The organism is Nannocystis bainbridge (assembly GCF_028368995.1).
Taxonomy (GTDB): Bacteria; Myxococcota_A; Polyangia; order Nannocystales; family Nannocystaceae; genus Nannocystis; species Nannocystis bainbridge.
Genome location: NZ_JAQNDL010000005.1, coordinates 1 through 57671 on the forward strand (window position 1 = coordinate 1; position 57671 = coordinate 57671).

Consider the following 57671-nt stretch of genomic DNA (forward strand, 5'->3'; position numbering starts at 1 on the left):
AGTCGGCGACGGTCCCGCTATATGCTGACCGCGACGACCGCATCAATCACCCACGACGACCCATATCAGGCCGGTCGCGACCTCGCGGCCGAACTGAATGACGCGCTCGGCGCTTCGCCGGACGTCGTCCTCCTATTCGCGTCGCCCACCTACGATCCGCGCCGGCTCCTCACCGGCCTCTACCGTCGGCTGACCCCGCGCGTGCAACTCGTCGGCTGTACCAGCTTCGCCGAGATCGGCCACGAAGGCGCCGTCAGCGGCACCGTCACCGCTCTGGGCGTGCGCACCCGCGATCTCGAGGCCCACGCCCTCTACGCGACCCGGGCCAGCGGCGACAGCTTCGCGGTCGGCCGCGCGCTCGGCGAGCAGGCGCACGATCGGGACGCCGCCATGCTGCTGTTGCTGGTCGACGGCGTCCGGCTCGACAGCGCGTCCGTATTGCGCGGCGCGCAATCGGTGCTCGGCCCCGAGTTCCCGATCGTCGGCGGCCTCGCGGCCGACGACGCCCGATTCGAGCGAACGCGCCAATTTTGCGGCCGCGACATCCTCGAGGGCGCCGCCGTCGGCCTCGCGTGCACGGGCTCGGTGCGGCTCGCGACCGTCGCGCGCGGCGGCTGGGAGCCGATCGGCGCCACCCGTCGCTGCACCCGCGTCGAGCGCGACCGCCTCGTGCTCGAGCTCGACGGTCAGCCCGCGCTCAACCTCTATCGCGAGTACCTCGGCGCCCACGGTCGCGACCTCCGCACGGCCGGCATCGAGTTCCCGCTCGGGATCGTCGGCCTGCCCGATCGGCCGTGGGCGGGCGACGACGCGATCCAGGTCGTGCGGGCCGTGTACGGCGTCGACGAGGCCCGCGGCGGGCTCCGCTGCACCCGCGACATCCCCGAGGGGGCCGAGATCCGCATGTTGCGAGCGACCAAGGACGACCTCATCCGCAGCGCCTCCGAGGCCGCCGCCGACCTCGGGCGCGCGCTGCCCGGCGGGCAAATCGCCCTCGTGTTCGACTGCTTCTCGCGCAAGATGGTGCTCGGCGCCCGCTACAAAGAAGAGGTCGCCGCTGCGTTTGCGCGCCTGCCCCCCGACGTCGCCCGCGTCGGCTTCTACACCTACGGCGAGCTGGCGCCGGTGCGCGGGCAGACCGAGCACCACGACGCCACCTTCACCGCGGTCGTCATCGAGGGTTGACCGCGATGATCGACTGCGACTGCGTGTTCGAGCGCCCCGACCTGCCGGGGCTCCGCGACGACGAGGTGTTCGAGCACCTCGAGCGCTGCGGGACATGTCCCAAAGTACAGGCTGGCCCCGGACGGATCCTGCTCGCGCGCCTGCAGGACAGCGCCCGCAGCCTGCGCCGCGCCGCCAACCGGGCCCGCCAGGCCGAGCGCGAGCTCGCCGAGCTGCGGATCGACGTCGACCGCTCCGAGCAGCGGATCGCCAACCTCGAGCGGGTCCAGAAGGTCGGCACGCGCGAGGTCCTGCAGAAGAACGCCCTGCTGGCGATGATCTCGAGCATCACGATCGCCGCCAACGAGGCCCAGACCGAGGCCGACGTGTACCGGATCTGCATGCACAAGGTCTGCTCGGCCTCGGGGTGGTCGCTCGCGCGCCTCACCCCCGCCGGTGGTGGCACCAGCCGCTGGCACGTCGCCGACCGCCTCGCCGCCGAGTTCACCGGCCTGCTCGGCGACGGCGAACCGACCGCGCTCGGCCTCGAGGCCCTGCGCGGCGGCAAGCCGGTGTGGGCGCCGGATCTGCGGGCCCGCCTCGACACGCCGTGGATCGAGCGCGCCGCCGCTCTCGGCCTGCGCGGCGGCGCGGCCCTGCCGGTGGTCGTCGGCGGCCACGCGATCGCCGTCGTCGAGTTCTTCGGCACCGCCGGCGAGGGCACCGCGACCGCGTTGATGCTGGCCATGGCGACCATCGGCGCCGAGATCGGCCGCGTGCTCGCGCGCCTGCGCGCCGACGAGGCCGTGGCCCACGCGCGCGACGCCGCCGAGGGCGCCAGCCGGGCCAAGAGCGCCTTCCTGGCCAGCATGAGCCACGAGCTGCGGACCCCGCTCAACGCCATCCTCGGCTACGCCGACCTCGTGCACGAGATCCTCGACGAGGAGGACGCGACCGACGTGCGCGGCGACATCGTCCGCATGCGACAGGCCGGCGAGCACCTGCTCGGCCTCATCAACAACATCCTCGACCTCTCCAAGGTCGAGGCCGGCCGCATGCCGGTGATCCCCGAGCGCTTCGACCTCGGGGCCCTCGTGCGCGACACCGCCGAGCTGCTCAAACCATTGATGGACCGCCGCAACAACGTCGCCCGCCTCGACCTCGCCGGCGACCTCGCCGACGTCGAGACCGACCCCACGCTGGTGCGCCAGATCCTCTTCAACCTGATCAGCAACGCCTCCAAGTTCACCGACGCCGGCACCATCAGCATCGCCGCCGCGCGCCAGACCGACCCTTCCGGCGAGCCATGGTTCCACCTCTCGGTCGCCGACACCGGCATCGGCATGACCGAGGCGCAGTGCGATCAACTGTTCGAGCCCTACCGCCAGGTCGACCCCCGCCTGGCCCGCCGCGCCGGCGGCACGGGCCTCGGCCTGTGCCTGTGCCGCGGCCTCTGCACCCTGCTCGGCGGCACGATCGCGGCGTACAGCGCCCCCGGACGCGGCTCCTGCTTCACCGTCCGCCTGCCGCTGCGCTGAATCACCGCGGTAGCGAATGCATGCACCCGCGGCTCGATGCATTCGCCGCGCTCACGGCTTCGGGTTTGCGAGCGGCGCCCGCAGATCGCAGCCGCCACCCCGGATCACCAGCTCGCGGCCCTCGACCGTGACCGCGACGACGGGCGCGCCGCCGGGTCCGCGGGTGGGCTGGCGGCGACCTCCGCCGCGTCGCCCGCCGCCGGGACCGCCGGTGCCGCGGCCTCCGGCGCCCGCTCCTCCGCCGGCGGCCCGCCACCAACCGGTACGAAGAGACATGTTACAAAGGACATGTCGAATCGGACATGCTTCATGGGCCATGCTCCCGGCGGCCGGAGCTGCGCGCCTCGACCGTCCGCCAGTGTGCCAGGAGATCGCGGCCGGTGGCGCTGGTGCGGCGTGGCCGGGGCGGCTACCCTGCCGGCGTGCGGATCGTGCAGATCGACCGCGAGCCGTTCCACGCGCTCGCGTACCTCGACGCCGCGCCGCGCGGCGGCTCGCAGACGCGCGAGCTGCCGCTGCTGCGCGCGCGCGTCGACGCGTTGCCGGCCCAGCTCGACGCCCTGCTCGTCACCTCCGACCTGCAGGGCCGGGCCGCCCTGGCCGAGGCCGGGGGCGCCCTGCGGCTGCTCGGCGAGGCGCTGGCCGAGGAGTACGCCACCCTCGCCGCGCTCGATCTCGTGCCCGACCCCGGCTTCACCGGCGTCGTGCTCGCGGGCGACCTCTACGCCGCCCCGGCCGCCGATCGCCTGGGCGCCACCGGCGACGTCCGCGACGTCTGGCGGGCCCTCGCCGCGCGCTTCCGCTGGGTCGCCGGTGTCGCCGGCAATCACGACCTGTTCGGCAAGCCGAGCGAGCAGGCCCGCTTCGTCCGCGAACCCGGCGTGCACCTGCTCGACGGCCGCCAGGTCGAGCTCGACGACCTCGGCGTCGCCGGCGTCGGCGGGATCTGCGGGCGCCCCGGCAAGCCCAATCGCCGCCCGCCCGACGAATTCGTGGCCGCGATCCGCCGCCTCCTGCCCGCGCGCCCGCACCTGCTCGTCCTGCACGAGGGCCCCGACGGCGGCCCGCACCGGTTCGGCAACCCCGACGTGCGCGCCGCCGTCGACGGCCGCGGCGCCCTCGTCGTCTGCGGCCACTCCCACTGGCACGACCCGCTGGTCGAGCTGCCGGGCGGCACCCAGGTCCTGAACGTCGACGCCCGCGCCGTCCTGCTCGAGCGCGCGGATGGCTGATCGGGCATGCCCCGTCGGACATGCTCCATCGAGCATGTCTCATCGAACATGTCCCATCGGCCATGCTGAACGCACGCCGCTCACGGCGCGCGGAACTGCTGCGGCATCCCGTCCTCGACCGTGATCGTCACCACCACGTCGACCGGCCCCGGCGCGCCGACGTGGAGGATGAACGCCACCCCGCCGGAGTGCGGCGACACGTTCGACACCCACACGTCCGCGTCGCCGAGCGAGAAGATGTAGTCCTGCAGGCCCTGCCCGTCGGGGCCGACCACCGCGGCCGAGCCGTAGTCGGTCGCCTCGGCCGCCGACACGTGCACGATCGACAGCGGCGTGATCGGCGGGTGGATGCCCCACTTGAAGTCCAGGCGCGAGCGCCCGAGCAGGCCGTGCTCCTTGCCGTAGAAGACGCGGATCGAGTTCGCCACCGCAAATTCATGGCACCGGCCGGGCGCCGCGCCGCCCGGTCCGCGTCGGCCTGCGCGCCGGATCAACCGTCGCGTCCGCCAGCGTCCGTCGCGTCGCCGCCGTCACCGACGACTCGCGCCTGCGCGCTCGCGCCGGCCACCAGCTCGGTCGTGATGCCGAGTCCGGCGAGCGCGCCCGCCAGATCGGCCGGCAGCGGTGCCTTCACGGCGACCCGCGCCCCCGTGTGCGGGTGCGGCAGCGCCAGCGACCACGCGTGCAGCGCCAGCCGGTGCAGGTCGTGGTGCTCGCGGAACCACCGGTTGTGTTCGCCCTTGCCGTAGCGGACATCGCCGATCAGCGGGCAGCTGATGTGCTTCAGGTGGCGGCGGATCTGGTGCAGGCGCCCCGTCAGCGGCCGCGCCTCCACCAGCGCGTAGCGACCGGCGCGCGCCAGCGTCGTCACCTCCGTGACCGCCGGCACGCGCGGCCCGTCCTCCGCGCGCGGGATCGGGTGATCGATCGTCACCGCCGCGGGCGGGTTGCCGCGGACCAGCGCCAGGTAGCGCTTCTCGACCTGGCCCGAGGTCCAGACCTCCTGCATCGCCCGCGCCGTCGCCGAGTCGAGGGCGAACGCCAGCGCCCCGCTGGCCCCGCGGTCGAGGCGGTGCACCGGGTACACGTACGCCCCGACGGCCTCGCGCGCCAGGTCGAGCAGCGCCACCTCGTCGTCGGCCCAGCCGCGGTGGACCACCAGCCCGGCCGGCTTGGCGACGATCAGCAGCCGGTCGTCGCGGTAGAGGATGAAATCCTGCTGCCCCGAAGGACATGTCTCATCCGACATGCTCATGCCCCTCCACGACATGACCGATCGGACATGTCCTCCGTGACATGGCCCGAGAGCCCTGTCACTGCGCCCCCCCGGCCTCGCGCAGCTTCGCCGCGGCCAGGCGCTCGCGCTCGAACGCGGCCCCGGCCGCCTGCAGGTCCGCCTGCGCCTGCCCGGCCAGCTCCGCCGCGTCCGCCTCGCCGCGGGCCGCGTGGATCTGGGCCAGCGCCAGGCGGGCCCGCCCGCGCGCCAGCGGGGCCGGCAGCAGCGGCAGCGCCCGCCGCAGCAGCGGCTCCGCCAACTCGGGCGAGCCGCGGGCCAGCAGCACCCGCCCGCGCAGGGCCAGCGCCGCGGCGTTCTGCACCGGCGTCGCGCCCGGGCGCGGGCGCGGCAGCGCGGCCTCGGCCGCCTCGGCCTCACCCGCGAGCAGCAGCGTCTCGGCCAGCTCGGCGCGCGCCAGGTCGGTGTCGGGGTGATCGGCGCCGCGGTCCTTCTCGCGCAGCGCCAGCGCCTGCCGCAGCTCGACCAGCGCCTCCTCGAAGCGGCCCTGCCACGCCAGCGCCGCGCCGATGCCCGCGCGCACGTCGGCGACCGCGCCCGGGTCGACGCGCTCGCCCCCCGCCAGCAGCGCCAGCGCCCGCTGCGACAGCTGGCCCGCGTCGACCCACTGAGCCTGGCGCGCCAGCGACTTCGCAAGGTTGTCGAGCGTCGGCGCCAGCTTGACGTGGCGCGGCCCGTACAGCGTCTCCTCGGTCGCCAGCGCCCGCCGCAGCAGCGTCGTCGCCTGCGCCAGGTCGCCGACCTCCGTCAGCACCATCGCCAGGTTGCTGCGGCCGATCGCCACCTCCGGGTGATCCTTGCCGAACCGCGCCTCGCGGATCGCCAGCGAGCGCTCGAGGTGCTCCGCCGCCGCCGCCAGGTCGCCGCGCAGGAACTCGACCCGGCTCATGTTGCCGAGCACCAGCGCGACCTTCGGGTTGTCGGCCACGTCCTCGGCCTCGTAGATCGCCAGGGCCCGGCGATAGTCGGCGGCAGCCTCGTCGTTGCGGCCCTCGGCGGCGCGGACCACCGCGCGATTGTTGTGGAACGCCGCCGCGATGCGCGGCCGGTCGGACAGCCGCAGCAGCAGGGCCGCGGCGCTGCGCTCCCACAGCGCCGCGCGGACGCGGTCGTTGCGGTGATAGCCGTCGACGATCAGCAGCGCGCTCGCGGCCTCCGCGGCGACCTCGAGCGCACCTGTCCCGAGGGCCATAAAGTAAGCGTCGCTCAGCGCCGCCGACGCGCGCTCGTAGTCCGCCAGCGAGCGCTGGAGGTTGCCGATCCGCAGCAGCGCCTCGGCCACCAGCGCCGGCTCGCCGAGCGCGCGCGCGGCCGCCAGCACCACCTCCGCGCGGGCCAGCGCCGGCTTGTAGCGGCCGACCTCGTTGGCCGTCTTGATCTCCGCCAGCCAGCGCCGGACCTCCTCGCCGCGCATCGTCCGGCGGACATCGGTCTCGCGCAGCCACGCCGGCAGGCCCTCGACCTCGACGCAGGCCGCCACCGGCTCGAGCTGGCCCTCCGCCTTGACCGCGTGGCGCGCCGCCGAATCTGGCTCTTCGGCCAGGGCCGTCAGCATCGCCGCCAGCTCGCGCGCCTGTCCGCTGAGACAGGTCATGCGCCCGACCAGCGCCGGCTGCTGCTCGGGCGCCGCCTCCTCGTAGGCCTCACAGGCGGCCCGGTAGAGCTCGCTCCAGCGGCCCGCGCGGGCCTCCATCGCCGCCGCCAGCGTGGTCCACGTCTCGTCGGCGTACGGCGCCGCGACGCCGGTGATCGCCGCCCGCAGCGGGCCCTGTCGCTCGGCCCACAGGCGCGCGACCCGATCGGCGTGGCCCTCGCACTCGCCGACCGTCTCGCGCCACAGCGAGAACCCCAGCCCGCCGGCGACCGCCAGCAGCAGCACCAGCGCCGCCACCATCAGCCGGCGCCGGCGCAGCCGCGGCGCCTCGGTGATCGCGTGCAGCAGCGCGTCCATCGACGCGTGGCGCTGGTTCGGCACCGCCGCCAAGCCGCGGGCCAGCGCCGCGCGCAAGAACATCGGCACCTTCGCCAGCCGCGGCGGCCGCCGCAGCTCGCCGGCCATGACCGCCTGGAAGCGGTGCGCCGGGTCGCCGTCGGGGAACGGCCGCACCCCGAACAGCGCCTCGTAGAACGCCACGCAGAAGCTGAACTGATCCGACCGCGTATCGCACGGCAGCCCGAGGTGCTGCTCCGGCGCCATGTAGGGCGGCGTCCCGGCGATCATCGAGGTCTGCGGCCCGGGCGCGCCCGCGTGCAAGATCCGCGCGACCAGCGACGACGGCGGCCCCACCCCCGTCATGCGCGCCAGCCCGAAGTCGAGCACGCGCACCCGCCCCTGCACGTCGATCATCGCGTTCTCGGGCTTGAAGTCGCGGTGGACCATCTCGGCGCGGTGGGCCGCCGCCAGCCCGCGCCCGGCCTGCACGAACGCCGCCGTCACCTCTTTCCATGGGCGCGGCGCGTCGCGGCCGATCCACTTGCGCAGCGTCTCGCCCTCGATGAACTCCATCGCCACGAAGACCTCGTCGGCGAGCACCCCGACCTCGTGGACCGCGACCACGTTCGGGTGGTCGAGCCGCGCCAGCGCCTGCGCCTCGCGCAGCAGCCGGGCCGCGCCGTCGCCCCCGTCGTCGGAGGCGCGCAGCAGCTTGATGGCGATCTTGCGCCCGAGCTGGCGGTCCTCCGCCTTGTAGACCACGCCCATGCCGCCGGCGCCGAGCCGCGCCTCGATGGCGAAGCGGCCGATGCGCGCCGGCATGGCTGCCTCTTTGGACATGTCCTCACGAACATGTCTCTTGCGCCCGGAGCGCGGCGGCTGGGTCGACATGTCCTGCTGCGGGCCCAGGCGCAGGGTCGGGGCCGATGCGCCCGGGACCCCGTCGGACCGCTCGTCGCGCGAGCCGCTCACGGCCCGGCACTATAACCCGCGGCGCCGGGCGCCGGGCCGTCAATCGGCCTGCGGCTCGCCCTCGCCTGCACTCGCGGGCGCGGCCGCCGGCGGCGCGAAGCGTTGCCACACCCGCTGCCCCGGTCGCGTCTCCGAGCGAAACAGGATCCGGCCCATCCCGTCGTGCTGGTAGCGCACGCACAACCCGCTCGCGGGCGGCCGCTGGAACAGCGCCGTCGCCTCGCGGCGTGTCAGCGTCGAAAGGTCGTGCACCGCCGTCTCGCACGTCTCGCACCGGCGCACCTTGGCGTCGCCCGCGAACGCGTGCCAGTCCTCGTCGCAGGCGAAATTGAGGCGGAGGCTGCGGATCGGGGCCATCGCGCGCGCCTCAGCGGATCTCGACCTTCGCGCCGAGCGCCTCCAGCTCCATGCGCAGCGCGTGCACCTCGCGGTGGACCCCGCGCAGCACCACGCTCGGCGTCTGCTCGATCATCACCATCACCTCGCCGAGCGTCAGCGTCGGCGTCACCTCGCGCAGCGTCTTCATCACCTGCACCCGCTGCGGCCCGGACCACAGCAGCACCACCTCGAACTCGGGGATGCCCATCTCGATCCCCTGGACGACGGGCGCGCCCATGGTCACGTACTCCTGCTCGACGTACGCCGGCTCCATCCCCCACCGGTCCTCGAGCTCGAGGATCAACTCCTGCAGCTCGCCCGGGCCGAGGCGACTCAGGAACGCGACCACATCCTCGCGTGTGACCGCCACCCTGCCCTCCGCGTCAGCCGCCGAACATCATGTAGCCGAGCACGATCAGCACCACCCCGCCGATCGTCATCACCGCGATCGATCCGGCCGACATGCCCGGCACCACGTCGGGCAGCGTCTCGTCCTCGAGCGGCAGCGGCTGGGCGTGCAGCGGATGCACCGGCTGCGGCTGGACCGGCAACGGGCGGATCGGCAGCGAGCGCGACGACAGCACCTCGACCAGCTGCGACTCGCCGTCGGACCCGATCACCTCGTGGACCTCGAGCGCCGAGAACACCTCCGACACCGCCGTCTCGCCGAGCGCCTCCGACTCCTCGGCGATCGCCGCGAACGCCTTGACCAGCGACACGCCCGGCGGCCCGGCGGGTGCCGGCGCGCCCGGGCTCGCCGGCGGCTCGGGCGGCTCGACCAGCACCACCGCGTCGCCGGCCAGCTCCTCGAGCGTGTCGACCTCGTCGACCTCCTCGATCTCGGCGATCTCGACCGACGAGTCGAGCGGCCCCATCGGCAAGGTCTTGCGCGGCTGCGCGGCGCGGCGCAGCGTCGAGGTCAGCACCGGCGGGCCGGCGGCCAGCATGGTGTCGGTGCGGCGGCCGGGCAGGATCGGGCCCGGCGGCATCGGCTCGCGCCGGCCCACGGCCGCCGACAGGGCCTCGCCGAACTCCGCCGCGGTGCGGAACCGGTGCTCGCGGTTCCACGTGATCGCGGTGCGGATGACCATGCGGATCGACTCGGGGACGCTCAGCTCGCCGATCAGCCGGTCGGTGTTGCGGATGACGTCCATCGTCAGGTCGCGCTCGTAGAACAGGAACGCCAGCGTCATCCCGAGCCCGTACACGTCGGCGCGGGCGTCGGCCTCGCTGGCCCGCTCCATCATCTCGGGCGCGGCGTAGATGACCGTGCCGAGCCCGCCCGCGGTCCCGCCGGTGGTGTCCTCGGCGCGCACCAGATCGAAGTCGGTGAGGTACGGCGAGAACTCGTCGGAGACCAGGATGTTGCTGGGCTTCACGTCGCGGTGGAAGATCCCGCGCTCGTGGGCGAACGCCAGCGCGTCGGCCACCGCCAGCAGGATCTGCAGGCGCCGCGTCACCGACAGCCGCCCCGTCATCACCGCGTCGCGCAGGTTGCCGCCCGACACGAACTGCATGGCGAAGTACTCGTACTCGCCGTCGCTCGCCGAGGGCTCGATGATCTTGACGATGTTGGGGTGCTCGATCTGCGCCATGATCCGCGCGCCGCGGAAGAAGCGCTCGCGCCGCTCGGCGTTGTGGACGTGCTGCGCGTGCAGCACCTTGAGCGCCACCTCGGTGTCCGTCGTCTGATCGAGCGCGCGCCAGACCGTGGCGAAGCCGCCGGCGCCGAGCTGGTCGAGCACCATGAAGCGCTCGTCGAGCACGTCGCCGCGGTGCAGCGGCCGGCCCATGCGCAGCGACCGGCGCAGCGACTTGATCTCCTCGTGGATCTCGCGCGTGTCCTCGCCGATCGCCTCGAGCCGGGCCTTGCGGACCCGCGCGGCCTCGATGCGCTGCTCGAGGTCGCGGATGTTGTCGAGCCGGGTGTCGCCGACCGGCAGGCCGATCTTGGTGCCGCCGCGCGGCGGGGCCGTCTGCGGCAGGCCGAGGCTGACGACCAGTTGGTCGCACACCTGCTCGAGCACGCGGTCGGCGTCGGCCGCCGCCAGGCGGTCGAGCGGCTGCGACGGGTCGCCGAGCGTGCGGAAATCGAGCAGGTCGGTGCCCTCGTAGGGCGTCTCGCTGACCATCAGCCACATCACCGGCAGCCCGCGCTCCTGGGCCATCACCACCAGCGAGTAGAGCTCGCCGCCGGGCGCCAGCTCCTCGCCGATGAAGCGCGGCGAGATCAGCAGGATCACCGCCCGCGCCCGCGCGAACGCCTCGGCCAGCACGTCGATGCGCGACGCCTTCGACGACGAGTCGCCGGCGTTCCAGATCTCGAGCTGCGTGGTGTCGCGGTGGGACCGCAGGTGCTCGCGCAGGTGATCGAACCACCGGCGGTCGCCGCGGCCGTGGGCGATGATCACGTGGTCGCCCGGCGGCGCGACCGGCCGCGACGAGCTCAGGTCGGCGCGCCGCGCCGCCGGCACCTCCGAGTCGGACGGCGCGTGGGCCACCGCCTCGATCAGCGTCAACAGCCCCGAGCGCTCGGTCCGGCCGAACGAGTTGTCGGGCGAGTTGGCCGCGTACGCGCCCTCGAACGGCTCGAGCGCGGCCCGCAGCTCGAGGCACGAGGCGAACCGCTGCTCGCGGTCCTTGCAGAGGCAACGTTCGATGATCGCCGCCAGCTCGGCCGGCAGCCCGTGCACGCGCTCGGTGATCGGCATGTGCGGGAAGTGCAGGATCGCCGTCAGCACCGACGGCACGTCGGGCCCGGAGAACACCGGCACGCCGGCCAGCGCCCGGTACAAGATCGCCCCGATCGCCCAGATGTCGGTGCGCGGGTCGACGAACGCCGCGCCGCGGGCCTGCTCCGGCGACATGTACTCGGGCGTGCCCATGAACAGGTCGGCGGCGGTGCGCGACTTGCTGGCGCCCGACGCGGCCGAGAACTTGGAGATCCCGAAGTCGAGCAGCTTGACCAGCACGCGGTCGTCGCCGATCTCGTGCAGGTAGATGTTCTCCGGCTTCATGTCGCGGTGGACGATGCCGGCGCGGTGGACCGCCTCGAGCCCGACCAGCGCCTGCCGCATCAGGTGCACCGCGAGGTCGGGCTGCAGCTGGCCCTCCTCGAGGATCCGCGACTCGAGCGAGCGCCCGGACAGCCGCTCGAGCACGATGTACGGCCCGTGCGCGCTGCTCTTGACCAGGTCGAGCACGTCGCACACGTGCGGGTTGTGGACCCGCCCGGCCGCGGTCGCCTCCCAGAAGAACCGCGCGAGCACGGCCGGGTCGCTGACGACCTCGGCGCGCAGCGACTTGATCGCGACTTCCTTCTGCGTGTCGATGTTGCGGGCGTCCCACACCAGGCCGAAGCTGCCTTCGCCGATCAGGCGCTTGAGCCGGTACTTCTGGTCGAGCAGCACGACCTCGCCCGACGACGGGCAGACCTCGACGTCCTCGGCGTGCAGCTCGGCGCAGTACGGGCACTGCAGCGAGTCGCGCGCTTGCGGGAACATGTGCGTCACGACGGGGAGCCCTCGCGCGCAGGTGCGGCGCCGAACGCCCGCGCTGCGGTGCCGGGGCGGAAAGCCCCCACACGCAGCGAGGTCCCGGGTGAGCTCGGCAGCATCGCCGCGGATTGTATACCAACGCGTGGGGCCTCGGGCGCAGCGTCGGGCGCTGCAGGCGCGTCACGGACGACGGACCCGGCGATGCCCGACGCTGCGAGATCCTGGCGATCGCAGACGGGGCGAACTCCGCCCCTGCGCGACCGTTCGCTGCCGGCGCGGCTGCGAGCGCCCATGCGCGCACACGATCCCACCCGTGAAAGCCCGCAGGGTCGCCCTGGTGGGGTCGCAGCGGCCTCACCGCGTGGACCGGAGGCCCCGCCCGGCGCCTCGACTCCGGCCATTGCCGCGGCGGATCATTGCGCATTGTCGGCGGCCGATATTCGCTCCGCCAATGACATGACCACGCCGCGATCACCCGCTCCGCGGCCTCCCGACCCCGCGCCGGCGGCCCGCGCGAGCCGTGCGATCGGCAGCGCCGGCAGATCGGCCTCGATCGCCCCGCAGACCGCGTCCATGGCCATGGACTCGCCGGCAAATCACCGCCGCAGCGCCGGCGAACCACTCGCTCGCACAAAGTCAAGCGCAGCCGCGGCGGGCTGGATCTCTCGCGGCGAGACGCGCGGGCCTACCGCTTCTTGTTCGCCGGCGTCGGTTTGCTCTCGGCGATCTGCGCCAGTTCGGCCAGCGCCGCCACCGCGACCTTGAGCTGCGTGCGGCGATCGGGCCCGCGGGCCTCGGGCACCGTCGCCACCACGCGGTCGCCTTGCAGCTTGAACTTGCCGTGCGTGCTCGCGCCCAGGCGACCGGCTGTCTCTCCGGACAGGGGCGTGTCGGGCCCGAGGCGGACCGCCAGGCGCGTGGCCTTGAGCTCGACCGCCAGCGCGCCGAGGCGGCGGCCGTAGGTCTTGCAGATCATCACCAGCCCGAGGTGCTCCGCCTCGAGCGGGGCTTCGCCGTAGCGGTCGATGATCTCGCTCATCACGTCCTCGACCGCATCGCGGTCGCGGGCCGCCGACAGCCGGCGGTACAGGTCGAGGCGCTGGCCGACGTCGCGGACGTACGCCTCCGGCAGGTAGGCCGGGCTGTCGAACGCGATCTCCGGATCGGTCTCCCGGAGGATCGGCTCGCCGCGCAGCTCGGCCACCGCCTCTTGCAGGATCCGCGCGTAGGCGTCGAACCCGATCGCCTGGATCTGCCCGCTCTGGCGCGCCCCCAGCAGCTCGCCGGCGCCGCGGATCTCGAGGTCGTGGACCGCCACGCCGAAGCCCGAGCCGAGCTCCGCGTGGCGCTGGATCGCCTCGAGCCGGCGGCGCGCCTCGGGGGCCAGCCGCTCGAGCGCCTGCACCATCAGGTAGCAGTGGGCGCGCTGCTTGCTGCGGCCGACGCGGCCGCGCAGCTGGTACAGCTGGGCCAGGCCGAACTGGTCGGCGTGGGCGATGAACATCGTGTTGGCGCGCGGGATGTCGAGCCCGCTCTCGATGATCGTCGTCGACACCAGCACGTCGGCGCGGTGCTCGACGAACTCGAGCATCGTCCGCTCGAGCATCTCCTCCGGCATCTGGCCGTGGGCGACCAGCACGCGGGCGTGCGGCACCAGCTCGCGGATCCGGACCGCGTGCTCCTCGATGCCGAGGATCTTCGGCACCACGTAGAACACCTGCCCGCCGCGGGCCAGCTCGCGGGTGATGCCCTCCTCGATCACCGCGTCGCCGATCCGGACGATGGCGGTCCTCACGGCCAGGCGGTCGATCGGCGGCGTGCGGATCATGCTGATCTCGCGCATGCCGAGCAGCGACATGTGCAGCGTGCGCGGGATCGGCGTGGCCGACATCGTCAGCACGTCGACCTGGGCCTTGAACTTCTTGAACCGCTCCTTCTGGGCCACCCCGAACCGCTGCTCCTCGTCGATCACGAGCAGGCCGAGGTCCTTGAAGCGCACGTCCTTGCCGAGCAGGCGGTGGGTGCCGATCACCACGTCGACCTCGCCGCTGGCGATGCCCTCGATCACGCGCCTCTGCTGGCGGTCGCTGGCGAAGCGGTTCAGCACCTCGACGCGCAGGTCGAACGGCGTCAGCCGCTCGCGGAAGGTGATCCCGTGCTGTTGCACGAGCACCGTCGTCGGCGCCAGCACGGCCACCTGGCGGCCGTTCTGGGCCACGCGGAAGGCTGCCCGCAGCGCGACCTCGGTCTTGCCGAAGCCGACGTCGCCGCAGATCAGGCGGTCCATCGGGCGGGCGCGGCCGAGGTCGCCCTGGACCGAGTCGATCGCCGTCTCCTGGTCGGGCGTCTCCTGGAACGGGAAGCTGTCGGCGAACGACTGGTCGTACTCGTCGGGGCCGGGGTAGGCGGTCCCGGGCGTCGCCTCGCGCTGGGCGTAGATCTGCAGCAGCTCCTCGGCCATCTGCCGCACCTCGGTCTTGACCTTGTTGGCCTTGACCAGGAAGGTGCTGCCGCCCATCTTGTCGAGCTTCGGCGGCTTGCCCTCGGCGGCCACGTAGCGCTCGATCTCCGACAGGCGGTAGACCGGCAGGTACAGCTTGTCGCCGCCCGCGTACTCGAGCTGCACGTAATCGCCCGGCGCCCCGCCGAGCTGCAGCTGCACCAGCCCGACGTAGCGGCCGACGCCGTGCTGCAGGTGGACCACGTAGTCGCCGACCCCGAGCTGCGACAGGCTCGACAGGCCGGTGCGTCGGCGCGACTGGGCCCGCCGCGTCGACTTGCCGAACAGGTCGTACTCCGACAGCACCAGCAGCCGCGCCGCCGGGTAGTCGAAGCCCTCGCTGAGCTCGCCGACCGCCACCTGCACGCGCGTGCCCGCGGTCGTCGGCGCCCGCAGGTCGATCGGCGCCAGCTCGGGCGCCAGCGCCTCGGGGGCCAGGCCGTGGCCGCGCAGCGCCCCGACCAGGCGGTCGACCTGGGCCCGCCCCGGCACCACCAGCAGCACCGTCCACGGCAGCAGCTCGCCGAGGTCGCCGGCGGCCGCCGGCGTGTCGGTCTGCAGCGCCCGGATCTGCTCGACCAGCGGGCGCATCGCCTCGCCGCTGCGGTCGGCCCGCGACGCCTCGAGCGCGGTCCGCAGCGGCTTGTTCGAGCCGACCTGCAGCCATACCGCCGGCCGCTCCTCGCCTGCCTGTTTGGACATGCCCTTGCGGGCATGCCCCTTCGGACCTGCCCCTTCGGACCTGTCCCCGGATTCAGATGATTCGCCCGGCTCGCCCTCGATCAGCAGCCGGGTCAGCACGATCGGCGCCGCGCGCAGGCGGCGGCCGAGGTCGGCGGCGGGCACGAAGAACTGCTCGGGCGGGGCGATCACGCCGCGCTCGGCGAGGGCGCGGCCGTGCTGCTCGTCCAGCTCTTGGGCCTGCTCCTCGGCGACCTGCTGCAGCGCGTCGGGCTCCTCGACGACCCATCGGGTGCCGCGCGGCAGGTAGTCCCACAGCGGCGCCATGCCGTCGTGGAAGATCGGGGTCAGCGCCTCGACGCCGAAGAACTCGAGGCCCTGCTCGAGGTTGTCGACGATCTGCCGGCTCTTGCTCGACGGCGCCAGCGCGGCGTCGGCGAGCGCCAGCACCCGCGTACGCAGCGAGGCCGCGGTGGTCGCCACCGTCTCGCGCACCGGGTGGATCGCCACCGAGGTGACCGCCCGCAGGCTGCGCTGCGACTCGGGGTCGAACAGGCGCAGGCGCTCGATCATGTCGTCGTCGAACTCGACGCGGGTCGGGAACCGCGAGCAGCCGACGAACAGGTCGATCACGCCGCCGCGGACCGCGTAGGTGCCCGGGTCCTCGACCACGTCGACGCGGGTGTAGCCGGCCCGCTGCAGCGCCGCGATCGCGGCCTCGCGCGGCAGCTCGTCGCCCTCGCCCCAGCGCGTGCAGAGATCGAGGAATTGCGGCGGCGGGATCACCCGCCGACGCAGCGAATGGACGCTGGCGACGATCAGCTTGGGCGGCTCGGCGTGGCGATCGACGAGCCGGTACAGCGCCGCCAGCCGCAGCGCCATGGTCCGCGGGTCGGCGGCGGCGTCGGCGTACGGCGAGGTGTCGAGCTCCGGCACCACCAGCACCGGGCCGTCGCCGGCCTCGCGCAGCGGAGCGCCGAGGAAGAACGCGGCGTCGCCGGCCAGGGCCCGCGCGCTGGCCTCGTCCGGCGCGACCGTGAACACCGGAGCCTCCGCCCGACTGGCCGCCATCGCCAGCGCGTAGCCGCGGAACCCGCCGACGGCGCCGACGACCCGCACGTCGCTGGCCTCGCGCACCGCCGTGAGCACGCGCTCCAGCGGATCGCCGGGGACGACGGAGGCGGCGCGCTGCGAGGCGGGGGCGGCAGGACGGTCGGGCACGACGGAGCCGCGGGAGGGTAGCGGCGCCGCCTCGCCCCCGCTACCCTGCTCGTCGTGTTGCGTCGCACTGCCCCGCGAACCCGCCGTGAGTCTGCGCCGCCGCAGGACCGCGAAGATGAGCTCCCGTCGCTGCCCCGTCCTCGGACGACCGACCTCATCCGCGAACCTGCGCCGCGTCTCGCAGGGGCGCGTCGCCTCGGCGCCGCCCTCGCGCTGATCGCCCCGCTGGCCTGCGGACACGGCGCTCCGAGCGGTCCGGCGGTGGCGGCCGATCCGGACACGACCAGTCCTTCCGGACATGCCCCTCCGGCCAGCCAGGCCACGACGACCGCCGGCGGCATGTCGCAGCCGCGGGCCGAGGCGCTCACCAAGAAGATCATGGAGGCGGTGGCGGCCGCCCGCGGCCTGCCGATCACCGGCGGGGTGGCGGTCGAGGTGCTGAGCCGCGGCGACGTGCGCCTGTTCGCCGAGAAGTCGATGTACGAGCACCACAGCCGCGACGAGATCCGGCTGTTCACCCGCATCGAGGCCAGCCTCGGGGTGCTGCCGCCCGGGGCCGACGGCGAGCAGATCCTGCTCGACATGCTCGAGCTCGGCGTGATGGGCATCTACGAGCCGAAGAAGAAGGCGATGCTGATCGGCACCCACGTCAGCGAGGCGCAGCTCGACATGGTGGTGGGCCACGAGATCGCCCACGGCCTGCAAGACATGCACTTCGATCTGCTGCGCCTGCAGAAGCCGATCCCGGGCGACAGCGACGCCGAGACGGCGCGCACGTTCCTGGTCGAGGGCGACGCGCAGGCGGCCTATCTCGCCTGGGTGTCCGGTCCCACCGGGCTGTCGGCGATCCCACCCGAGGTGCTGGCGACGGTCGGCGACCAGGCCCTGAGCCTGTCGTCGATGCTCGACCACCCGATCCTCAACCGCTCGCTGCAATTGCCGTACGCCGACGGGGCGGCGACGGTGGCGGCGTTGGTCCGCGAGAAGGGCTGGGCGGCCGTCGACGCGCTCTACAAGGACCTGCCGACGACCAGCGAGCAGATGCTCCACGTCGACAAGCTGATCGCCCGCGAGCCGGCGATCGCGGTCAAGGCCGAGCCCACGGCGCTGGCCGCCGCGCTGCCCGGGCACGCGCTGGTCTGGCAAGACACCCTGGGCGAGTCGACGCTGCTGTGCATGCTGGCGGACTCGGTGCCGACGAGCGACGCGCGCGCGGCCGCGGCCGGCTGGGGCGGCGACCACCTGCTGGTGTTCGACCGCAAGGCCGGTCCCGAGGTGCTTCCGCTGGTGATCGGGATGATCGCGTGGGACTCGGAGGCGGACGCCCGCGAGTTCGAGGCGGCCTTTTCCAAATACCTGATGGAGAAGATGCCGACGACGTCGCTGGTCCGCCGCCGCAACGACCGGGTGCTGTTCGCCACGGGGATCCCTCAAGGCCTCGGCGGGGCGCTCGACCCGGCGGCCTGGAGCGCGTTCCCGGCCCAGCCGCGCGCGAAGAAGCAGGCCTCTTAGGACATGCCCCTCGGGGCATGTGCTCCGGGACATGTACTCGGGAGCATGTCCCTCGGGTCATGAACATCAGCGGCGGCAGGAAGAACCCGGCCGTCGATCGGCGCACCGAGCCCGATCGACGTCTGCACGTCGCGGTAGAGCGTGCGTACCGACACGCCCTGCGCCTCCGCCATTTGCGCGGCCGAGACCGGGTGCCGGTGGCGGCGGAGCGCGTCCAGGACCGCGAAGAGCCGCTGGGTCCTGTCCATCGCCCGGACCCTCGCAGGGCTGTCGAGGGCGGCGCGCGATGCGGGCCGTGCCTCCGCGGCCGCACCAGCGCCCGGCGGCGCCGGACCGCCTCGCCGGCCGCGATCCGCAGGTATGGCACGGGTCCATCGCTCGCGCACGCCGCCACGATCGCGCATTCGCCGTCGTGGGCGCGCTCGCGGCCCCGGCGACCGAAAGCAGCGAATGTGAGAGGAGCCCACGTGCCGACCTGCGTCATCCGACTATGCCCTCGCTCAGGAGACTCATGGCCACTCACGTCATCTACAAGATCGGCCCGTTCAGCCTGCCCAAGTTCGCCGGCGAGCGTCACGTCCGCGTGTATCTCCCGACCGAGCGCAACGACGGCTCACCGCTGCCGGTGCTCTACATCTTCGACGGACAGAACATCTTCCACGACGACCCCTCGATGGCAGGAGGCTGGTATCTGCACCACGCCGCGCACGACCTGCACGCCGTGGGCAAGCCGGCGCCCGTGATCGTCGGCATCGATCACGGCGGCGTCGACCGGATCCACGAGCTGTCGCCGTTCCCGTGGGAGGACAGCCGCGGCGAGGCCGATCACCTGATCGACTGGCTGACGGACGAGCTGGTCCCGCGGATCCAGCGCGAGTTCTCGGTCCGCGACGACGTCGCCGGCACCGCGATCGGCGGCTCGTCGATGGGCGGTCTCGCCGCCCTCTACGCCCACTTCCGCCGCTCCGACATCTTCGGCGCCGCGCTCTGTATGTCCCCCTCGCTGTGGGTCGCCGAGCGCAAGATCTACGACCGCATCGCCGAACTCCCGCGCCCCCTCACCTCGCGGATCTACGTCGACGCCGGCGCCCACGAGGGCGACATGCTGTCCGACGCCGAACGCCTGGTGGCCCAGCTCCAGTCCTCCGGCTACAGCGACGACGAGCTGATGTGGCGCCCCGATCCGTACGGCGCCCACTCTGAACACCACTGGCGCAAGCGCGCCCCCGAAGCCCTCGAGTGGCTGTTCACGCCGCGCGCCGACGTCACCCGCTCGGCCGCGTGACCCGCCTGCCCGCAAGGGCATGCTCTTTAAAGCATAGCCTCGAGGACATGTTCATTAGAACATGTCCTTGAGGCTATTTGGTGCGCGACCAGCGTCCGGGCCACATCGGGGCGCGCGAGCACGGGCGTCGGACGCCTCTCACGTCGTCCTGCCCGCTGTGCCTGGCTTCGGCTTCTCGGGCCCACCTCCAGGGGCTGGAGTCCCGAGCGCATCGCCTTCGTCCGCCTCATGCCCGAGCTCGGCTACGACCGCTTCGGCGTCCACGGCACGATTTCGGCTCGATCGTCGGCCGCGAGATCGCCCTCGTCGCGTCCGACCCTCATCGGCGCCCACGTCACCCAGTGCTTCGCCTTCCCCTCCGGTGACCCTGACGACTTCGCCGCCCTCGCCGCCAGCGCACCGTCTTCTGGCAGGAGCACGACCGCGACGGTCACTTCGCCTCCGAGCTCGGCGACCTGCGCGCCTTCTTCGCGGCGCTGCGCGGACGCGCGGGTCCACCCGGCCCGCGTCCGGCGGGCCTGCCGCGGCCGCCCTGGCCCGGTTCTCGGGCCGAAGCCTCGCCGGGCTCGGCCGCTGCGGCTAGAATCGGCCGACGTGCCGCCCGCCCGTCGCGCTCCGGAGACCGCCTCGCCGCGCGCTCGCGCGCGGACCGTCGTAGATGTCCCCGGGGACAGGTCGATCACGAGGTCGTCGCAGGTCCTTTGGGACATGTCCGAACGTACAGCCCAGCCCGCCGCGCCGCGCTCGCGCTGCCGTGAAGAAGGTGTCCGATGAGCCAGGCCCCGAAGGACATGTCCGAACGCGCAGCCCAGGCCGCCCCGCGGGTCACCCGCCTCGTGCGGGCTGCCTGCCGGCGCGAGCGGATCGCCGACGCCGCCGCCCTGCTGACGCGGGTCGCCTTGCCGCTCGGCTGCGCCCTCGCGGCCGTCGCCCTGGTGGCGTCCCGCAGGCTCGACGCGCCCGCCTGGCTCGCCTGGCTCGGCCTCGTCCCGGCGGCGGCGGTGCTCGTCTGGGCGGTCGTGCGCCCGGCCCGGCCGCGGCGGGTCGCGCGGCGCATCGACGCTCACTACGGCCTCCACGACCTGATCGGCAACGCCCTCGAGTTCGCCGGCAGCAGCGCCTCCGCCGATCTCGCGGCCGCCGACCTGATGGCCCTGCACGTCGCCGACGCCGAGGCGGCCGCGCCGGCGATCGATCCGCGCCCGGTCGTCCCGCTGCGCCCGCCGGGCCTGCGGGTCCACGACTTCGCCGCGGTCCTCCTGCTCGTGCTGGCCTCGCTGGTCCCGTACCCGCCGGCGCCCGTCGCCGAGGATCATGCCTCTTCGGACATGTCCGAAGAACCAGCCAAGGCCGCCGCCAAGAAGCCGCCGCCCGACCGCGCCCTGGCCGAGCCGCTGCGCGAGGACCTGCGCGCGCTCAAGGAGGGCCAGGATCGGGCCGCCGCGCTGGCCGACCGGATGCTGCAGATCCTCGACGCCTACGGGCGCGGCGAGCTCGATCGCGAGGCCGCGTACGCCCAGCTCGAGCAGCTCGACAAGTCGCTGGCCGACGCCGAGGCCGAGCTCGAGGCGCGCATGGAGGAGGACCCGGCCGTGCTGGCCGAGGGCGTGCGCCAGCTGGCCGAGGCGCTCAAGCAGGAGGAGATCACGCAGGACGCGGCCGAGGCGCTGGCGCGCGGCGACGGCGACGAGGCCGAGAAGTCGCTGGCCGACGCCGAGGCCGCGGCCGAGGCCAGCGACGAGGCCGAGGAGTCGCTGCAGCGGGCGATGAAGCAGGCCGAGAAGTCGCTCGGCAAGGCGGCCGGCGAGAACACCGACACCGCGTCGCAGCTGGCCGAGGCCGAGCGCCGGCTCAAGCGCCAGCAGGAGCAGCCCGCCGCCGATTCGGACGAGCAGGAGCGCCGGCTCAAGAAGCAGCAGCAGAAGGTCGACGAGCTGCGCCGCCAGCACGAGCGCGAGAAGGCCGCCCAGCGCAAGCTCGACGAGCTGCGCCGCCAGGCCAACGACGCCCAGAAGGGCCAGCAGGGCTCGCAGCAGAAGAAGCGCGCGCTCGAGCAGCTGCGCCGCGGGGCCGGCGACGCCGCCCGCAAGGCCTCACAGGCGCGCCGCCTCGGCCAGGCCCGCGACGACCTCGAGGAGGCCAAGAGCTTCATGCGCCGCGCCGGCCAGGGCGGCGAGCAGGACGACAAGCGCAAGCAGCAGATGCAGAAGTTCGCCAAGGCCGCCAAGGGCAAGCGCGGCGACAAGAAAGAAGGCCCCACCATGCTGGTCGAGGGCGACGTCGGCGACGGCGAGCCGTCGATGCAGATGGAAGGCGACGCCGGCGGCGACCCGCAGGACAGCGGCGACGGCGGCAACCCGCAGGACAGCGGCGACTCCGGCGGCGACGGCCAGGACAGCTCGGGCCAGGACTCGGCCGGCGACGGCCAGGCGATGGGAGACGGCATGGGCCAGGGCTCGGCCGAGGCGCTCGGCGACGCCAGCGGCCTGAAGGTCAAGCCGAAGGACGTGCGCGTCGATCCCAGGCACGGCAAGGGCACCACCAAGGCGGAGATCATCAAGACCGCCAGCCAGGAGGGCTTCGCCTCGGCGCCCTACCGCGACATGTACCGCGACTACAAGTCGTTCGCCCAGAGCGCGCTCGACAGCGAGGCCCTGCCCGCCGAGCAGCGCCGCCGCATCAAGCGCTACTTCCAGATGATCCAGCCGCGCAAGTGAGGCGTCTGACCTCGAGGGCATGTCGGATGGGGCATGTCGCGCGGGACATGCTCGATCTGACATGTCCTATGGGCCAGCACCCTCTCGCGAAGCGACCCGCGTCTTCTGCCTGTCGCTTGGAGCATGCGGATTCAGCCCCCATTACGGGGCATGCGCTCGATCTGAATCCCCCGCTACTTGGCGTCCGCCGCGGTCGTCACCTCGCCGTGCAGATCCTTGAGGAACTGCACGCGGTCGCTCGCGCCGATCCATCGCTCCAGACGCTCTCGCTCGACCGGCAGCACCAGATCGTGGCTCTCGCTCGAGACGAGCGTCGCCATCGCCCGGAACGGCTGCGTGAAACCGTTCAACGCCACGAACACCCCCAGCCGGCAGCGGCGATGCTTGCGGTTCATCTTCCCGCGCAGCGAATCGAACTCGCGGCGCGGCACGGGTGAGCTCCAGTGCTTGCACTCGACGAGGAGGTACTGCCCTTCGTCTCGCCAAAACGGATCGCTCGACTCGATGCGCACGACGAGGTCCATCTCCTCGATGTCGTTGCGGCGGTTGCGACTGAAGACCACGAAGCCCGGCATGGTGCGAAAGAGCGTGTCGAGCACCTCCTCGAGGAGGGCCCCCTTGCGATTCTTGTCGGTCTCGCGCAGGCACGCGCTCCAGGTGTCTCGCAGCTGCCGATCGAGCTCGCCGCGTTCGAGGGCAGCGGCGTCGCGCGCGCGGACGCTCTCCCACGCGCTGCGCAGCTTGATCCGCAGCAGCGCATCGAGCACGGCGTTCTTCTCGAGATAGTCGTAGGCGCCGAGCTCGAAGGCCCGCTCGACGGCGCGGCTGTCGGCGTATCCGGTCACCACGATGGTCTTGGCCCCGGGCGAGCGCCGAGAAACCTCCTCCAGCAGATCGAGCCCGCTATCGGGCCCATCAGCGCCACGCAGCCGCTGATCGAGCAGGACCGCCGTCCAGTCGCCCGCGTCGAGCCTCGCCAGCGCCTCGTCGCGCGTGGCGGCGCTCTCGGCCGAGTAGCCCTCATCCTTGAGGATGCCGAGGTAGATCTGCACGAAGCTCGGATCGTCGTCGACGATCAGGATCTTGGGGCTCAGCGTCATGTCACTCCTTCGAGCGGGATCGGCAAGCGCAGGACGAAGCGCGCGCCTCCGCGTGGGCTCGGCTCACAATGGATCGAGCCGCGTAACTCGACTTCGATGACCTCGCGGACGAGCGCGAGGCCGTGGCCGCTCCCGCCCGCACGAAACGAGACGCCGTCGGCGAAGATCGCAGCACGCTGATCGGCCGGCACGCCTGGGCCGTCGTCCTCGACGAGGACGACGAGGCGAGCGCCCGACCTTCCCAGCATCTCGGCCTGGACAAGGATCCGCACCTCGGCTCCGCCGACCTGACTCGCGTTGCGCAGAAGGTTCAGCACGGCCAGAACGAATCGATCACGTCGACCGCGAAGATAGACGCGCTCGACACCGGCGGCCGCTTCGAACTCGACAGGATGTCGCAGCGCAGATTGCACGCCCGCGATCGCGTCGCGCAACGCCGCCTCCACCGCGAAGAGCTCGTCACGGCTCGACCCGTGACTCGTCATGCGCGCGGTCTCGGTGGCGAAACGGAGCGCTCGCTCGAGCCCACCGGAGATGACGCTCAGGGTCTCGGCATTGTCCGCGACGAACCCCTCCGAGCCGCCGAGGCGCCGCAACTGTTTCAAGGACAGCTGGACCGGAACCAAGATGTTCCGCAGCTCGTGCGCGACCATTCGCGTGTGCCGCCCCAGCTCCGCGGCTTCGGACACGGCCGGCGGCCGCCCGTGCAAGGCCTCATGCGCTTCATCGGCGAGGGTCGCCCGCGCGAGCGAGCGCAACGCCTCGCCGGAGGGTTGGTCGAGCTCGCCGAACAGCTCGACCCCGAGCGGGGTTACCCGACAACGCCAGTCGAAGACGCCATGCTCATCACGACGCTCCTCGACCTCGACCAGCCCTTCGAGCTCGAGCCGTCTTGTGAAGAAGTCCCACGGCCACGGCGCCGGGGCTCCGTCCTCAAAAAATTCGACCAGCGACTCAGTCAGAGCCTTGGCTCGACTCATGCTGACTCTCCATCGATCGTGATCGCCGAGCGCCGATGAGACCTCGAGCGCCAGCAACCACCGGACCGCCTCGCGCCCGCGAAGGCCGAGGAACACCTCGCCGGCGGCCAGAAGCTTCACTTCGCCCCGCACCGTCCGCGCGAGCTGGAGCTCGTCGGCATATCGCGAGACCCCGACGCCTCTCAGATCGGTATGTTCGGCGCGCGCCCTGGCGTCTGCCTCCTGAGCCACCTCCGCCGATCGTCGCCCGCGGATCCCTCCCGACAAGGCATCCCACCTCTTGACGATCTGGTGCCTGAGCAACACCGACAGCACGGCTCGCTCGAGCAACAGCTCATCCTTGTCCGGCTCGCCGACGAACAGCGCGGCGTCTGCGAGACCCGTGAGCAGACACTCGACGAGGAGCTCCTTGAATTCGCCGTCCCAGGGACGTAAGGCGTCCTCGAACCACCGAGCTTCACGACCTGCGAGCGACGCCTCCTCGGCCTCGAAGATCGCGAGGAACCACGCTTCCCGCCGCTCCGGGTCGAGCCACGTGGGAAATCGACGCAGCGTCAGCAAGCCCCGTCGAGCCAGCTCGAGGTGCCTGCGGAGGGCTTCGACGAACACTGCGCGAGCCTAGCGTCGAAGCCGAGGACCAGCAACCGCCAGCAGCCTCGGCACTGCGGCCCTACTTCAGCCCTCTTCGTCCTCGCGCAGCAGCGGCGCCAGCTCGGCCGGCAGCACCGGGCGGGCCACCGGTCTCCGGCGGCTGAACACCAGCCGCTCGGCGTGCGCGCGCTCCTGGCGATAGCCGAACAGGTGGAACACTTGCTTCACCGCCACGCGGGCGACCGCCGGGTCGGCGATGTAGTGGTCGGGCCGCTGCGGGTCGCGCGACACCCCGGGCAGGTACGGCACCAGCACGTCGAGTCGCAGCGTCCGCAGCGCCGCCGACAGGCGCAGGACGTTGCGCGTCACCGGGCGGGCGATGAAGAAGCCGTCGTCGCCCTGGCCCTGGTAGCGCGGCAGCATCACCAGCCCGGTCTCGGGCACGCGCAGCGGGCCGCGGCGATCGTCGGCGATGACCTGGCCGCGCTCGACGACCTGGAAGTTGACGAAGCCCGGCTTCATCACGAACGGCTCGTCCTCGGGCTGGATGACGTGGCGGTGGCGGATCTCGCACACGGCCGGCATGCCGCCGCTCGCGGCCCCGAGGCGAGCGCGATGGGCCGCGAGGTCCGGCACGTGACGCGGCTCGAGCGAGCCGGCCGCGACCAGCATCAGCAGCAGCGCCGACTCGTGGAAATCGATCGTGCGTGGGTCGTCGTGCTGCCCGCCCTCGACCGCCACGCCGACGTGGCCGAGGTCGCACAGGTAACCGAGCATCGAGCCCTCGATGACCTCGTCGAGCCCGAGCACCACCGGGATCGGCAGCGCCAGCGCCAGCGGTCGGTTGCGCAGCACGTCGGCCATGCACGAAAACGGCGGCGACAGGCTCGACGTGCTGTGCAGGTCGATGAAGCTGACCGGCCCGCGGCGCAGCAGCGGCAGGAACACGCCGAGCAGCTCGCGCGTCTCCTGGTCCTCCGCCGTCGCCAGCTGGCCCTGGGCGATGCGGGCGATGTTCTCGGCGGTCCACTGGCGGTTGAGGTCGCGGTCGACGAACCGGCGGCCCTGGGCCAGCGCGCGCCGGTTGCCGGACACGCCGAGCAGCTGCCCGCGCAGCGGCACGTCGGTCGCGCGCAGGCGGGCGAGCACGCGCGAGATGGCCGAAAGGCCAGCCGGCTCGTTGCCGTGGAGCGCCCCGATGCACACGACCGTCGGGCCGGGGCGCCCGCTGTCGTAGCGCCCGAGCACGCGCGGGTGCGCGCCCGGGTCCGCCGGCGGCGCGCTACTGCTGAGCGTCACGCAGGTAGCTCTCGAGCAGCTTGCCCGACACGTCGATGAGGTCGCGCTCGGTGATCACCCCGACCAGCTTGTCGCCCTCGACCACCGGCAGGCACGAGATGCCGCGCTCACGCATCAGCTTCATGACCTCGAGCGTCGGCATCTCCGGCCCGATCGTCAGCGGGTTCTTGACCATCAGCTGCGCCACCGTGGCGTTGTCCTGGGCCACGCGGGACCCGCGGGCGACCATGCGGATCAGCGCGCGGTGCGACAGCAGCCCGACCAGCCGGCCCTCCTCGTCCTCGACCAGGATGTGCCGGATCTTCTTCCAGTCCATGATGTTGGCCGCGAGATCGATGATGTCGCTGCCCTGGACCGTGAAGATGTCGGTCGACATGAACTGGCCGGCCGTCTGGTACGAGTCGCGCCAGGTCTTCGGCTCGCCCTCGAGCCGCGCCGTCTCCCACGTGTGGACCGGCGCGCCGCTCTTCTGGTTGGCCAGCATCGCCGCCGACAGCGTGCGGTAGCGGACGTCCGAGGTGCCCTGCTCGCCCATCGCGTGCAGCGAGTTGAGCATCCACTGCGCGCCGGTGGTGCCCTTGCGGACCCGCTCCTCGATCGTGCCGAGATAGCGGTCGATGTCGCTGCCGTCGACCTTGACGTGCTGCAGGCCCCAGCGGGCCGTCTGCAGCAGCTCGCCGAGGATCAGATCCTGCGCCGACATCGTCTTGCCCTTCCACGTCTGCTGGGCCTTGAGGCCGTCGCGCGCGGCGTTGAAGAAGTTGGCCTTGGCGTCCTCGAAGGACATGTCCTTGAAGACAGGCCGCTCGTCCTCGGCCAGCGCGGCCATCAGGCCGAAGAAGAACGCCGCGTTGGCGACCTCGTCGAGGACTGTCGGGCCCGACGGCAGCACCCGGTTCTCGATGCGAAGGTGGGCCTTGTCGCCGCTGAGGCCGTAGCAGGCGCGGTTCCAGCGGTACACGGTGCCGTTGTGCAGGCGCAGCGCGCCGAACTGCGGGATCCCGCCGCGGTCGATCACCTGCATCGGGTCCTCGTCGATCGCGTTGGCGATGAGGATGCGGAAGCGGGCGATGTCCTCGCGGAAGATCTCGAGCACGCCCTGCTGGATCCACCCGTCGCCGAAGTGCACGCGCGGGCGGGCAGCGCGGTCGACCCGGACCTGCGAGCGGGTGTCGACCGAGCGCTCGAACAGCGCGATTCGGGTCTCGTGCCACAGGCGGTGCTTGAGCAGCACCGGCGAGTTGACGGCCGCGGCGAGGATCGGCCCGGTGACCGCCTGGGCGAGGTTGTAGAACTTGGCGAACTCGCTCGGGCTGACCTGGAAGTGGACCTGGAAGCTGGTGTTGCACGACTCGAGCATCACGTTGTCGTGCGTCGTCTCGAGCTCCTCGATGCCGCGGATCAGGACGTGGAAGTCGTCGCCGCGGAGCCGCCGCAGGGTGCGGTTCAGCTCGAGGTAGCGCGGCTTGGGCGTCATGTTGTCGAGCCCGAGGTCGGCCTTGCGCAGGGTCGGCAGGATGCCGGTCAGCAGGATGTCGGCGCCGCAGTGGCGCGCGGCGTCGCGGGCGACCCCGACGACCTCGTTGAGCTCGTCCTCCATGCGGCGCAGGCAGGACGCGTTGAACACCTGCGGCGAGAGGTTGGCCTCGAGGTTGAAGCGCGCGAGCTCGGTGGTGAGGCGCGGGTCCTGGGCGCGCTCGAGCACTTCCATCACCACGGAGGCGGGACGCAGGCTGCGGTCGACGAGGAACATCTCCTGCTCGGCGCCGACCCGGCGCACGCCGGTCTCGAAGCGATCGGTCTCGAGCAGCCGCTCGAGCGCGACCACGTCGTCGAGGAGCTTCTTCATGAAATTGCGCAGCTGGTCGTCGTCGGACGTGGCGATGTTTTGTTCACCCATGGGCGTATCCGGCCGCAGGGTATCGCGGGACGGATCGGCGGCCAAATTCGGATGAGGGGTCCCGGAGCCCGCAGCGCAGAGCGCGCGCAGAACACTGTCACGCTGCCGATTCAGCTCCCGTCACGAACGGGCCGACGATCGCGGCGGTCGCCGCGGGCTCGTCGAGGTGGACGTGGTGGCCGCCGGGCAGCTCGGCGAGCACGGCGCCGGCGAGCGCGGCCAGGCGCTCCCGCATCAGCGCCTCGTCGAACGTCATGCCCGGGACGGCGCGCACGACCAGGGTCGGGCACACGACGGCCGTGAAGAAAGTCCGCACCTGCGCCTCCGTGAGCCGCTGACGCGAGGGCAGACGCAGGCGGGGATCGGCTCGCCAGCGGACCCGGCCCGCGTGAGGTTCGAGGCCGCGGCGCAGCAAGATCCGCGCCGAGTCGACGCGCATGCCCGTGGCAGTCGCCAGTCGCTGCGCGACCTGTTCGGCGTCGGCGTAACCGACGTGCTCGTCGCGGGCGCGGGCCGCCTGCTCGGCCTGCAGGGCCTCACGCAGCTGTTTCGGCGCGGCCTCGTCGGGACTCGTGAGCGGCCCGAGGCCTTCGAGCAGGACCAGCTTCGCGACCTGTTCGGGACATGTCCCAGCGAGCAGGGCCGCGACGCCCGCCCCGAGCGAGTGGCCGACGACGACGCAGCGCGACCAGCCGAGCGCCGAGATCGCCAGCGACGCGTCGGCGACGTAGTCGAGGAACACGTAGACACCGTCGGCGCGTCGCTGCGACAGGCCGTGACCCGCGAGGTCGAGCGCGACGAGGTTGACGCCGGAGAGGTGTTCCGCGAGCCGCTCGAAGCTGGCCGCGTTGTCGAGCCAGCCGTGCATCGCCAGCACCGGAACACCGTCCTCGGGGCCGAAGCAGAGCGCGGCGAGCCGCACGCCGCCGACGTCGATGAGCCGCTCGCCGCGTGGTGAAAGCATGCGCGGGACGATGTACGAATTGACAGCTGAACGCAACTAAGCGAGCGCCCGGCGAACGTCAGTGCACGAGTGACCTGTCCTTCGGGACATCCGAATTGTTCCTGCGAACGGATCTACGCGGGTTGACTCCGGCCGGTGCCTCATTCACCGTGGAGCTCCTGATCGATGGTAGATGCCCCGCCGAAGCGACGCGCGCGGGCCGACGCGGACAAGCAATCGCGCCGGCGCGTGCTGCTGTGCGCGGCGGCCGAGGCGTTCGACGAGATGCCCTACAACGCAGTCACGGTGGCCGACATCGCCCGCCGCGCCAACCTGGCCAAAGGGACAGTTTATCTCTACTTCGCCACCAAGGAGGAGCTGTTCCTGCAGCTCGCGCTCGAGCAGCTCGGCGAGTGGCTGACCGAGGTGGAGGCGACGCTGGCCGGCGACGAGGCGCCGGTGGCCGCCGAGGCGGCGGCCGAGCTGCTGGCGCGCTCGCTGGCGGGGCGGGTCCGGCTGGCCCGGCTGCTGGCGCTGCAGCACGCGGTGCTCGAGCACAACGTCGCGCCCCCGGTGGTGCTGGCGTGGCGGCGCGGCATGCTGCAGCAGATGCTGCAGACCGCGACGCTGCTCGAGCGGCGCTGCCCGGCCCTGCGCGCCGGCGACGGCCTGCGGTTCTTCCTCCACCTCCACGCCGCCGCCGTCGGACTGCATCAGATGGCCCACCCCGCCCCCGAGCTGGCGGCGACGCTCGCGTGCCCGACCCTCCGGCCGCTGCGTCTCGACTTCGCCGCCGCGCTGCAGGCCCACGCCGCGGCCCTGCTGCGCGGGCTGCAGCCAGACGCGGCCCGCGAGTAATCCTGTCCTTTCGGACAGTCGTTTCATCGGTACGGGCCCGACGTTCGCTCGTACATGTCTGAAAAGCCAGGCGATGCATATGTCGCTCGTCCATCGGCCAGGACATTCGACCGGATCTCACTCGGTTGACGCCGAGCATCGCCCGCGACATCCTCGCGCGAGATGTCGCCCACGTTCGAATACAGCCCGGCCTGGCCGCACGGTGCGCTCACGCCCGCGTTCCCCGAGGTGTTCGTGGTGCTCGGCACCAACAAGACCTCGCACGCCGGCGTCGACTTTCAGACCAGCCGGACGATGACGGTGGTCCGCGAGGCGGGCGCGCTGACCCTGCTCAACACCGTCCGCCTCGACGACGACGGGCTGCGCGCGCTCGAGGAACTCGGCGAGGTCCGCCACGTCGTGCGCCTCGGGGCGTTCCACGGCCGCGACGATCCGTTCTACTGCGATCGCTACGGCGCGACGCTGTGGGCACTGCCCGGGACGACCCACGCCGACGGCCGCGCGACGGCGCGTCCGCTGGCCGAGAGCGGCCCGTTCCCGCTGGCGGACGGGTCGGTGTTCACGTTCGCCTCGGCGAGCCTGCCCGAAGCCGCGGTCCTGCTCGCGCGCGAGGGCGGGATCCTCGTCACCTGCGACGCGATCCAGAACTGGACCCACGTCGATCGCTTCTTCTCGCCGGAGTGCGGGGCGATGTTCGCGGCCCAGGGGCTGATCGGGCCGGCGAACATCCCCTCGACGTGGATCGGCGCCTGCTCGCCGCAGGCGGACGATTTCCGCCGCCTGCTCGAGCAGCCATTTCGTCACCTGATCAGCGCCCACGGCGAACCACTGCGCGACGAGGCCCACGCGCGCGTGGCCGCGAGCGTGGCCGCGGCGTTCCCGGGCTGAGCGCCGCGCCTGTCCCTTCGGACAGCATTTTGAACAGGGCCGCGAGCCGCGGCGTTCCCGAGCTGGATGCCGCACCTGTCCCTTCGGATAGCATCCCGACCCGGGCCGCGGGCTGTCTCTTCGGACAGCACCATTCTCGCTCCACGACCACTTGCGCGTCACCGCGCTCGCGCACGGGCCTCCCGGTGCAGTAGAGTCACCCGGCTTGTCCGCCTCGCCCCAGCCCGTCGCCGCGCGCGCGTCCCGGCTCGCGCGTGCGCTCGTGGGGCTCACCGTGGTCCTGCTCCTCGGGACAGGCCTCTTCAGCCTCGCCGGTCACCTCGGCGGGCTCGACTGGCGGCTCGACCTCGCCAGTCACTTTCGCCTCCATTACGCCGCCGGGGCCGCGCTCGCGCTGCTCCTCGCGCTCGCGCTCCGGCGGCGCCGCCTCGCGCTCGTGGCCGCGGCGCTGCTGGTCGCCGAGTCGTGGCAGGTCGCGCCGTCGTGGCTGGCGCGGCCGCCCGCGGCCGGAGCGTCGGCGCTGCGGCTGGTCCAATTCAACGGGCTCTCGAGCAACCCGCGCAAGGCCGAGGCCGTCGCCTGGCTGGCCGAGACCGGCGCCGACCTCGTGGTCGTGCAGGAGGTCGACGCCGATTGGGCGACCGCGCTGGCGGCCATGCCCGGCCACGTCGCGCTCGAGTCGGTGCCGCGGGCCGACAACTTCGGCATGAGCCTGCTCGTTCGCCATGGCTTTCTGGACATGGTCGTTCGGACATGGCGCGAAGAGCTTGTCGCGGAGATCCCCGCCCTGGCCGCCGAGCTCGCGGTGGCCGGGCGGCGGATCGCCGTGCTCGCCGTTCACACCTTGCCGCCGGTCAGCCGCGACTACGCGGCGCGGCGCGATGCTCAGCTCGCGCGCGCCGGCGCGTGGGCCGACGAGCAGCGCGCGGCCGGGCGGATCCCGGTGATCGTCGGCGACCTCAACGCCTCGCCGTTCAGCGCCCCGCTGCGCCGCCTGCTGCGTGACGGCGGGCTGGTCGACTCGCAGCGCGGGTTCGGCTTGCAGGCGAGCTGGCCGGTGGACCACCCGTTCCCGGTGATCGCCATCGACCACTGCCTCCACGACCCCGCGCTGGTGACGGCCGAGCGGGCGCTGGGATCGGCGCTCGGCTCGGACCACCTGCCGGTGCGCGTCGACCTCGCCTGGCCCGCGGGACAGGTCCCCTGAGGCGTCGGACCGGCTGTCTCGAAGGACAGGCGGCCCGTCGCCTTGAAATCATCTGTCTGAAAGGACAGGCACGAGCCCTGCCTCGCAGCACCGTCGTAGACGGCTCAGGCGCCGCCCATGACCGACGGGCACTCGGCGCGGGCGATGCTGCAGTCGGGGCCGACCTCGACCGTCTTGCTCGGGGCCGTGGTCGCGTACTCGGCCATCTTGGCGCACGAGAACGAGCGCATGCGGGCGGCGTAGCCGGCCCCGTACTCCTCGTAGCAGGCCTCGATCTCGTTGACCGTCGCCTGGCAGTTCGACCAGTCGACCCCGAGGCTGCAAGTGTCGCCCGGCTCCGTCTCGGGCAAGTTGGCGAGGCAGCTCTTGCGCAGGGTGTCGCAGGTGTCGACGCTGCCGTCGGCCACCAGCGCGTCGTTGATGGCCTTGAAGGTGCACTCCGCGGCGGCGATGTCGGCCTCCGGGAACACCTGCTTGCCGTAAGCGTCGGCCGCCTCGCAGAACTGCTCCTTCTCGGCGTCGGTGAGCTCGTCGCCCTGCTTGGCGCCGTCGATGCCCGAGTCGAGGGAGGTGTCGTCCTCCTTGCACGCGCCGAGCGAGACGGCCAACAGGCCGAGGAGGGTGGAGAACAGCCGGGACGCGGTGGTCACAGTCGCCGTCTACCTCGAGCGCGCCGCGGCCGACAAGCGCCGCTTCCGGCTCCTGGCGGCCTCAGGCGAGGCGCTGTGGGGTCCAGCCCTCAGCGTACGGTCACGCGGGCGCCCTCGGACCGGCCCCACACCTCGGGCATGTACATCGCCTCGGCGCGGGCCGGCGGCAGCGAGAAGTCCCCGCGGCTGGTGGCCCGCAGGAACACCGTGTGACGATGTGTCCCCGGAGGCAGGTCGTCGGCGAACACCAGCACGCGATCGCTGCGCAGCTCCTCGTGCGAGGCCCACCAGCCGCGCGGACCGGAGAGGATGCCGGCCGCCTGGCCCTTGCCGAGGTTGAGCTGGACCGCCTCGAGCCCGGACGGCAGCGGGATCTCGAGCGCGACGTAGCGGATCCGCGTGTGCGCGGCGAGGGTCAGGTCGATCGCCACCGCGTCGCCGATGGCGATTGATCGCCCGTTCAGCGCCCCGTCGGCGAGCCGGAGCTCGCGGCGGAGCTCGAGCCCGTGCTCGCGGGCCGCCGGGTTCGGCTCGGCCGGCGCCCACTCGGCACCGAGCCGGTAGTACATGCGGCCCTGCCCCTGGCGCTGCAGCGTCACCGTCAACGGCGTCGCGGTCGCGGGCTGGTCGGCGCCGGTCGGCTTCAGGATGTCGGGCATCTTCGCGGTCGCCTCCTGGCCCTTGAGATCGCGGCCGAGGAAGCTGGCCTCAAAGACAGGTTTTCTTCCGACCCACGCGCGGCCGACGAAGTCAGGCGGATCGGCCTCACGGACGCGGGCGTAGTCGGTGATCGCTACCAGCGCGTAGGCGTTCTCCTGGGTGTTGCGCCACGCCCCGCCGATGCGCCGCTCGAGCAGGCCGCGGGCCAGCTTCTCGATCACCGCGTGGTCGGGGCGGACCCGCAGCAGCGCCGACAGGATGATCGCGTCGCTGCGGCCGTCGGAGTGGAAATACTCGCCGCCGGCATAACCGTCGCGCTCGATCACGTGGGCCGTGGCCGGCAGCTCCTCGAGGTCCGCCAGCAACTCCTGCGTCAGCGTCACCACTTCGGGCCGCTGCGGATCGGCGCGGTGCATCGCCATCAGCAGGAACGCGCGCCCGTAGGCCGGCAGCTCGGCGCGACGGACGAACAGCGCGTCGACGTGCGCGCGCATCGGACGGTCGGCGTCGGCCAGCACGTGCAGCGCCAGCGCGTGGCGCTCGATCTCGCCGCGGGCCCACCGCTGCGGCTGGTCGACCGGTGGCAGCCGGCGCGCGAGGTCGTCGTGCGCCCGCTCGAGCGCGTCGGCCGGGACCGGGTGACCGGCGCGCTTGGCCAGGTCGAGCACCCACGTCGCGTAGGCGCTGGCATACGCGTGCACCTCGTTGCCGCCGGGCCAGTAGGCGAACCCGCCCGACCCGGTCTGCATCGAGAGGATCCGCTCGACGCCGGCCTTGACGAACACCTGCGGGTCCTCGCGCAGCCCCAGCGGGTAGGTCGAATGCAGCGCCAGCAGCGAGACCACCGGCAGCAGCCGGCTCGAGGTCTGCTCGACGCAACCATAAGGATAGGTGAGCAGCGCGTCGGCGGCGTCCTCGAGCCCGCCGAGCAGCGAAGAGCTGGCCGACACCGACACCCCGCCGACGTCGCGCCGCACCGCGCCCGGCATCACCACCGGGATGGCGATCGCCTTGTCGTCGGCCAGGCTGCCGTACATCGCCACTTTTTCGGTCAGCGTGCGCTCGGGCGTGACCGGCAGCGCCAGCTTGACCGCGTCGCGGCCCGCCACGCCCTCGCCCGCGCGCAGCTGCGCCCGCAGCTCGAACTTGGCCTCGCCGGCCGCGTCGGCGCGGATCGTGAAAGGCACCCGCACCTGCCCGCCGGCCGGGATCTCGACCTCGGCTGTCTTTTTGGACATGGCCACGAGATCCTGTCCCTTCGTACCTGTATCATCGTGCAGCACCAGCTCGATCGCGGCCCGGCCGGCGACCGCGGTGAAGTTCTGCACGATCGCCGCGACCTCGGCCGCGTCGCCCGGCCGCAGCTGGCGCGGCGCCGCGGCGCGCACGAGGAACGGCGCGGTCACGGTGGTGCGCGCATCGCCGACGCCGAAGCGCCCGGGTGATTTCTTGTCGGCCAGGCGCGCCGACGCCAGCGCGAAGATCCGGAACGTGGTCAGGTTCTCGGGCAGCTGCGCCTTCGTGCGCACCACCCCGTCGGCGTCGGCCGCGAGGTCGGCGAGGAACACCGGCGTGGTCTCGAACCGCTCGCGCGCCGCCGGCTCCGTCCGGGCCGAGCCCCCACGCACGCTCGCCGTCCTGCTGCCGTGCCCGCTGCCGGACCCGAACCCGCGCCCGTAGCCCCACGTGCCCGACAGCCACGGATCGTCGTGGACCGGCGTGTACGGCCACAGCACCGCGCTGTAGTCGTTGTACGCGCGCGTGCCCATGGCGCCGCCGGGCAAGAAGCTCGGCAGCAGGTCGGGCACCTCGTAGTCGGTCAGCGCCAGCACGGCCTCGTCGACCGCCCACAGCGCGACCCGACCGACGACCGGCTCGCCCGCGGCGTCGCGCACGAACGCCGCCAGCTCGACCTTGTCGCCGGGCCCGGCCTTGGCCGGCGCTTCGACCCGGACCTGCAGCCGCCGGTGCTCGCTGCCCTGGGTCACGGTGGTGCGCGTGCTCAGCACTTCGGGCCGCTCCGGCCGCCGCTTCGGATCGATCGGCGCGACCACGATCGCGCTGACGTGGACCTGCGGGGTCCAGCTGTCGTCGGCGGTGAACTGGAAGTCGGCCGTACCGGAATCGGCGCCCTTGAACGTGAACGGCTTGAACTGCCGCAGACCCTTGCGATCGAGCACGAGCACGCCCCGGCCGCCACGCCACGGCGCGTGCACGGCGACGTCGACCGACTCGCCGGGCGTCACCTGCTGCGCGCTGGTCTCGACAGTCAACGTCTTCTGCGGCGTCGGCACCCACTTCGACCGCGTCGCGCCGACGACCCAGAAGTTGCCCTCGCTCGCCACGGCCCGCTTGTCGGCGGTGAGCACCTCGACCCGCAGCTGGTAGCTGCCCTCCTTGAGCGCCGGCAGCTCGCAGCGGACGTCGGGGCCCTCGGCGGCGACGTCGAGCGTGCAGCTCTTGACCCGCTCGGTCTTGTCGACGGTCCCGTCGTAGACCATGCGCCCGCCCTCGGCGCGCTCCTTCACTTCGGACCATGTCCTTTCGACCATGACCTTCGCGCCACGTACGGCGACGCGCTGACCGCCGAGGCCGACCGCGCGGACCGGCACGCCGATCCGATCGCCGGTGTGGCGATAGCCGGGGGGCATGCCCATCGCCAGGTAGAAGTCGGCCGGGTGGACCTGGACCTGCGCCTCGGCGCCGATGGCCTGGTTGCTGGCGTCGCGGACCTCGGCGCTGATCGTGCAGCGATGCGGGAACTCGGCAGCGTGCAGCGTCAATGGGGTCGCGACCTCGAGCATCCCGAGCTTCGCGTTCGGGTCGGGCGAGGTGCCGGTCCGGGGCCCGCGCCCGCCGCTGGCGCGGTACGGGATCGACTCGCCGACGGCCCAGGTCGAGTCGAGCCCGGGCGGGCGCCAGCGATGCGGCGTGCAGGTCGCCTGATGCGCCATGTGGACGATCGGCACCGCGCCGCCGAAGTAATAGTTGGCGGCCACGCGCAGCCCGACGCGCTCGCCGGCGAGCACGTCGGTCCGGTCGACGCTGGCCGTGACCTGGAACTCGGGCACGCGGTAGTCCTCGACCTTGACCGTCGCGCGCGCGTCGGCGCCGAGCACCGTCGCGGTGAGCTGATAGTTGCCCAGCGCGGCCCCGGCGGGCAGCTCGAGCTCGGCCCAGTACTTGCCCTCGGCCGTGGTCTTGACGGTGCGCGTCGCCACCTCGCCGCCGCGCGGGTCGGTGAGCACGAACTTCGCCTCTGTCTTTTGGGCCAGGTGCTTGAGGCCGCTGTCGCGGTGCGGGGTCTCGACCGCGGCCCAGCCGACCACCTTGACCTTCTCGCCGGGGCGATAGGCGCCGCGGTCGGGGACGATGCGGGCGATGGCCCGCTCGTGCGGCGCCAGGTCGGCGCTCAGGCTGTCGGCCGCGGGCACCTCGCCGGCGGCGATCGCCGTGCGGTCGGCACCCGCCGCATCGACGATCACCAGCCGCTGCGCCTGCGAGCCCTCGCCGGCCTTGACGATCCCCTTCGCCATGTACTCCGAGACAGGTGGCAGCGCGAGCATGCCGTCGCCGTCGGTCGTGCCGAGCATGCGCGTCGTCGTCTTCTCGTCGACCGTCACCACCCGCGCGACCGTGGCCCCGGCCACCGGCGTGCTGTCGGACAGCCGCAGCACCTGGACCACCGCGCGCGTCGGCGAATCGATCACCACCGGCCCGAGATCGGTGAGGCGGTACAGCCCGCGCACCCGCCCGGCGCTGCCGTGGTCCGTCGCGGTCGAGAGCTCGCCGGGCGCGACCTCGACCAGCACCGCCCCGCGCTTGCCGCCGACCAGGTCGCCGATGTCGAGCGCGATCGAGGCCCAGCCGCCCGGGCCCTTCGGCGCGAGCGCGACGGTCCGCTCGCTCGCCCCGGCCGGCATCGCCATCGCCTGCCACGACTGCCGCGCCAGCTCGAGCTCGTCGACCACCGCCGCGCGCACCTTCAGCGACTTGAAGAACCGCGCCTCGACGCCCACCGTCTGCTTGCGCCCCGGCAGCAGCGTGCCCTGGGTGCTCGACAGCGCCAGCTCGGGCCGGCGCTCGATCACCACCGTGCGCTTGAAGCCGCCCGCCAGCGTCTGGCCGTAGATGTCCCGCAGGCCAGGTGCGATCGAGATCGTGTAGACCGTGCCGGGCACGAACTGGCCCTGGATCTCGACCTCGGTCCCGCCCTCGTCGTCGTAGGCGTCGGCGATGTCGACGTGCAGCGACTTCGGCCGCGGGCTGACCGTCACGTGCTTGGCCTGGCTCGCGCGCACCGGGTTGCGCAGGCCGACGTGGATCGGCTCGAGCCCGCAGCGGGTCGTCTCGTCGCACGGCAGCGAGACCACGGCCTGCGGGCTGTAGGTCTCGAAGGACATCTCCCACGGGGTCTCGAGCGGCAGCGGACCGCGGCGGCCGACGAGCCCCGGCCGCACCGCCAGCACGATCTCGCTGTCGCTCGGCCACAACCCCCCGGCGCGGATCGTGAAGTAGCGGCCGCGGTCCTCGCGGGTGGCCGTGTAGCCGTAGTACTCGACCTCTTCGACCTCCGCGGCGGTGGCCTCGCGGATCTGCAGCTGCACCGGCGCCGGCTTCGCATCCTCGCGACCGAGCGGCCGCGCGGTCGCCTGCAGGTGCGCGCGGACCTGGGCCACGGTCGTCGGATGATCGAAGGTGACGACGAAGGGCGCGTCGCGGCGCATCGCCGCCGTCAGCGTGTCGCGCAGCGGCTGGCCCTCGACGACCTGCGGCCGCGGCGTCTCGAACGTCCACTCGACGCCCTGGGCCATCGCCTGACCGTCGAGTCCGACCAGGCCGGGGGCGAAGCGGGCGGTGTAGAGGGTCGCGTCCTGCAGCTCCGCGTCGGGGTGGAAGACCAGCAGGTCGGGGGTCTCGAACCGCGCCGAGCCCGGGATCGGCGGCGTGAACGAGAGGAAGCGGCCGGGGTCGACGCTCGGCTCGCTGCCGAGCGCGACCACCGGGCGGTCGAAACGGACCTTGATCGCGGCGCCGCCCGCGGTCCTTCCCTGCGGCGCGTAATCGAGGATGGCGACAGCAGCGCCCGCGGGCCCCTGCGGCGGCGCACCCGGACGATCGACGAGGGCCGCGGGATCGAAGGGCGGCTGCGCCTCGGCGTCGGGCATCGCGGGCTCGGGGTCCGCCGGACCGGAGTTCTTGCATGCGAGCAGCGCGGCGACGAGGACGGCGGACGACGAGATGCGCGGGGTCATACGGGCCGGCCTGGGACCGTGCCGACCGGCGAAAGTTCCCACCCGCGCGGACCTGCCACCGGCTCCTTTGGACATGTCGTAAAGGACATATGATTTCTCCGCCCGCGGGCCGGCGAACCCGCCGCCAGGCGGCCGCACCGCTGCACTTGCGGCTGGGTCAACATCGCCCACCTTGCGAGTCGACCCGCGAGGGATGTCACCATCGGCCTGTCCGGCCGCGCCCCCTCGCATGCGCAGCAGGAGTAGAAGCGATGTCGAGCAATCGAGGCAAGGGCCGCGGCGACGCCCGCGGATTCGCAGGTATGGACCCGGACAGGCAGCGCGTGATCGCCAGCCGCGGCGGCGAGACCGTCAGCCAGGACCGGCAACACATGGCGAACATCGGCCGGCGAGGCGGCGCCGCGGTCAGTCAAAACCGCGAGTACATGGCGATGATCGGCCGGCGGGGCGGCGAGGCCGTCAGTCAGAACCGCGAGCACATGGCGATGATCGGCCGCCGCGGCGGCGAGACCGTCAGCCAGGACCGCGATCACATGGCCGAGATCGGCCGCGAGGGCGGGCACCACTCGCACGGCAGTCCGACGCACAGCGTGCGCGAGCACGAGGACGAGCCGCACGAGCCGGAGGCGCAGGACAGCGGATCTGGCCTTTAGGCCAGGTGCCGCGCGAGGGTCGCAGCCCATGCGCGACCCCGCGTTAAGCGAGCGCTTGACACATGCGCTCTGCTTCGGGTGTCATCGCCTCGCCGATGCGCCCCACCGTCCTGCTCCGGTACGCCGCCGCATTGGTCGTGCTCATCCCCGGGGCGCAGGCGTGGGCCAACCCGCCGGCGCCGGTGCTTCCGAAGCCGAGCGGACCGCCGCCGCCGCCGCCCGCGTGGATGCCCGCGGGCGAGGCCCAGCGCCAGGCCGAGGTGCCGCTCGGCAAGGCGACGTGGCGGCCCGGCAAGGGCATCGAGCTGGCCACGCCCGATCGCCGCTTCACCATCAACTTCAACATGTGGGCCCAGCTGTTGGCCACGGTCCGGCGCGAGGCGATCCCCGCCGCTGGGATGGAGCCGTGGACGAGCAGCCTCGAGTTCCGGCGGGCGCGCCTGATCCTGTCCGGCAGCATCTTCTCGCCGCACGTCGGCTACTACGTGCATTTGATGTTCGCGCCGAAGGACCTCGGGTTCAAGGACGGCACGCCGCGGCGCCCGCCGATCTTCCAGTGGTACACGACATGGACCCGCTACCGCCACGCGAACATCCAGGCCGGCTTCTTCTTCGTGCCCTACGCGCGCCAGCGGATGGCGCCGCTGGCCAAGCTGCAGATGGTCGACAACTCGTCGGCCAGCTACGAGTTCACGCTCGATCAGGACATCGGCGTGCAGGTGAGCTCGCCCGACGTCGCCGGCCTCGGCAAGCTGCGCTACCTCGCCGGCGTGTTCATGGGCGACGGCTACGACTACTACAAGGCCAGCGATTTCGGCCTGACGTACATGGCCCGCGTCGACTACCTGCCCTTCGGCATGTTCGACGACTACAGCGAGGCTGACTTCGAGCGCAAGGCCACGCCGCGGCTCGCCATCGGCGCCGCCTACGCCTTCAGCGACCGCGACCACCGCACGCGCGCCATCAGCGGCACCACCTTCGCCGACGGCGGCACCATGCGCAGCAACAACCTGACCGTCGACGCCATGTTCAAGGTCGCCGGCATGTCGCTGCTGCTCGATTTCTACTGGCGGCAGGGCTGGCGCTTGCCGGGTGACGCAAAGGACATGTTCGGAGAGCCAGTCGCCGTCGAGGCCGCCCGCAACGGCATCGGCTGGACCGCGCAGATGGGCCTCTTCATCCCGCGCACCCGCCTCGAGGTCACCGCTCGCTCGTCCGGCGTCCGCCCGTCGCGGCGCGCCGAGACCAGCCTCGGTCGCCTCGACGAGTACGGCGCCGGCCTCAACTACTATTTTTACCGCCACTCGCTCAAGCTGCAGCTCGACTACTTCCGCCAGTACGGCCCGGGCGTGCCGGCCGGCGTCGCCGACCAGATGCGACTCCAGCTGCAAGCCGGCTTCTGAGCGCCCGCGGGCGATCGCCTGACGGCCCGCGCGGGCCCGGGCTGCTCGCTCGTCGGACATGGTATCGTGCTGCGGCCATGAGGTTCGCCCCGCCCGCGCTGCTCGTCTCGCTCCTCGTCGGCTGCGGCGGCGAAGCTCCCCCGCCGCCGCCCGCCCCGGTTCAAGCGCCCGCTCCGGCGCCCGCCCCCGAGCCCGAAGCACCGCCGCCGCCGAGCGGCCGCGTCTTGCTGGTCGCCAGCGAATTTGGCCTCTCGCCGCTCGCCTGCTACCTCGACGCCAGCCAGCAATTCGCCGGCGGCGCCGACTGCCTGGTCCTCGCGCCCGAGGGCACCGAGGTGTGGCTCATGAGCGGCGCGCCCGCGAAGGTCGTGGGCCGCGCAGTCGCGGCCTGCCCCGGGGTCGGCGAGCCCGAACCCACCCTCGTGATCGACGCCCCACCCGAGGCCCTGCGCGGTGACGCGCTCGTCCCGGCCAGCCTCAAGGGCGCGCTCGTCTACGTCACGCCGACCCCGCCGCCCGAGGCCGACCGCGACGCGCCCGCGGAGCTGCGGGCCCGCATCGCCGAGACCATCACCGCCGCCGCACCTGGCCTCAAGGTCAGCAAGCTGCGCATCGACCAACACGCCCGCCTCGACCTCGACGGCGACGGCAGCCCCGAAGCGCTGGTCGCCGCCGTGGTCCCCGACCCCAAGGACGCCGAAGCGAACCTCCGCTTCAGCGGCCTGTTCCTGGTGCCCGCGAGCGGCGCCCCGGTGCTGCTGCGCTCGCGCGTCGACACCCGCGAGCGCTACGCCCTGCTCGGCGCCCTCGACCTCGACGGCGACGGCCCGCGCGAGCTCTACCTCAACACCTACGGCGACGACGGCTTCTCGCTGTCGCTCGAGTCGCGCGGCCCGAGCGGCCTGCAGTCCCTCGGCCGCTGGGCCTGCGGCTGACGATCGATGCATGACCCGAAGGACATGTCCGTTGCGACATGTTCCGCGAACACTCCGAACCATCGAGGCGCCATGACCGACCCGCAGCCGCTGTCTCTCGCGCTCGCGCCCGCCGAGGTGGTCGTCACCTACCGCGAAGGCGGCGTCATGGAGCTGCGCTCGCCGCAGCCGCTGCAGCCCTACCCGGCCACCCTCGCGGCCGCGCTGCGCCGCTGGGCCGAGGAGGCGCCCGAGCGGGTGCTGCTCGGCGAGCGCCGTGACGGCCAGCTGTTCGAGCTGACCTACGGGGCCGCGTGGGCCCAGATCCGCCGCCTCGGCGCGGCCCTGCTGGCGCGCGGGCTGTCGGCCGCGCGGCCGCTGCTCTTGCTGTCCGACAACAGCGTCGACAACGCCCTGCTGCAGCTCGCGGCCATGTACGTCGGCGTGCCCGCGGTCCCGGTCTCGCCGGCCTACAGCCTGGTCTCGCAGGACCTCGAGAACCTGCGCCACATCGCCGCCCAGGTCGAGCCGGGCCTGGTGTTCGCCGCCGACGGGGCCCGCTTCGCCCGCGCGCTCGCGGCCGTCGGCGCCCCCGCGGTCGTCGGCCAGGCGCCGGGCGCCGGTCATTCTGTCCTCGAAGACATGCTCTCCGAGACATGTTCCTTGGACCATGCCGACGCCGCCCACGCCGCCACCGGCCCCGACACCGTCGCCAAGATCCTCTTCACCTCGGGCTCGACCAGCCGGCCCAAGGGCGTCGTCAACACCCAGCGCATGCTGTGCTCGAACCAGCAGGCGATCGCCCAGTGCTGGCCGTTCCTGCGCGCGCGCCCGCCGGTGCTGGTCGACTGGCTGCCGTGGCACCACACCTTCGGCGGCAACCACAACTTCAACATGGCGCTGTTCCACGGCGGCTCGCTCTACCTCGACGAGGGCAAGCCGGCGCCGGGCCTGATCGAGCGCACCGTCGCCAACCTGCGCGCCGTCCCGCCGACCCTCTACTTCAACGTCCCGCGCGGCTTCGAGGTCCTGCTGCCGCACCTCGAGCGCGACGCCGAGCTGCGCGAGCGGTTCTTCTCGCGCCTCGACGTCATCTTCTACGCCGGCGCCGCCCTGCCGCCCAACCTGTGGGCCCGCCTGGTCGCGGTGGCCGAGCAGGCCGGCGCGGCCGGGCGCGTGCTCATGGCCTCGGCGTGGGGCTCGACCGAGACGTCGCCGCTGGTCACCAGCGTCCACTTCTCGATCGAGCACGCCGGCATCATCGGCCTGCCGGCGCCCGGCTGCGAGCTCAAGCTGGTCCCGCGCGAGGGCAAGCTCGAGCTGCGGGTGCGCGGGCCCAACGTCACGCCCGGCTACCACCGCGAGCCCGAGCTCACCGCCGCCGCCTTCGACGACGAGGGCTACTACTGCATCGGCGACGCCGGCCGCCTCGCCGACCCGACCGACCCGCGGCGCGGCGTGGTGTTCGATGGCCGCGTCGCCGAGGACTTCAAGCTCACCAGCGGCACGTGGGTCAGCGTCGGCGCCCTGCGGGTCGCCTTCATCGCCGCCGCCGCGCCGGTCGTGCAGGACGTCGTGATCGCCGGCGAGGGTCGGACCGCCGCCGGTGCGCTGATCTTCCTCAACCCCGACGGCTGCCGCGCGCTCGCCCCGGATGTCCCCGCGGACAGGTACACCGACGACCCGCGGATCCGCGCCCACCTGGCCGCCGCGCTGGCCGCCCACAACGCCGCCAACCCGACCGGCAGCCGCCTGCTGGCCGCCGGTGTCGTGCTCGCCGAGCCGCCCGCGATCGACGCCGGCGAGATCACCGACAAGGGCTACATCAATCAACGCGCGGTCCTCCGCCGCCGCGCCGCCGACGTCGCCCGCCTCTACGCCAGCCCGCCCGACCCGGCCCGCGTCGACCCGGCCTGATCGCCTGCGCTTCGGGACATGTCGCTTCGGACATGTTATCGACACGCTGGCGCTCGGGCGGGCGAATCAACCTGTCCCGAAGGACATCCTTAGTTCTCCGACTCGCGCCCTCCCCTGGCCCCCGAGCGGTCGCGGGTACCGCAGCCCCGAAGGTGCCGCCCTGCCCTCCGCGCCAGCCGCTGGCGGCTTCGGGTTCGCCGCACTAGCCCGTGCGCGCGCCCGCGTGGTAGCCTGCGGCCCGAAAGCACCGTTTTCGCAGTGAGCACACCCCGCGACAAGCCGATCGATCCGACCGCCGCCGTCCCGCAATTCACCCGCAGCTATCAGCGGCTCGGGCGGGTCAACCTGCGCGTCCTCGACGGCCCCGATCGCGGCAAGGAGTTCCACGTCGACCTCTCCGATCGGCGGCTCATCACGGCCGGGCGCGACGCCGTCAACGACATCGTCCTGAGCGACACCCACGTCAGCGGCAACCACTTCCAGATCGCCGTCACCCCGCGCGGCCTGCTGCTGCGCGACCTCGACAGCACCAACGGCGTGCACGTCGGCGACGTGCGCGTGCGCGAGGCCTGGCTGACCGCGCAGACCGTGTTTCGCGCCGGTCAGTCGACCTTCCGCCTGCTCGGCACCGACGACGTCCAGATCGCGCTGCCGCCGATCGATCGGTTCGATCAGCTCTACGGCCGCAGCGCCGCCATGCGCGAGCTGTTCTCCACCCTCGAGCGGCTGGCCACCCGCGGCGATCGCCTGCGCGTGCTCATCGGCGGCGAGACCGGCACCGGCAAGGAGTTGGTCGCGCGCGCGCTGCATCACCGCTCCTCGCGGCAGGCCGGCCTGTTCGTCGTCCAGGACTGCACCGCCATCCCGCGCGAGCTGGCCGAGAGCCTGCTGTTCGGCCACACCAAGGGCGCCTTCACCGGGGCCGTCGGCGACCGCCCCGGCAGCTTCGAGGAGGCCGACGGCGGCACCATCTTCCTCGACGAGATCGGCGAGCTCCCGCTCGATCTGCAGGCCAAGCTGCTGCGCGTCATCCAGGAGGGCGAGGTCATGCGGGTCGGCGAACGCAGCCCGCGCAAGGTCGACGTGCGGGTGCTGTGCGCGACCCATCGCGACCTGCGGGCCATGGTCGCCGAGGGCCGCTTCCGCCAGGACTTGTTCTTCCGCATCGCCGACGTGCGGGTCGAGGTCCCGAGCCTGCGCGAGCGCGAGGACGACGCCGTCCTGCTGGCCGATTTGTTCCTCCGCCGCTGCGCCGGCGCCGGCGAGCCGCGCGTCCTCGCGTCGTCGGCCCGCGCCGCGCTGCAGGCCCACGCCTGGCCCGGCAACGTGCGCGAGCTGAAGAGCGTCGTCGAGCGGGCCCACGTCATGGCCGACGGCCCCGAGATCACCGCCGACGACCTCTCGCTCGCGCCCGAGGCCAGCGCGCGGCGGTCCGTCGCCCACGACGGCCTGTTCTTGCTGCCGCACGATCGCGCCGTCGACGAGTTCGAGCGGCTCTACTTCGCCAGCCTGCTCGCGCAGCACCCGTCCAAGGCCAAGGCGGCCCGGGCCGCCGAGATGTCGGGCGAGGGTCTGCGTCAGGCGCTCAAGCGGCTGCAGCTGCGCGGCTGACGTCGGCGCGCGATCTCACCGCCGGGCTCGCCGGAGCCGCGTGAGGCCGATCCGGGCGGCGCGTCGCCGCGGCCGCGCGACCTGCGATGCGTGCGCGATTGCTTGACAGGCCCGGGGGGTCCGCACCACGCTCCGCGCGATGCATCCGTGGCACGACATCTATGTCGACGAAGGCCAGCTCCCCCACGTCCCGGCGGTGATCGAGGTCCCGCAGGGCAGCAAGAACAAGTACGAGGTCGACAAGGAGACCGGCTTCCTCCGCCTCGACCGCGTCCTCTTCAGCGCGGTGCACTACCCCGCCAACTACGGCTTCATCCCGCGCACCTACTGCGACGACGGCGACGCGCTCGACATCCTCGTCCTGCAGCAGAGCCCCGTGCACCCGCTGTGCATCGTCACGGCCCGCCCGATCGGCGTCATGCGCATGCGCGACGACAAGGGCATCGACGACAAGATCGTCGCCGTCAGCACCCACGACCCCTGGTTCAACGAGTACACCGACCAGTCGCAGCTGCCGCACCACGTCATGCGCGAGGTCCGGCGCTTCTTCGAGGACTACAAGATCCTCGAGAACAAGACCGTCGTCATCGACGACATCCTCGGCACCGCCGAGGCCCTCGGCGTCATCCGCGAGGCGTTCGAGCTGTACAAGCGGCTGCGCCGCGGCGAGCTCAATAAGTAGTCGCGCGGGACATGTCCTTCAGGGCATGTCCTCCGGGGCATGTCCCTCGGGACAGCGCTCCGATGCCCGGCGCGCGCGTGCCATGGCGCGCGAGCAGTCTTGGCCGGCGGCGATTCGCGGCCGGCTGGATCGCACGGCGACATGCGGGGTCCTTGCGGACATCCTCGATCGGCCCACATCCTGCGCTCGCAGGCTCCACTGGGCCGGTCGAAGAACTGGCGGGCGGACCGCCCGCGCGCTGAGAACTCGCTCGGGCGATGGCTCGTCGGCGACGAGCGTGCCCTGACCGCGACGGCGAGCTCGGAGGGCCCTCGCGTTTGCGGCCCAGGAAGCAGCATCCTGGAGCTCCGCGTGGGCCTCGCGCCGACATCGACCCGGCTCTCCGTCTCCGCTACCGTCGCGCCCGTTGCCACCCCCCACGGGCCAGGACACCGCCAGGGCCGTCGCCGCGCTGCTCGTCGTGCAGCTGCTGTTCGGCACCCACTACAGCGCCGCGCGCGAGATCACCGCGTATCTCGATCCGATCGCGTGGACGCTGATCCGTCAGTGCGGCGGCGCCCTCCTGCTCGTCGGCGCCGCGCTGGTCCTGCGCAAGGCCTGGCCGCGCCGCGGCTGGGGTCTGCTCGCCGTGCTCGGCCTGCTCGGCGTGGTCTTGAACCAGCTGCTCTTCAACGCCGGCATCCAGCGCTCCACCGCCGTCCACGGCGCGCTGGTCATGGCCACCGTGCCGGCGCAGACGCTCGCGCTCGGGGTCCTGTTCGGCCAGGAGTCGTTGACCCGGCGCAAGCTCGCCAGCGTCGCGCTCGGGGTCGTCGGCATCGCCGCCCTGTTCGGCGTCGACCAGCTGGCCGTCGGGACAGGTGCCTGGCTGCGCACCCGCGACGGCGCGCTCGCGGCCCGCTTCAGCGACACCGTGCTCTGCGGCGACCTGCTGATCCTCGGCAACGCCGCCGCCTACTCGCTGTTCCTCGCCCTCTCCAAGCGCGTGTCCGAGTCGACCGACCCGCTGACCCTCTCGGCCGCGATCTACGCCTGCTCGCTGCCGATGATCGCCGTCGTCGGCCTGCCCGCCCTCGTCGCCGTCGACCTCGCCGCCGTGCCGGGCCACGTGTGGCTGCTCGGCGCGCTCGTCATCGTCGGCCCGACCGCCGTCGCCTACATCCTCAGCCTCTACGCCCTGCGCCGCCTGCCGACCTCGCTGGTCGGGCTGTTCATCAACGTCCAGTTCATCATCGCCGCCGCCACCGCCGCGCTGTGGCACGGCGAGCGCCTCGACGACCGCACGGTGCTCGCCGCCGCCGCGGTGCTGCTCGGGCTGTCGCTGCGGTTCGTGCCCGAGCGCGGCGCGCCACCGAGCTGAACCTCGGGACATGCCCCTCGGCGCATGTTCCCCCGGACATGTGCGCGAGCGCGCTCCGGCCGGCTCGCGCTCGCCGCCGGCGCGGATCTCCAGGACATGCCCCTCAGGACATGCCCGTGCGGACATGCCGCAGAGAGCATGTCCCGAGAGTCATCCCGCGCGGCGCCGCGCCTCGTGGCGCGAAATTGGACGGAGCGGCCCGGGCACCATTGCCCGGGCCGCCCTTGGTTGCGCCTCGTCCAAAAACTTGTGGGCTCGCTCAGGGCGTGGCGTCGGTCACCAGCTCGGCGAGGACCCGCGACGGACGCGGGCGGGCCGGGTGGACGCGATCGCGCACGCCCGAGCGGGCGGCGTTGCGGCGAGCTGCCCAGGGGGTCAGGTCGGGGTTGCCGGCACCGGCCTCGCGCGGCGGCGTGACGGGGCGGGCCACGGCGGGGCTATGGGCCAGCCCTGGCGTCTCGGCGACGGGGCGGCCGCTCCAGCCCTTGCGCTTGCCCTTGCGGCCGGAACCGGCAGCGGGCTCGGCCTTGGCGGCGGCCACGGTGAGGCGGTCGTTGCGGCGGGCCAGGTACTTGGCGACCGCGATCGAGCGATGGCATTCGCCGAGGGGGGCGGCGTGCCGCTGGCGGGGGAAGTTGCGGACCCCGGGTCGGCCGGAGGGAGGAGCGGCACCGAGCGTGTTGCTCGGGCCAGCGAGCGAGCGGAGAGCCTGAGGGGCCCGCGCAGTGTTGCCCAAGATCTTGGGGGGGCAGCGGCGGCTTCTCGTTCGCATCGGCTGTTTCATGGGGCAGCTTCCACGCGGACGCTCGCGGTCGATTCCGCGAGCGGCTGTACGGCCGGACTATATGCACACTGGTTCGCTTTCGGTACCCGGAAAGCACAGGGCGCCGTCGACCCCGCCGAGGCCGACCACCAGACCCGGCGACAGGCCCGGCGCGGGGTGGACAGCGAGGCCGCATGATGCGCGCTAGCGTGCCGTGGAGGCACGAATTCGCCACAATTGGATCTGTGGATAAATCTGCCAGCAGAGATCGGTTTCGTCCTTCGGACAACTGTCACATTGTAGTTTTTGTAAGGGGCAACACAATCACGGCAACAGCAGCCGGCGCGCCTGCGCTCGTCGCCCCGCTACGTGCAACGGCTCACGGTGGATCACTCCCTCCTCCGGATCACCGACGTGATGTCGCGGGCCGCGGGGCCTCCGCCAATGCGAGCGAGAACTCGAGCTCGGACCGCGAGACCGCGGCGGTGACGACCCGCGCCCGGTAGTCGACGCCGAGCATGTCGAACTCGATCGCGCCGGCGACCGACTCGCTGAGGGCGAAGGTCTGCCGGCCGAGACCGGAGAACCACACCGCCGCGCGCACCCGCAGCGCGCCCGTGACCTCCTCGAGCGTGCCGTCGGCGACCTCCACCGCCAGGTCACCGCCGCGCTCGGCGGCGGCCTTCGGCGTGCCGCCGAAGCTGAGGCGGGCGCAGGTGCCCTCGGTGCTCCACGCGTGGACCTTGAGCGGCCGCTCGCCGGCCCGCCAGTCGACGCCCGCGAGCAGCTCGCCGCGCGGGTCGGGGGCGCCGTCGCGGTTGTAGCGCGCCGGGATCTGGCCGCTCGCCATGGCCCGGTTGGCCAGCGCGGCCGCCACCCCGCCCGACATGCGCAGACCGACCAGGCGGGCGTCGCTGCCCGGCGGGCGAGCTGTCCCCGGGGACAGGGCCTCCGCCGGCAGCGCGGCGTGGGCCCACAGCTCGAGGTCGGTCGCCCCGCTCTTCAGCTCGATCTTCGTCAACGGGACGTCGCCGAGGTCGATCTCGAGGTCGACGAGGTCGTCTGTCCCTTGGAGCAGGTTGTCGCGGATCTGCGGCCAGCGCCCGCCGACCAGCTCGCGCAGGAAGGTCTCGGCCAGCGCCTCGACCTGCTCGCGCCCGACCAGCGCGCGCGCGGCCCCGGGCACCAGCGACAGCAAGAACTCGGCGAACCGCTTGCGCTCGGCCGGCGGCAGGCTCGGCCTCACTTCGCGGAGGTCGGCGGCGCCGAGGCGCAGGCGCACGCTGCCGGCGGCCGGATCGAGGCGCGGCGCGACCACGGCGTCGAGCTCGAGCGCGGTGACGGGCTTGCCCTGACTGAGGAGGGCCACGCTCACGCGCGCGCCGACGCTGCCGGCCGGGGCCGGGCGAAAGGCGACGCTGCGGATCGTCACCGCGAGCGCGCCGAGATCGACCGGGCCGAGGTCGGGCAGCGGCAACCGCACCTGCGGCAGGCTGGCCAGCGAGCGCTGCACGCTCTGGCTCAGCGTCGCGTACGGCACCGCCAGGGCCAGGTGGGGGCCGGGCGCGGCGGCGCGGCGCGTGAAGGCCTCGCGGTCGGCTCGCACCTTGCTGCACACCGAGCTGGCGCAGCCGGGCGTCGTCAGCAGCAGCGGGATCAGCGGGGCGAGGACGAGGAGGACGCCGGGGGCGGGACGAGGGCGCATGTGGCCCCAGTCTAGCGGGCCCGGCGGTTATAGTGGCGGCGTGTCGCTCGGCAGCGTCCTCGTCCTCCTCGTCGCGCTCGGCGTCGTGGCCCTCGACCTCGCCGTCACCTCGTCCTGGACCGGCCTCGTCATCGTGTTCGGCATGGCCGCCGTGACCCTCGCGGTCGCGGAGGAGGTCCGGCAGATGATCTTCGCCCGCCGCGAGGGCGCCGGCATGGACGGCGTGCTGTGGTTCGAGGTCGCGCTGCTGCTGGCCCTGCTCGGCTTCCTGCTCGCGCGGACCTTCGCCCTCACCGGCCAGTTCGGCGGCACCCTCGAGGCCAGCGGGATCGCGGCCCTCGAGACCTACGACCTCGTGTTCGCCAGCCTGGCCGCGGTCGCCGGCGGCCTGGTCATCGCCCCCGAGCGCACGGGACATGTCCTCCTGAACATGTCCCAGCGGCCAGCCATGATGCTGATCGGCAGCTTCGCGGCGATGATCCTGATCGGCAGCCTGCTCCTCACCCTGCCGCTGTCGCTGACCCAGGCCGCCCACACCTCGTACGTCGACTCGCTGTTCACCATGGCCAGCGCCGTGTGCGTCACCGGCCTGACCGTCAACGACGTGCCGACCGTCTACACCGCCTTCGGTCAGGGCGTCATCCTCGCCGGCATCCAGCTCGGCGGCGTCGGCATCATGACCATCGCCGCCCTCGCGCTGGCGTTCAGCCATAACAGCTCGCTCCAGAGCCAGCTGCGCTACGCCGCCATGCTCGACGCCCGCACCGTCACCGACCTGCGCAAGATCGTCGTCGGCATCCTCGCCGGCACCTTCGTCGTCGAGGCCATCGGCGCGCTGCTGCTGTGGTCCCTCCTGCTCGGCGACCCGCGCCTCGGCGAGCACTCGGCGCTGTGGATGGCCGTGTTCCACGCGGTCTCGGCCTTCTGCAACGCCGGCTTCTCGCTGTTCCCCGCCAGCCTCACCGGGTTCGCCGGCGAGTTCGGGGTCCAGACCGTGATCATGGGCCTCATCATCCTGGGCGGCCTCGGCTTCCCGGTCATGGTCGAGCTGGTGCGCCACGGCTGGCGCCGCCTCGTCCGCCTGGTGAAGCGCTCCGCGCCGGCGCCCGCCCGCCTGTCCCTGACCACCCGCGTGGTCCTCTCGACCAGCCTCCTCCTGATCGTCGCCGGCACCGTCGTCATCTACGCGCTCGAGTTCTCGCACGCGCTGGTGCCGGCCAGCGAGCAGGGCTTCGGCCGCCGCTTCATGGCCGCGCTGTTCGCCTCGGTCAACACCCGCACCGCCGGCTTCAACTCCTACGACATGGCCGGCCTGCGCGACGCGACGATCCTCGTCACCTGCGCGCTGATGTTCATCGGTGGTTCGCCGGCGTCGACCGCCGGCGGCATCAAGACCACCACCTTCGCCACCATCGTCGCCACCCTGCGCGCGGAGCTGCGCGGCCGCGAGCCCGAGCTCGGCGGTCGCGCCCTCGCCCCCGAGGTCGTGCGCAAGGCCACCGCCGTGCTGGTGATGATGGGCGGCCTCGCCCTGACCATCATCCTCCTGCTGGCCCTCACCGAGCGGCAGCCGTTCCTCAAGCTGTGCCTCGAGGCCGTCTCGGCGCTCGCCACCGTCGGCCTCTCGACCGGCATCACCGGCTCGCTGACCGTCGCCGGCAAGCTGATCGTGTCGGCCGCGATGTTCCTCGGCCGCGTCGGCCCCTTCACGATCGCCCTCGCCGTGGGCGAGAGCGCGGCCAGCCAACCCCGCTACCGCCTCGCCCGCGAGGATCTCCCGGTCGGCTGACCCGGGCCTGCCCGTGCACCTCGCTGCGCGCCGCGGCGCCCCGCAACAGCGCAGCCCGCGAGGCCACGCGGCCGGTATAGTGGTGGCGTGTCGATCGGCAGCCTGATCGTCCTCCTCGTCGCCGTCGCCGTCGTCGCGCTCGACGTCGCCGTCGCCTCGCCGTGGACCGGCCTGCTCGTCGTGCTCGGCATGGGCATCGTCACCCTCGCCGTCGCCGAGCAGGTGCGACAGATGATCGCCGCCCACCGTAAAGACGCCAACCTCGGCGGCGTGCTGTGGTTCGAGGTCGCCCTGTTCCTCGCGCTGCTCGGGTTCTTCCTCGCCCGCGCCGTGATCCTCGGCGACGCCTTCGACGGCCCGCTGACCGCCCGCCGCCTGGCCGCCGCCGAGACCTACGACCTCGTGTTCACCACCCTCGCCGCGCTCGCCGGCGCCCTGGTGATCGCGCCCGAGCGGACCGGACGTGTTCTTTTGAACATGTCCCAGCGGCCAGCCATGATGCTGATCGGCAGCTTCGCCGCCCTGATCACGCTCGGCAGCCTGCTGCTCACCTTGCCGGTCTCGCTGACGGACGCGGCCCACACCTCGTACGTCGACTCGCTGTTCACCATGGCCAGCGCGGTGTGCGTCACCGGCCTCGCGGTCAACGACCTCGGCGCGACCTACAGCCTGTTCGGCCAGGGCGTGATCCTCACCGGCGTCCAGCTCGGCGGCATCGGCATCATGACGGTGGCCGCCCTGGCGCTGGCGTTCAACAACAACAGCTCGCTGCAGAGCCAGCTGCGCTACGCCGCCATGCTCGACGCCCGCACCGTCGCCGATCTGCGCAAGATCGTCGTCGGCATCCTCGCCGGCACCTTCATCGTCGAGGCCATCGGCGCCTTCCTGCTGTGGCTCATGCTCGCCGGCGACCCGCGGATCGGCGACGCCTCGGCGCTGTGGACGGCCGTGTTCCACGCGGTGTCGTCGTTCTGCAACGCCGGCTTCGCGCTGTTCCCGGGCGGCATGGGGGCGTTCGTCGGCGACCTCGGCGTCCAGGTCGTGGTCATGACGCTGATGATCCTCGGCGGCCTCGGCTTCCCGGTCCTCGTCGAGCTGGTCCGCCACGGCTGGCGCCGCACCGTCCGCCTGGTGCGGCCCAGCACCCCGGCGCCGCCGCGGCTGTCGCTCGCCACCCGCGTGGTGCTTTCGACGACCCTGGCGCTGATCGTCGCCGGCACCGTCGCAGTGCTCGCGCTCGAGTTCGGCTCGGGGCTCGCGCCCGCGGGCGAGCACGGGATCTTCCACCGCCTGTGGTCGGCGCTGTTCATCTCCGCCAACACCCGCAGCGGCGGCCTCGACACCGTCGGCGTCGGGGCCATGCGCGACGCCACGCTGCTGGTCCTGTGCGTGCTGATGTTCATCGGCGGCGCCCCGGCGTCGACCGCCGGCGGCATCAAGACCACCACCTTCGCCACCGTCGTCGCCACCCTGCGCGCGGAGCTGCGCGGCCGCGAACCCGAGCTCGGCGGTCGCGCCCTCTCGCCCGAGGTCGTGCGCAAGGCCACCGCCGTGCTGGTGATGATGAGCGGCCTGCTGATGGCGTTCATCCTCCTGCTCAGCCTCACCGAGGACCTGCCGTTCCTCCACGTCGCCTTCGAGGCCGTGTCGGCCCTCGCCACCGTCGGCCTCTCGACCGGCATCACCGGCTCCTTCTCCGTCGCCGGCAAGCTGATCCTGACCGCCGCGATGTTCCTCGGCCGCGTCGGCCCCTTCACCATCGCGCTCGCCGTCGCCGACCGAGCCGCCGCCCACTCGCGCCACCGCCTCGCCCGCGAGGACCTCCCGGTCGGGTAAGCTGTCGCCATGGCACAGAGCCGCTACCTCATCATCGGCCTCGGTCGCTTCGGCGCCGCCCTGGCCGAATCGCTCGCCGAGCAGGGCGCCGAAGTCATCGCCGTCGACCGCGACATGGCCATGGTCGACGCCGTCAAGAAGAAGGTCGCCTACGCGATCGAGCTCGACGCCACCGACCCGCAGGCGCTGCTGTCCATCGACCCGCTCAAGTGCCGGGCCGCGATCGTCGCCATCGGCGAGAACTTCGAGGCCACCGTGCTCACCCTCGCCGCCCTCAAGGAGGTCGGCGTGCGCGACATCGTCGCCCGCTCCCGCTCCGCCCGCGAGTCGCGCATCCTCCAGGCCGTCGGCGCGACCCAGGTGATCGAGCTCGAGTACGAGATGGGCCGCACCTTCGGCAAGCGCCTGATCGGCAGCGCCGAGGCCCAGCCCGCCCTCGGCCAGGCGCTCAAGCCCTGACTCTCGGTACATGTCCGATCGGGCCTGTCCGAAAGGGCATGCCTATCGGGACATGTCGATATGTACATGTCACCGAGGACATGTACGACCGCGCCCCGAGCATCACGCCGGCCGAGCGCCCCGCGACCGCTTAAACGACCAGCGGCCCGACGCCGGAGCGACGGACCGCGCGAGGAGCGTTGAGGAGCCGCCCCCGGTCTTCGATCGTTCACGCGGTCATCGCGGCGACCGGAGCGACGGTCGCGGCCTGACGCGGGGAGGTGTCACCGAGACCGGGGCGGGCGCCCGCGTCGCGGATCCAGCGGATATTGTGCTTGATGATGCGCCGCTTGAGCGCGTGCCGGGTGATACCGAGCAGTTTTGCTGCCTCGACGATGCTGCCCGCGGTGTGGAGGGCGGTCTCGCAAAGGAGGCGTTCGGCGGCGGTGAGGTTGTAGGTGTCGAGGACGATCTGCATGACGACAACCTAGAACATCCCCTTGATCCATCGGAGACCAAGCGCGCGGCGCCGGGACAGCGACCGGCTTGTGCTCCGTGCGTCGCGCGGCATGTGGCCGCGTACTCGTGGGCACCGGCGGAGACATGCGCGACGGCGAGCACGCCGCCCCGCCTTCACGACTCGCAGCAGCACGGCCACCGCAGCCAAACGCGGCGCTTCGGCTCGCCTCACGTCCGTGGTCGCGGTCCTCGCCGTCGATCGCTGCGACGTGGGGTCGCCGCGAGCTCGCGGCGTTATCCGATCCGGATCAACACCGCCGATCGATCGACGCTCTCGCGGGTGACGACCGCGGCGCAGGCTGCTCCGATCGCGGCGAACGCCACGCCGACGCCACCACGAGCAGCACCTCGCTGAAGTCCTCTCGCGTCACCGCGACCCATCGATCTGCAGGCGCGGAGAGGACGGCGCCCGATCGGCTTTCGCAGCGCCCCGGCCGCTCACGCGCGCGGCCCGACCGGCGGCTCGTCGCTCGCCGGCGGCGAACCCGAGCCGCGGCGGATCAGCACCGCCAGCGCCACCCCGCCGACCAACTCGCCGTACCACAGCGTGCACGCGCGGATGAGGATCGTCGACGCCAGCGCGATCGGCTGCGTCACCCCGTGGGCCAGCCGCGCCACCAGCACCGTCAGCGAGCCCTCCGTCGCGCCGAGCCCGCCCGGCAGGAAGCTCAGCGCGCCGATCAGCGTCGTCGTCGCCCACAAGAAGATGCACAGCGGCAGGCTCGCCTCGACCCCGGGGAAGCCGTGGAGGATCAGCCAGTAGCCGACGCACTCGAGGCCCCAGCCGACCACGCTGATCACGCTCAGCACCAGCAGCGCTCGCAGCCGCAGCACCGCCGCGCTGCTCTCGACCAGGCCCTCGGCGCGCGCGACCAGCCCGCGCAGCCGCGGCAGTCGGCCGAGCAGCGCCAGCAGCCCGCGACACAGGCGCGGGCTGCCGAGCACGACCACGCCCGCGACCACCAGCGCGAGCGTGACGATCGCTACCGGCAGGTACTCACGGTGCTCGGCGATGCCGACGAGGCTCAGCACCACGAGCGCGACGAGGTCGGTCAGGCGATCGGCGACGACGATCGGCGCGGTGCGGGTGAACGGCACCCCGTCGGTCTCGCGCAGCAGATAGCTGCGCAGCACCTCGCCGATCTTGCCCGGCGTCACCGACATGCTGAGGCCCGCGAGGTAGACCAGCAGCGAGCGGCTGTACGTGAGCCCGGGCGCCGACCCGGGCCCCTCGCCGCGGACCGCGAGCCAGCCGAGGCACAGCTCCCACTTCAAGAAGCGCAGCAGGTAGTTGACGCTCGACAGCGCCAGCGCCACCAGCACCATCGACCATGTATATTCGGACATGGCCTCTCGGACACGTCCGGCGTCGACCCACAGCACCGCCGCCACGTAGACCAGCACGCCGAGCGCGACGCCGACGAGGGCGCGGCGGACGAAGCGGCTCACGCGAGCTCCGGGGGTCGGTGCGGCATGGGCGGCGAGGATAGCGGCCCCGGCGGGCCAGACAAAGCCGTGAGGCGCGGGCGCCGACTTGCGCGCGGGCGGCGAGGCGGGCAGCATCGCGGCGATGACCAGCGGAGGCAACGACGAGGTGCTGTGGCTCGGGCGCGCCCGGGCGCCCGGAGCGGCAGGTGCGCGGACGGTGCGAGTGCGGACGCGCGGCGCTGCGCCGGGTCCGAACGACGTCGCCGAGGAGATCGACGATCCGTTCGCCGACGACGACGGCGATCCGTGGCAGCAGACCGCGGACGCGCGCGCCGGCTCGCAGCAGCAGGTCGGCGCGCTGGAGCTGCTCGCGCCGGCGCGGCCCAGCAAGGTGATCTGCGTCGGTCGCAACTTCCGCGCTCACGCGGCCGAGCTCGGCAACGAGGTCCCGACCGAGCCGCTGCTGTTCTTCAAGCCGCCGAGCTGCCTCGTGCCCGCGGGCCAGACCGTGCAGCTGCCCCGCGGCTACGAGCGCATCGACATGGAGAGCGAGCTGGTCGTGGTCGTCGGCCGCAAGGCCAGCCACGTCGCCGCCGACCGGGCCCTCGAGCACGTCGCCGGCTGGCTCGTCGGCAACGACGTCTCGAACCGCGACCTGCAGAAGCGCGACAAGCAGTGGACCCGCGCCAAGGGCTTCGACGGCTTCGGCCCGCTCGCCGCCTGGATCCGCCTCACCCCGCCCGGCTTCGCGCCGCCGGCCCAGGCCCGGATCCGCGGCTGGCTCAACGGACAGGCCAAACAATCCGCACCGCTCGCCGACATGGTGTTCGACGTGCCGTTTCTGCTGGCATACATCAGCGCCTGCATGACGCTGATGCCGGGCGACCTGATCTTCACCGGCACGCCCGAGGGCGTCGCGGCGCTCCAGCCCGGCGACTCGGCCGAGGTCGCCCTCGAGGGCTTCGAGCTGGCCCCGCTCGTCACCCCGTTCGCCTGAACCCTCACCGCTTGCCCGGCCCCGCCAGCGTCGCGATCTGCTCGCACGTCAGCTTGCAGGTCTCGCGGTCGGTCTTGCGCAACGAGGTGTCGGTGTAGCAATCGTCGAGGCACGCCGACAGGTGCTCGAGCGTCGCCGGAGCCGGCGCATGGACGATGCGCTCGGCCCGGCGCGCGCACGCCTGCAGGCACATGTCGCGACCGGCGCCCCGGTTGTGACAGGACGCCATGCAGCGGGCCACCTTGACCACGCCGCCGTCATATTCGCGCTCGCGCTCCCGCGTCGACACCGACGGCGCCGTACTCGGCGCCCGCGCGGCATCTTCGGCCGCATCGGCGCGCGGCGCGGCGACGAAGGGGACGAGCAGCAATGCCAGGAGCGATGCGGTGATCGATGCAGTTCGCATATCCTCGGGGGTAGCGCGGGTGCTGTGTGCCGCAATGCGACTCGCAGCACGCAGCGGCGAAAGCACCGCGGACGCGCAGCCGCGACGCATCATACGGCCGCGCTCGATTGTGCACACGCCACGCGCGCCGGCGAATCGCGGCCCGACAGGGGCCTCGGCCGCGAGCGCAGCAATTATCGAGCCATTCCGACTGTGATCATTGCCCGATCGCGGCCAAAAGGCCCCTGCGCGCGGGCCCCGGCCGCGAACGCGCGCGGCGCTCGCGGGACGGTGCCCACAATCGCCGCGCGCTCGCTTTCGTCGACTGCCATCAATCGGCGGCTTCGCCGTCGAGCTCGGCCAGATGCGCGCGCGAGTGCGCGAGCGCCTCGGCGTGGCCGGTCCGCAGCGCCCATTCGGCGGCCACCACCGCCCACGCGGCCCACCGCTCGCCCGCGTGCTCGATGAGCCCCGGCCAGGTCACCCCGCCGGCCGCCGCGAAGCGCTCGACCAGCCGCTCCAACGCGTCGCGCCCGAAGCAGCCGAGGAACATCGCCATGTCGGTCGCCGGGTCGTCGATCCGCGCCTCGGTCCAGTCGAGCACGCCAATTACGCGCCCGTCGTCGGCGAGCAACATGTGGCCCGGGTGCAGGTCGCCGTGGACCAGCGCGGTGTGGGTGGGCCACAGCGCGTCGCTCTCCAACCACCGATGCCAGCGCGCCCACATCCGCGGCGACGGCTGCAGCGCCTCGCGCGTGGCCGTCATCGCCGCCGCCAGCTTGGCCCGCGTCGCCGCGAGCGTCCACGTCGGCACGCCCTGCGACGCCGCCGAGGTCGGGGCGATCGCCTGCAGCGCCGCCAGCACGTGCGCCATCGACTCGACGAACACCGGCGACGGAGCCGCCGGATCGATGATGTTCCACTGCGGGCCCGCGGGCGTGACCGCGACCGCCGGGACGCCGGCGATCCGCGGATAGGCGATGACCTCGGGCGCGTGGACCCGCCAGTCCGGCACC

At 72.7% G+C, this 57671-nt stretch carries 42 protein-coding genes and 1 pseudogene (1 of these 43 running past the window's edge); 20 read left to right on the forward strand and 23 right to left on the reverse strand.

Annotated elements, in window-relative coordinates:
- The coding region (locus tag POL25_RS40415; RefSeq protein ID WP_272091761.1) for an FIST signal transduction protein at nucleotides 1-1185 on the forward strand (1185 nt) is incomplete at its 5' end.
- Between the two features lie 5 nt (nucleotides 1186-1190).
- Entirely contained in the window at nucleotides 1191-2702 is a 1512-nt protein-coding gene (locus tag POL25_RS40420) for a sensor histidine kinase (protein ID WP_272091762.1), read from the forward strand.
- Between the two features lie 51 nt (nucleotides 2703-2753).
- Here POL25_RS40420 and POL25_RS40425 read toward each other — a convergent pair whose 3' ends face one another.
- The gene (locus POL25_RS40425; RefSeq protein ID WP_272091763.1) at nucleotides 2754-2978 is read right to left on the reverse strand and encodes a hypothetical protein; all 225 of its coding nucleotides are present in this window, start codon (nucleotides 2976-2978) and stop codon (nucleotides 2754-2756) included.
- Between the two features lie 146 nt (nucleotides 2979-3124).
- On the opposite strand from POL25_RS40425, the gene POL25_RS40430 reads away from it, so the two are divergent.
- Nucleotides 3125-3934, forward strand: a complete 810-nt coding sequence (locus POL25_RS40430) for a metallophosphoesterase family protein (RefSeq protein WP_272091765.1) — start codon at nucleotides 3125-3127, stop codon at nucleotides 3932-3934.
- A gap of 80 nt (nucleotides 3935-4014) precedes the next feature.
- On the opposite strand, the gene POL25_RS40435 is transcribed toward POL25_RS40430, so the two are convergent.
- From POL25_RS40435 to mfd, 8 genes are all read right to left on the reverse strand, one after another.
- Nucleotides 4015-4362 (reverse strand): hypothetical protein, encoded by a 348-nt coding sequence (locus tag POL25_RS40435; protein ID WP_272091767.1) that lies wholly within the window; start codon nucleotides 4360-4362, stop codon nucleotides 4015-4017.
- A gap of 62 nt (nucleotides 4363-4424) precedes the next feature.
- The gene (locus POL25_RS40440; RefSeq protein WP_272091768.1) at nucleotides 4425-5189 is read right to left on the reverse strand and encodes an RluA family pseudouridine synthase; all 765 of its coding nucleotides are present in this window, start codon (nucleotides 5187-5189) and stop codon (nucleotides 4425-4427) included.
- Between the two features lie 58 nt (nucleotides 5190-5247).
- Nucleotides 5248-8133: a serine/threonine-protein kinase gene (locus POL25_RS40445; protein WP_272091769.1), complete on the reverse strand. Its 2886-nt coding sequence runs from the start codon at nucleotides 8131-8133 to the stop codon at nucleotides 5248-5250.
- Nucleotides 8134-8172: 39 nt separating this feature from the next.
- The gene (locus tag POL25_RS40450; protein ID WP_272091770.1) at nucleotides 8173-8490 is read right to left on the reverse strand and encodes a hypothetical protein; all 318 of its coding nucleotides are present in this window, start codon (nucleotides 8488-8490) and stop codon (nucleotides 8173-8175) included.
- 10 nt (nucleotides 8491-8500) lie between these two features.
- Complete coding sequence (locus tag POL25_RS44755) at nucleotides 8501-8881, reverse strand: ribosomal protein L7/L12 (RefSeq protein ID WP_272091771.1); 381 nt, start codon at nucleotides 8879-8881, stop codon at nucleotides 8501-8503.
- 13 nt (nucleotides 8882-8894) lie between these two features.
- The gene (locus POL25_RS40460; RefSeq protein ID WP_272091772.1) at nucleotides 8895-12014 is read right to left on the reverse strand and encodes a serine/threonine-protein kinase; all 3120 of its coding nucleotides are present in this window, start codon (nucleotides 12012-12014) and stop codon (nucleotides 8895-8897) included.
- Nucleotides 12015-12421: 407 nt separating this feature from the next.
- On the reverse strand, nucleotides 12422-12583 hold the full coding sequence (locus POL25_RS40465) for a hypothetical protein (protein ID WP_272091773.1): 162 nt from the start codon (nucleotides 12581-12583) through the stop codon (nucleotides 12422-12424).
- Between the two features lie 110 nt (nucleotides 12584-12693).
- Nucleotides 12694-16410 (reverse strand): transcription-repair coupling factor, encoded by a 3717-nt coding sequence (gene mfd / locus POL25_RS40470; protein ID WP_272091774.1) that lies wholly within the window; start codon nucleotides 16408-16410, stop codon nucleotides 12694-12696.
- Between the two features lie 54 nt (nucleotides 16411-16464).
- On the opposite strand from mfd, the gene POL25_RS40475 reads away from it, so the two are divergent.
- Complete coding sequence (locus POL25_RS40475) at nucleotides 16465-17922, forward strand: hypothetical protein (RefSeq protein ID WP_272091775.1); 1458 nt, start codon at nucleotides 16465-16467, stop codon at nucleotides 17920-17922.
- A 61-nt stretch (nucleotides 17923-17983) separates the two neighbouring features.
- On the opposite strand, the pseudogene POL25_RS45130 reads toward POL25_RS40475, so the two are convergent.
- Nucleotides 17984-18170 (reverse strand): annotated as a pseudogene (locus POL25_RS45130) (helix-turn-helix transcriptional regulator); the annotation flags it as partial.
- 263 nt (nucleotides 18171-18433) lie between these two features.
- On the opposite strand from POL25_RS45130, the gene POL25_RS40485 reads away from it, so the two are divergent.
- Both POL25_RS40485 and POL25_RS40490 read left to right on the forward strand, forming a co-directional pair.
- Nucleotides 18434-19207, forward strand: a complete 774-nt coding sequence (locus POL25_RS40485) for an alpha/beta hydrolase (protein ID WP_272091777.1) — start codon at nucleotides 18434-18436, stop codon at nucleotides 19205-19207.
- Between the two features lie 770 nt (nucleotides 19208-19977).
- Nucleotides 19978-21924, forward strand: a complete 1947-nt coding sequence (locus tag POL25_RS40490) for a DUF8809 domain-containing protein (RefSeq protein ID WP_272091778.1) — start codon at nucleotides 19978-19980, stop codon at nucleotides 21922-21924.
- A 173-nt stretch (nucleotides 21925-22097) separates the two neighbouring features.
- Here POL25_RS40490 and POL25_RS40495 read toward each other — a convergent pair whose 3' ends face one another.
- From POL25_RS40495 to POL25_RS40515, 5 genes are all read right to left on the reverse strand, one after another.
- Nucleotides 22098-23024: a response regulator gene (locus POL25_RS40495; RefSeq protein ID WP_272091779.1), complete on the reverse strand. Its 927-nt coding sequence runs from the start codon at nucleotides 23022-23024 to the stop codon at nucleotides 22098-22100.
- Complete coding sequence (locus POL25_RS44760) at nucleotides 23021-24613, reverse strand: sensor histidine kinase (protein ID WP_272091780.1); 1593 nt, start codon at nucleotides 24611-24613, stop codon at nucleotides 23021-23023. Before POL25_RS44760 ends, POL25_RS40495 begins: the two co-directional genes overlap by 4 nt.
- A gap of 66 nt (nucleotides 24614-24679) precedes the next feature.
- A complete protein-coding gene (locus tag POL25_RS40505; RefSeq protein WP_272091781.1) occupies nucleotides 24680-25894 on the reverse strand; it encodes a M14 family metallopeptidase in 1215 nt (404 codons plus the stop codon).
- Nucleotides 25878-27794, reverse strand: coding sequence for a CBS domain-containing protein (locus tag POL25_RS40510; RefSeq protein WP_272091782.1), 1917 nt, complete (start codon nucleotides 27792-27794; stop codon nucleotides 25878-25880). The genes POL25_RS40505 and POL25_RS40510 overlap by 17 nt, the downstream gene beginning before the upstream one ends.
- Before the next feature lie 97 nt (nucleotides 27795-27891).
- Nucleotides 27892-28758: an alpha/beta fold hydrolase gene (locus POL25_RS40515; protein WP_272091783.1), complete on the reverse strand. Its 867-nt coding sequence runs from the start codon at nucleotides 28756-28758 to the stop codon at nucleotides 27892-27894.
- Nucleotides 28759-28923: 165 nt separating this feature from the next.
- Between POL25_RS40515 and POL25_RS40520 the strand changes: the two genes are divergently transcribed.
- The 3 genes from POL25_RS40520 to POL25_RS40530 all read left to right on the forward strand — a co-directional run bounded on the left by POL25_RS40520 (nucleotide 28924) and on the right by POL25_RS40530 (nucleotide 31690).
- A complete protein-coding gene (locus tag POL25_RS40520; protein ID WP_272091784.1) occupies nucleotides 28924-29595 on the forward strand; it encodes a TetR/AcrR family transcriptional regulator in 672 nt (223 codons plus the stop codon).
- Between the two features lie 162 nt (nucleotides 29596-29757).
- The gene (locus tag POL25_RS40525; RefSeq protein WP_272091785.1) at nucleotides 29758-30483 is read left to right on the forward strand and encodes an MBL fold metallo-hydrolase; all 726 of its coding nucleotides are present in this window, start codon (nucleotides 29758-29760) and stop codon (nucleotides 30481-30483) included.
- Nucleotides 30484-30688: 205 nt separating this feature from the next.
- The gene (locus POL25_RS40530; protein WP_272091786.1) at nucleotides 30689-31690 is read left to right on the forward strand and encodes an endonuclease/exonuclease/phosphatase family protein; all 1002 of its coding nucleotides are present in this window, start codon (nucleotides 30689-30691) and stop codon (nucleotides 31688-31690) included.
- Nucleotides 31691-31794: 104 nt separating this feature from the next.
- Here POL25_RS40530 and POL25_RS40535 read toward each other — a convergent pair whose 3' ends face one another.
- Nucleotides 31795-32340, reverse strand: a complete 546-nt coding sequence (locus POL25_RS40535) for a hypothetical protein (RefSeq protein WP_272091787.1) — start codon at nucleotides 32338-32340, stop codon at nucleotides 31795-31797.
- Between the two features lie 89 nt (nucleotides 32341-32429).
- Complete coding sequence (locus tag POL25_RS40540) at nucleotides 32430-38255, reverse strand: Ig-like domain-containing alpha-2-macroglobulin family protein (RefSeq protein ID WP_272091788.1); 5826 nt, start codon at nucleotides 38253-38255, stop codon at nucleotides 32430-32432.
- A 251-nt stretch (nucleotides 38256-38506) separates the two neighbouring features.
- On the opposite strand from POL25_RS40540, the gene POL25_RS40545 reads away from it, so the two are divergent.
- The 7 genes from POL25_RS40545 (at nucleotide 38507) to POL25_RS40575 (ending at nucleotide 46795) form a co-directional block, all read left to right on the forward strand.
- On the forward strand, nucleotides 38507-38908 hold the full coding sequence (locus tag POL25_RS40545; RefSeq protein WP_272091789.1) for a hypothetical protein: 402 nt from the start codon (nucleotides 38507-38509) through the stop codon (nucleotides 38906-38908).
- Nucleotides 38909-39003: 95 nt separating this feature from the next.
- On the forward strand, nucleotides 39004-40311 hold the full coding sequence (locus POL25_RS40550) for a putative porin (RefSeq protein WP_272091790.1): 1308 nt from the start codon (nucleotides 39004-39006) through the stop codon (nucleotides 40309-40311).
- Between the two features lie 77 nt (nucleotides 40312-40388).
- Nucleotides 40389-41246, forward strand: coding sequence for a hypothetical protein (locus POL25_RS40555; RefSeq protein ID WP_272091791.1), 858 nt, complete (start codon nucleotides 40389-40391; stop codon nucleotides 41244-41246).
- Between the two features lie 72 nt (nucleotides 41247-41318).
- Nucleotides 41319-43142, forward strand: a complete 1824-nt coding sequence (locus POL25_RS40560) for a feruloyl-CoA synthase (protein ID WP_272091792.1) — start codon at nucleotides 41319-41321, stop codon at nucleotides 43140-43142.
- A 258-nt stretch (nucleotides 43143-43400) separates the two neighbouring features.
- The gene (locus POL25_RS40565) at nucleotides 43401-44753 is read left to right on the forward strand and encodes a sigma 54-interacting transcriptional regulator (protein ID WP_272091793.1); all 1353 of its coding nucleotides are present in this window, start codon (nucleotides 43401-43403) and stop codon (nucleotides 44751-44753) included.
- 139 nt (nucleotides 44754-44892) lie between these two features.
- Entirely contained in the window at nucleotides 44893-45435 is a 543-nt protein-coding gene (locus tag POL25_RS40570) for an inorganic diphosphatase (protein ID WP_272091795.1), read from the forward strand.
- Between the two features lie 406 nt (nucleotides 45436-45841).
- Nucleotides 45842-46795 (forward strand): DMT family transporter, encoded by a 954-nt coding sequence (locus POL25_RS40575; protein WP_272091796.1) that lies wholly within the window; start codon nucleotides 45842-45844, stop codon nucleotides 46793-46795.
- A gap of 259 nt (nucleotides 46796-47054) precedes the next feature.
- Here POL25_RS40575 and POL25_RS40580 read toward each other — a convergent pair whose 3' ends face one another.
- Together POL25_RS40580 and POL25_RS40585 are read right to left on the reverse strand one after the other, a co-directional pair.
- On the reverse strand, nucleotides 47055-47567 hold the full coding sequence (locus POL25_RS40580; RefSeq protein WP_272091797.1) for a hypothetical protein: 513 nt from the start codon (nucleotides 47565-47567) through the stop codon (nucleotides 47055-47057).
- A gap of 397 nt (nucleotides 47568-47964) precedes the next feature.
- Complete coding sequence (locus tag POL25_RS40585; protein WP_272091799.1) at nucleotides 47965-49263, reverse strand: hypothetical protein; 1299 nt, start codon at nucleotides 49261-49263, stop codon at nucleotides 47965-47967.
- Nucleotides 49264-49303: 40 nt separating this feature from the next.
- Between POL25_RS40585 and POL25_RS40590 the strand changes: the two genes are divergently transcribed.
- The 3 genes from POL25_RS40590 to POL25_RS40600 all read left to right on the forward strand — a co-directional run bounded on the left by POL25_RS40590 (nucleotide 49304) and on the right by POL25_RS40600 (nucleotide 53347).
- Complete coding sequence (locus POL25_RS40590) at nucleotides 49304-51052, forward strand: TrkH family potassium uptake protein (protein WP_272091800.1); 1749 nt, start codon at nucleotides 49304-49306, stop codon at nucleotides 51050-51052.
- 87 nt (nucleotides 51053-51139) lie between these two features.
- A complete protein-coding gene (locus POL25_RS40595) occupies nucleotides 51140-52888 on the forward strand; it encodes a TrkH family potassium uptake protein (protein ID WP_272091801.1) in 1749 nt (582 codons plus the stop codon).
- Nucleotides 52889-52897: 9 nt separating this feature from the next.
- On the forward strand, nucleotides 52898-53347 hold the full coding sequence (locus tag POL25_RS40600) for a potassium channel family protein (RefSeq protein WP_272091802.1): 450 nt from the start codon (nucleotides 52898-52900) through the stop codon (nucleotides 53345-53347).
- Between the two features lie 208 nt (nucleotides 53348-53555).
- On the opposite strand, the gene POL25_RS40605 is transcribed toward POL25_RS40600, so the two are convergent.
- Together POL25_RS40605 and POL25_RS40610 are read right to left on the reverse strand one after the other, a co-directional pair.
- Entirely contained in the window at nucleotides 53556-53804 is a 249-nt protein-coding gene (locus POL25_RS40605; protein WP_272091803.1) for a helix-turn-helix domain-containing protein, read from the reverse strand.
- Between the two features lie 479 nt (nucleotides 53805-54283).
- Nucleotides 54284-55294 (reverse strand): lysylphosphatidylglycerol synthase transmembrane domain-containing protein, encoded by a 1011-nt coding sequence (locus POL25_RS40610; protein ID WP_272091804.1) that lies wholly within the window; start codon nucleotides 55292-55294, stop codon nucleotides 54284-54286.
- A gap of 121 nt (nucleotides 55295-55415) precedes the next feature.
- Here POL25_RS40610 and POL25_RS40615 point away from each other — a divergent pair, with 121 nt between their 5' ends.
- Nucleotides 55416-56270 carry a fumarylacetoacetate hydrolase family protein gene (locus POL25_RS40615; RefSeq protein ID WP_272091805.1) on the forward strand — a complete coding sequence of 285 codons (855 nt, stop codon included), beginning with the start codon at nucleotides 55416-55418 and terminating at the stop codon, nucleotides 56268-56270.
- 4 nt (nucleotides 56271-56274) lie between these two features.
- On the opposite strand, the gene POL25_RS40620 is transcribed toward POL25_RS40615, so the two are convergent.
- Both POL25_RS40620 and POL25_RS40625 read right to left on the reverse strand, forming a co-directional pair.
- The gene (locus POL25_RS40620) at nucleotides 56275-56769 is read right to left on the reverse strand and encodes a hypothetical protein (protein ID WP_272091806.1); all 495 of its coding nucleotides are present in this window, start codon (nucleotides 56767-56769) and stop codon (nucleotides 56275-56277) included.
- A 217-nt stretch (nucleotides 56770-56986) separates the two neighbouring features.
- A protein-coding gene (locus POL25_RS40625) for a macrolide 2'-phosphotransferase (protein WP_272091807.1) crosses the window boundary here: on the reverse strand, nucleotides 56987-57671 show its 3' portion. 287 nt of this gene lie beyond the right edge of the window; only the last 685 of its 972 coding nucleotides appear in the window; its start codon lies beyond the right edge, outside the window; its stop codon occupies nucleotides 56987-56989.

Excerpts from the sequence above, each read along its gene's own strand:
- POL25_RS40620 (WP_272091806.1), bottom strand. The coding sequence starts at position 56,769 with ATGATGCGTCGCGGCTGCGCGTCCGCGGTGCTTTCGCCGCTGCGTGCT.
- POL25_RS40550 (WP_272091790.1), top strand. The coding sequence starts at position 39,004 with ATGCGCCCCACCGTCCTGCTCCGGTACGCCGCCGCATTGGTCGTGCTC.
- POL25_RS40465 (WP_272091773.1), bottom strand. The coding sequence starts at position 12,583 with ATGGACGCGGTCTGCGGGGCGATCGAGGCCGATCTGCCGGCGCTGCCG.
- POL25_RS40490 (WP_272091778.1), top strand. The coding sequence starts at position 19,978 with ATGAGCCAGGCCCCGAAGGACATGTCCGAACGCGCAGCCCAGGCCGCC.
- POL25_RS40420 (WP_272091762.1), top strand. The coding sequence starts at position 1,191 with ATGATCGACTGCGACTGCGTGTTCGAGCGCCCCGACCTGCCGGGGCTC.
- POL25_RS40510 (WP_272091782.1), bottom strand. The coding sequence starts at position 27,794 with ATGGGTGAACAAAACATCGCCACGTCCGACGACGACCAGCTGCGCAAT.
- POL25_RS40425 (WP_272091763.1), bottom strand. The coding sequence starts at position 2,978 with ATGTCTCTTCGTACCGGTTGGTGGCGGGCCGCCGGCGGAGGAGCGGGC.
- POL25_RS40440 (WP_272091768.1), bottom strand. The coding sequence starts at position 5,189 with ATGAGCATGTCGGATGAGACATGTCCTTCGGGGCAGCAGGATTTCATC.
- POL25_RS40580 (WP_272091797.1), bottom strand. The coding sequence starts at position 47,567 with ATGCGAACGAGAAGCCGCCGCTGCCCCCCCAAGATCTTGGGCAACACT.
- POL25_RS40485 (WP_272091777.1), top strand. The coding sequence starts at position 18,434 with ATGGCCACTCACGTCATCTACAAGATCGGCCCGTTCAGCCTGCCCAAG.
- POL25_RS40495 (WP_272091779.1), bottom strand. The coding sequence starts at position 23,024 with ATGACGCTGAGCCCCAAGATCCTGATCGTCGACGACGATCCGAGCTTC.
- POL25_RS40615 (WP_272091805.1), top strand. The coding sequence starts at position 55,416 with ATGACCAGCGGAGGCAACGACGAGGTGCTGTGGCTCGGGCGCGCCCGG.
- POL25_RS40520 (WP_272091784.1), top strand. The coding sequence starts at position 28,924 with ATGGTAGATGCCCCGCCGAAGCGACGCGCGCGGGCCGACGCGGACAAG.
- POL25_RS40600 (WP_272091802.1), top strand. The coding sequence starts at position 52,898 with ATGGCACAGAGCCGCTACCTCATCATCGGCCTCGGTCGCTTCGGCGCC.
- POL25_RS40605 (WP_272091803.1), bottom strand. The coding sequence starts at position 53,804 with ATGCAGATCGTCCTCGACACCTACAACCTCACCGCCGCCGAACGCCTC.
- POL25_RS40555 (WP_272091791.1), top strand. The coding sequence starts at position 40,389 with ATGAGGTTCGCCCCGCCCGCGCTGCTCGTCTCGCTCCTCGTCGGCTGC.
- POL25_RS40570 (WP_272091795.1), top strand. The coding sequence starts at position 44,893 with ATGCATCCGTGGCACGACATCTATGTCGACGAAGGCCAGCTCCCCCAC.
- POL25_RS40450 (WP_272091770.1), bottom strand. The coding sequence starts at position 8,490 with ATGGCCCCGATCCGCAGCCTCCGCCTCAATTTCGCCTGCGACGAGGAC.
- POL25_RS40525 (WP_272091785.1), top strand. The coding sequence starts at position 29,758 with ATGTCGCCCACGTTCGAATACAGCCCGGCCTGGCCGCACGGTGCGCTC.
- POL25_RS40560 (WP_272091792.1), top strand. The coding sequence starts at position 41,319 with ATGACCGACCCGCAGCCGCTGTCTCTCGCGCTCGCGCCCGCCGAGGTG.
- POL25_RS40545 (WP_272091789.1), top strand. The coding sequence starts at position 38,507 with ATGTCGAGCAATCGAGGCAAGGGCCGCGGCGACGCCCGCGGATTCGCA.
- POL25_RS40585 (WP_272091799.1), bottom strand. The coding sequence starts at position 49,263 with ATGCGCCCTCGTCCCGCCCCCGGCGTCCTCCTCGTCCTCGCCCCGCTG.
- POL25_RS40515 (WP_272091783.1), bottom strand. The coding sequence starts at position 28,758 with ATGCTTTCACCACGCGGCGAGCGGCTCATCGACGTCGGCGGCGTGCGG.
- POL25_RS40540 (WP_272091788.1), bottom strand. The coding sequence starts at position 38,255 with ATGACCCCGCGCATCTCGTCGTCCGCCGTCCTCGTCGCCGCGCTGCTC.
- POL25_RS40460 (WP_272091772.1), bottom strand. The coding sequence starts at position 12,014 with ATGTTCCCGCAAGCGCGCGACTCGCTGCAGTGCCCGTACTGCGCCGAG.